This window comes from Borreliella americana, assembly GCF_021043605.1.
GTDB lineage: Bacteria > Spirochaetota > Spirochaetia > Borreliales > Borreliaceae > Borreliella > Borreliella americana.
The window spans coordinates 1-57,671 of the sequence record NZ_JAJNFB010000002.1 but is presented as its reverse complement, the minus strand read 5'-3'; the positions used below and the strand labels follow the sequence as shown (position 1 = coordinate 57,671).

General features: G+C 28.5%; 54 protein-coding genes and 1 pseudogene (1 of these 55 running past the window's edge). 20 read left to right on the top strand and 35 right to left on the bottom strand.

From position 1 onward, the window contains the following. Nucleotides 1-134 carry the beginning of a histidine--tRNA ligase gene (gene hisS, locus LRB30_RS01040; RefSeq protein ID WP_231014412.1) on the bottom strand. The gene continues 1,237 nt to the left of window position 1, outside the view, so 134 of the gene's 1,371 nt are visible here — the first part of the coding sequence; its start codon is at nucleotides 132-134; the stop codon falls past the left edge of the window. Nucleotides 135-266: 132 nt separating this feature from the next. Between hisS and LRB30_RS01035 the strand changes: the two genes are divergently transcribed. Next, complete coding sequence (locus LRB30_RS01035; RefSeq protein WP_231014411.1) at nucleotides 267-2,156, top strand: penicillin-binding protein; 1,890 nt, start codon at nucleotides 267-269, stop codon at nucleotides 2,154-2,156. Between the two features lie 10 nt (nucleotides 2,157-2,166). Here LRB30_RS01035 and LRB30_RS01030 read toward each other — a convergent pair whose 3' ends face one another. From LRB30_RS01030 to LRB30_RS01010, 5 genes are all read right to left on the bottom strand, one after another. Continuing rightward, nucleotides 2,167-4,059 (bottom strand): AMP-binding protein, encoded by a 1,893-nt coding sequence (locus LRB30_RS01030; protein ID WP_231018635.1) that lies wholly within the window; start codon nucleotides 4,057-4,059, stop codon nucleotides 2,167-2,169. A 672-nt stretch (nucleotides 4,060-4,731) separates the two neighbouring features. Continuing rightward, entirely contained in the window at nucleotides 4,732-5,040 is a 309-nt protein-coding gene (locus LRB30_RS01025; RefSeq protein WP_231014407.1) for a PG0541 family transporter-associated protein, read from the bottom strand. Between the two features lies 1 nt (nucleotide 5,041). Then, nucleotides 5,042-8,254, bottom strand: coding sequence for an efflux RND transporter permease subunit (locus LRB30_RS01020; protein ID WP_231018634.1), 3,213 nt, complete (start codon nucleotides 8,252-8,254; stop codon nucleotides 5,042-5,044). 18 nt (nucleotides 8,255-8,272) lie between these two features. Beyond that, the gene (locus LRB30_RS01015) at nucleotides 8,273-9,226 is read right to left on the bottom strand and encodes an efflux RND transporter periplasmic adaptor subunit (RefSeq protein ID WP_231014592.1); all 954 of its coding nucleotides are present in this window, start codon (nucleotides 9,224-9,226) and stop codon (nucleotides 8,273-8,275) included. An 11-nt stretch (nucleotides 9,227-9,237) separates the two neighbouring features. Beyond that, a complete protein-coding gene (locus LRB30_RS01010) occupies nucleotides 9,238-10,473 on the bottom strand; it encodes a TolC family protein (RefSeq protein ID WP_231014593.1) in 1,236 nt (411 codons plus the stop codon). A gap of 139 nt (nucleotides 10,474-10,612) precedes the next feature. Here LRB30_RS01010 and yidD point away from each other — a divergent pair, with 139 nt between their 5' ends. Continuing rightward, nucleotides 10,613-10,903 carry a membrane protein insertion efficiency factor YidD gene (gene yidD / locus LRB30_RS01005; RefSeq protein ID WP_231014594.1) on the top strand — a complete coding sequence of 97 codons (291 nt, stop codon included), beginning with the start codon at nucleotides 10,613-10,615 and terminating at the stop codon, nucleotides 10,901-10,903. Here the strand turns inward: yidD and LRB30_RS01000 are convergent. The 5 genes from LRB30_RS01000 to fliD form a co-directional block, all read right to left on the bottom strand. Then, nucleotides 10,892-11,767 (bottom strand): glycine betaine ABC transporter substrate-binding protein, encoded by an 876-nt coding sequence (locus tag LRB30_RS01000; RefSeq protein ID WP_231014595.1) that lies wholly within the window; start codon nucleotides 11,765-11,767, stop codon nucleotides 10,892-10,894. The two genes, yidD and LRB30_RS01000, sit on opposite strands and share 12 nt — an antisense overlap. Before the next feature lie 70 nt (nucleotides 11,768-11,837). Beyond that, on the bottom strand, nucleotides 11,838-12,737 hold the full coding sequence (locus LRB30_RS00995) for an ABC transporter permease (protein ID WP_231018633.1): 900 nt from the start codon (nucleotides 12,735-12,737) through the stop codon (nucleotides 11,838-11,840). 6 nt (nucleotides 12,738-12,743) lie between these two features. Continuing rightward, on the bottom strand, nucleotides 12,744-13,862 hold the full coding sequence (locus tag LRB30_RS00990; RefSeq protein ID WP_231014387.1) for an ATP-binding cassette domain-containing protein: 1,119 nt from the start codon (nucleotides 13,860-13,862) through the stop codon (nucleotides 12,744-12,746). 151 nt (nucleotides 13,863-14,013) lie between these two features. Continuing rightward, on the bottom strand, nucleotides 14,014-15,024 hold the full coding sequence (flaB, locus tag LRB30_RS00985) for a flagellin FlaB (protein ID WP_231014388.1): 1,011 nt from the start codon (nucleotides 15,022-15,024) through the stop codon (nucleotides 14,014-14,016). A 126-nt stretch (nucleotides 15,025-15,150) separates the two neighbouring features. Continuing rightward, on the bottom strand, nucleotides 15,151-17,148 hold the full coding sequence (gene fliD, locus LRB30_RS00980) for a flagellar filament capping protein FliD (protein ID WP_231014389.1): 1,998 nt from the start codon (nucleotides 17,146-17,148) through the stop codon (nucleotides 15,151-15,153). Nucleotides 17,149-17,326: 178 nt separating this feature from the next. Here fliD and nagA point away from each other — a divergent pair, with 178 nt between their 5' ends. Both nagA and nagB read left to right on the top strand, forming a co-directional pair. Then, on the top strand, nucleotides 17,327-18,532 hold the full coding sequence (gene nagA, locus LRB30_RS00975) for an N-acetylglucosamine-6-phosphate deacetylase (RefSeq protein WP_231014390.1): 1,206 nt from the start codon (nucleotides 17,327-17,329) through the stop codon (nucleotides 18,530-18,532). 26 nt (nucleotides 18,533-18,558) lie between these two features. Then, nucleotides 18,559-19,365, top strand: a complete 807-nt coding sequence (gene nagB / locus LRB30_RS00970; RefSeq protein ID WP_231014391.1) for a glucosamine-6-phosphate deaminase — start codon at nucleotides 18,559-18,561, stop codon at nucleotides 19,363-19,365. 62 nt (nucleotides 19,366-19,427) lie between these two features. Here nagB and LRB30_RS00965 read toward each other — a convergent pair whose 3' ends face one another. Next, entirely contained in the window at nucleotides 19,428-20,039 is a 612-nt protein-coding gene (locus LRB30_RS00965; protein WP_231018632.1) for a superoxide dismutase, read from the bottom strand. A 13-nt stretch (nucleotides 20,040-20,052) separates the two neighbouring features. Beyond that, nucleotides 20,053-22,752 (bottom strand): preprotein translocase subunit SecA, encoded by a 2,700-nt coding sequence (secA, locus tag LRB30_RS00960; protein WP_231014394.1) that lies wholly within the window; start codon nucleotides 22,750-22,752, stop codon nucleotides 20,053-20,055. A gap of 61 nt (nucleotides 22,753-22,813) precedes the next feature. On the opposite strand from secA, the gene LRB30_RS00955 reads away from it, so the two are divergent. The 6 genes and pseudogenes from LRB30_RS00955 to alr all read left to right on the top strand — a co-directional run bounded on the left by LRB30_RS00955 (nucleotide 22,814) and on the right by alr (nucleotide 27,563). Beyond that, the gene (locus LRB30_RS00955) at nucleotides 22,814-23,950 is read left to right on the top strand and encodes an LIC_12708 family protein (RefSeq protein ID WP_231018631.1); all 1,137 of its coding nucleotides are present in this window, start codon (nucleotides 22,814-22,816) and stop codon (nucleotides 23,948-23,950) included. Nucleotides 23,951-23,978: 28 nt separating this feature from the next. After that, a pseudogene (locus LRB30_RS00950) lies at nucleotides 23,979-24,406 on the top strand (hypothetical protein). A 3-nt stretch (nucleotides 24,407-24,409) separates the two neighbouring features. Then, nucleotides 24,410-24,826 carry a hypothetical protein gene (locus LRB30_RS00945; RefSeq protein WP_231014175.1) on the top strand — a complete coding sequence of 139 codons (417 nt, stop codon included), beginning with the start codon at nucleotides 24,410-24,412 and terminating at the stop codon, nucleotides 24,824-24,826. Nucleotides 24,827-24,979: 153 nt separating this feature from the next. Next, complete coding sequence (locus tag LRB30_RS00940) at nucleotides 24,980-25,696, top strand: S2/P23 family protein (protein ID WP_231014176.1); 717 nt, start codon at nucleotides 24,980-24,982, stop codon at nucleotides 25,694-25,696. Nucleotides 25,697-25,719: 23 nt separating this feature from the next. Next, nucleotides 25,720-26,397, top strand: a complete 678-nt coding sequence (locus LRB30_RS00935; RefSeq protein WP_231014177.1) for a S2/P23 family protein — start codon at nucleotides 25,720-25,722, stop codon at nucleotides 26,395-26,397. Between the two features lie 47 nt (nucleotides 26,398-26,444). After that, nucleotides 26,445-27,563 carry an alanine racemase gene (gene alr / locus LRB30_RS00930; protein ID WP_231018666.1) on the top strand — a complete coding sequence of 373 codons (1,119 nt, stop codon included), beginning with the start codon at nucleotides 26,445-26,447 and terminating at the stop codon, nucleotides 27,561-27,563. Here the strand turns inward: alr and LRB30_RS00925 are convergent. After that, nucleotides 27,555-29,156, bottom strand: coding sequence for a hypothetical protein (locus tag LRB30_RS00925; RefSeq protein WP_231018630.1), 1,602 nt, complete (start codon nucleotides 29,154-29,156; stop codon nucleotides 27,555-27,557). The genes alr and LRB30_RS00925 overlap by 9 nt on opposite strands. Nucleotides 29,157-29,231: 75 nt before the next feature. On the opposite strand from LRB30_RS00925, the gene LRB30_RS00920 reads away from it, so the two are divergent. Then, nucleotides 29,232-29,399 carry a hypothetical protein gene (locus LRB30_RS00920; RefSeq protein WP_002657037.1) on the top strand — a complete coding sequence of 56 codons (168 nt, stop codon included), beginning with the start codon at nucleotides 29,232-29,234 and terminating at the stop codon, nucleotides 29,397-29,399. Between the two features lie 26 nt (nucleotides 29,400-29,425). On the opposite strand, the gene LRB30_RS00915 is transcribed toward LRB30_RS00920, so the two are convergent. From LRB30_RS00915 to malQ, 4 genes are all read right to left on the bottom strand, one after another. After that, nucleotides 29,426-31,174 (bottom strand): hypothetical protein, encoded by a 1,749-nt coding sequence (locus tag LRB30_RS00915; RefSeq protein WP_231014179.1) that lies wholly within the window; start codon nucleotides 31,172-31,174, stop codon nucleotides 29,426-29,428. Between the two features lie 80 nt (nucleotides 31,175-31,254). Further along, complete coding sequence (locus LRB30_RS00910; RefSeq protein ID WP_231014181.1) at nucleotides 31,255-32,241, bottom strand: calcium/sodium antiporter; 987 nt, start codon at nucleotides 32,239-32,241, stop codon at nucleotides 31,255-31,257. A 28-nt stretch (nucleotides 32,242-32,269) separates the two neighbouring features. Beyond that, nucleotides 32,270-34,114 carry a putative glycoside hydrolase gene (locus LRB30_RS00905; RefSeq protein WP_231014182.1) on the bottom strand — a complete coding sequence of 615 codons (1,845 nt, stop codon included), beginning with the start codon at nucleotides 34,112-34,114 and terminating at the stop codon, nucleotides 32,270-32,272. 119 nt (nucleotides 34,115-34,233) lie between these two features. Then, on the bottom strand, nucleotides 34,234-35,754 hold the full coding sequence (malQ, locus tag LRB30_RS00900; RefSeq protein WP_231018629.1) for a 4-alpha-glucanotransferase: 1,521 nt from the start codon (nucleotides 35,752-35,754) through the stop codon (nucleotides 34,234-34,236). A 140-nt stretch (nucleotides 35,755-35,894) separates the two neighbouring features. Between malQ and LRB30_RS00895 the strand changes: the two genes are divergently transcribed. Then, the gene (locus LRB30_RS00895; protein ID WP_231014185.1) at nucleotides 35,895-37,064 is read left to right on the top strand and encodes an OmpA family protein; all 1,170 of its coding nucleotides are present in this window, start codon (nucleotides 35,895-35,897) and stop codon (nucleotides 37,062-37,064) included. A gap of 11 nt (nucleotides 37,065-37,075) precedes the next feature. Here LRB30_RS00895 and LRB30_RS00890 read toward each other — a convergent pair whose 3' ends face one another. Continuing rightward, complete coding sequence (locus LRB30_RS00890; protein WP_008882447.1) at nucleotides 37,076-37,453, bottom strand: TraR/DksA family transcriptional regulator; 378 nt, start codon at nucleotides 37,451-37,453, stop codon at nucleotides 37,076-37,078. Nucleotides 37,454-37,618: 165 nt separating this feature from the next. Here LRB30_RS00890 and infA point away from each other — a divergent pair, with 165 nt between their 5' ends. Beyond that, entirely contained in the window at nucleotides 37,619-37,840 is a 222-nt protein-coding gene (gene infA / locus LRB30_RS00885) for a translation initiation factor IF-1 (protein ID WP_231014186.1), read from the top strand. 47 nt (nucleotides 37,841-37,887) lie between these two features. Here infA and LRB30_RS00880 read toward each other — a convergent pair whose 3' ends face one another. The 10 genes from LRB30_RS00880 to mnmE are packed head-to-tail and all read right to left on the bottom strand — an operon-like array spanning nucleotide 37,888 to nucleotide 49,158. Further along, the gene (locus tag LRB30_RS00880) at nucleotides 37,888-39,891 is read right to left on the bottom strand and encodes an SH3 domain-containing protein (RefSeq protein WP_231018665.1); all 2,004 of its coding nucleotides are present in this window, start codon (nucleotides 39,889-39,891) and stop codon (nucleotides 37,888-37,890) included. Then, nucleotides 39,885-40,472, bottom strand: coding sequence for a tetratricopeptide repeat protein (locus LRB30_RS00875; RefSeq protein ID WP_231014187.1), 588 nt, complete (start codon nucleotides 40,470-40,472; stop codon nucleotides 39,885-39,887). Before LRB30_RS00875 ends, LRB30_RS00880 begins: the two co-directional genes overlap by 7 nt. Then, entirely contained in the window at nucleotides 40,454-41,440 is a 987-nt protein-coding gene (locus tag LRB30_RS00870; RefSeq protein ID WP_231014188.1) for a vWA domain-containing protein, read from the bottom strand. Before LRB30_RS00870 ends, LRB30_RS00875 begins: the two co-directional genes overlap by 19 nt. Then, nucleotides 41,437-42,438 (bottom strand): vWA domain-containing protein, encoded by a 1,002-nt coding sequence (locus LRB30_RS00865; RefSeq protein ID WP_231014195.1) that lies wholly within the window; start codon nucleotides 42,436-42,438, stop codon nucleotides 41,437-41,439. The genes LRB30_RS00870 and LRB30_RS00865 overlap by 4 nt, the downstream gene beginning before the upstream one ends. Beyond that, complete coding sequence (locus tag LRB30_RS00860) at nucleotides 42,425-43,330, bottom strand: hypothetical protein (RefSeq protein ID WP_231014189.1); 906 nt, start codon at nucleotides 43,328-43,330, stop codon at nucleotides 42,425-42,427. Before LRB30_RS00860 ends, LRB30_RS00865 begins: the two co-directional genes overlap by 14 nt. Nucleotides 43,331-43,333: 3 nt before the next feature. Beyond that, nucleotides 43,334-44,209 carry a DUF58 domain-containing protein gene (locus LRB30_RS00855; RefSeq protein ID WP_231018628.1) on the bottom strand — a complete coding sequence of 292 codons (876 nt, stop codon included), beginning with the start codon at nucleotides 44,207-44,209 and terminating at the stop codon, nucleotides 43,334-43,336. Nucleotides 44,210-44,223: 14 nt separating this feature from the next. Then, complete coding sequence (locus LRB30_RS00850) at nucleotides 44,224-45,216, bottom strand: AAA family ATPase (protein WP_231014437.1); 993 nt, start codon at nucleotides 45,214-45,216, stop codon at nucleotides 44,224-44,226. A 56-nt stretch (nucleotides 45,217-45,272) separates the two neighbouring features. Continuing rightward, nucleotides 45,273-45,899, bottom strand: a complete 627-nt coding sequence (rsmG, locus tag LRB30_RS00845; protein ID WP_231018627.1) for a 16S rRNA (guanine(527)-N(7))-methyltransferase RsmG — start codon at nucleotides 45,897-45,899, stop codon at nucleotides 45,273-45,275. Further along, nucleotides 45,896-47,761, bottom strand: coding sequence for a tRNA uridine-5-carboxymethylaminomethyl(34) synthesis enzyme MnmG (gene mnmG / locus LRB30_RS00840; protein WP_231014435.1), 1,866 nt, complete (start codon nucleotides 47,759-47,761; stop codon nucleotides 45,896-45,898). Before mnmG ends, rsmG begins: the two co-directional genes overlap by 4 nt. 2 nt (nucleotides 47,762-47,763) lie before the next feature. Beyond that, nucleotides 47,764-49,158 carry a tRNA uridine-5-carboxymethylaminomethyl(34) synthesis GTPase MnmE gene (mnmE, locus tag LRB30_RS00835; protein ID WP_231018626.1) on the bottom strand — a complete coding sequence of 465 codons (1,395 nt, stop codon included), beginning with the start codon at nucleotides 49,156-49,158 and terminating at the stop codon, nucleotides 47,764-47,766. Nucleotides 49,159-49,241: 83 nt separating this feature from the next. Between mnmE and LRB30_RS00830 the strand changes: the two genes are divergently transcribed. Genes LRB30_RS00830 through csrA form a run of 5 tightly spaced genes read left to right on the top strand, consistent with a single transcriptional unit; the run spans nucleotide 49,242 to nucleotide 53,550 of the window. After that, a complete protein-coding gene (locus LRB30_RS00830) occupies nucleotides 49,242-49,736 on the top strand; it encodes a flagellar protein FlbF (protein WP_231014433.1) in 495 nt (164 codons plus the stop codon). Nucleotides 49,737-49,747: 11 nt separating this feature from the next. Next, nucleotides 49,748-51,631 (top strand): flagellar hook-associated protein FlgK, encoded by a 1,884-nt coding sequence (flgK, locus tag LRB30_RS00825; RefSeq protein WP_231014431.1) that lies wholly within the window; start codon nucleotides 49,748-49,750, stop codon nucleotides 51,629-51,631. Between the two features lie 2 nt (nucleotides 51,632-51,633). Further along, nucleotides 51,634-52,908, top strand: coding sequence for a flagellar hook-associated protein 3 (locus tag LRB30_RS00820; RefSeq protein ID WP_231014429.1), 1,275 nt, complete (start codon nucleotides 51,634-51,636; stop codon nucleotides 52,906-52,908). A gap of 1 nt (nucleotide 52,909) precedes the next feature. Next, entirely contained in the window at nucleotides 52,910-53,302 is a 393-nt protein-coding gene (gene fliW / locus LRB30_RS00815; protein WP_184107679.1) for a flagellar assembly protein FliW, read from the top strand. A gap of 2 nt (nucleotides 53,303-53,304) precedes the next feature. Further along, on the top strand, nucleotides 53,305-53,550 hold the full coding sequence (gene csrA / locus LRB30_RS00810) for a carbon storage regulator CsrA (protein ID WP_014023437.1): 246 nt from the start codon (nucleotides 53,305-53,307) through the stop codon (nucleotides 53,548-53,550). On the opposite strand, the gene tsaB is transcribed toward csrA, so the two are convergent. The 6 genes from tsaB to infC all read right to left on the bottom strand — a co-directional run bounded on the left by tsaB (nucleotide 53,534) and on the right by infC (nucleotide 56,222). Next, nucleotides 53,534-54,190, bottom strand: coding sequence for a tRNA (adenosine(37)-N6)-threonylcarbamoyltransferase complex dimerization subunit type 1 TsaB (gene tsaB / locus LRB30_RS00805; RefSeq protein WP_231018625.1), 657 nt, complete (start codon nucleotides 54,188-54,190; stop codon nucleotides 53,534-53,536). The two genes, csrA and tsaB, sit on opposite strands and share 17 nt — an antisense overlap. Beyond that, nucleotides 54,183-54,596, bottom strand: a complete 414-nt coding sequence (gene tsaE, locus LRB30_RS00800) for a tRNA (adenosine(37)-N6)-threonylcarbamoyltransferase complex ATPase subunit type 1 TsaE (protein WP_231018623.1) — start codon at nucleotides 54,594-54,596, stop codon at nucleotides 54,183-54,185. Before tsaE ends, tsaB begins: the two co-directional genes overlap by 8 nt. Then, nucleotides 54,593-54,853: a hypothetical protein gene (locus LRB30_RS00795; protein WP_231014481.1), complete on the bottom strand. Its 261-nt coding sequence runs from the start codon at nucleotides 54,851-54,853 to the stop codon at nucleotides 54,593-54,595. Before LRB30_RS00795 ends, tsaE begins: the two co-directional genes overlap by 4 nt. 213 nt (nucleotides 54,854-55,066) lie before the next feature. Continuing rightward, nucleotides 55,067-55,414, bottom strand: a complete 348-nt coding sequence (gene rplT, locus LRB30_RS00790; RefSeq protein WP_231014480.1) for a 50S ribosomal protein L20 — start codon at nucleotides 55,412-55,414, stop codon at nucleotides 55,067-55,069. A 20-nt stretch (nucleotides 55,415-55,434) separates the two neighbouring features. Continuing rightward, on the bottom strand, nucleotides 55,435-55,635 hold the full coding sequence (rpmI, locus tag LRB30_RS00785) for a 50S ribosomal protein L35 (RefSeq protein WP_008882757.1): 201 nt from the start codon (nucleotides 55,633-55,635) through the stop codon (nucleotides 55,435-55,437). A gap of 26 nt (nucleotides 55,636-55,661) precedes the next feature. Further along, nucleotides 55,662-56,222: a translation initiation factor IF-3 gene (gene infC / locus LRB30_RS00780; RefSeq protein WP_231014479.1), complete on the bottom strand. Its 561-nt coding sequence runs from the start codon at nucleotides 56,220-56,222 to the stop codon at nucleotides 55,662-55,664. Nucleotides 56,223-56,412: 190 nt separating this feature from the next. Between infC and LRB30_RS00775 the strand changes: the two genes are divergently transcribed. Both LRB30_RS00775 and LRB30_RS00770 read left to right on the top strand, forming a co-directional pair. Beyond that, entirely contained in the window at nucleotides 56,413-57,066 is a 654-nt protein-coding gene (locus LRB30_RS00775; RefSeq protein WP_231014478.1) for a hypothetical protein, read from the top strand. A 1-nt stretch (nucleotide 57,067) separates the two neighbouring features. Beyond that, on the top strand, nucleotides 57,068-57,671 hold a 604-nt coding region (locus tag LRB30_RS00770; RefSeq protein ID WP_231018620.1), incomplete at its 3' end, for a hypothetical protein.

Genomic DNA, 57,671 nt, shown 5'->3' with positions numbered 1-57,671 from the left:
TCAAGAACTGGAGTATCTATTAAGTCGAAATTATAAGAACTAAGAATGCTAAATATCTGTCTAACAATATGAATTCGAATCAAAGAATCCTTAGGTAAATAATCTTTAAAGCCTTTTAAAGTTTTAATATCCATTATATTATACCCTCTGTTATATCGTAATTTACTTTTTCAGATTATAATAACATATAATAATATAGATGCAAAAAAAAATGAATAATTTTTTATTTCATACAGCCATAAAATAATTTAAGAGGTCCAAAATTCATGACCAAAAGAATACTTAATAATAATTACCGCGCAAAAACAATATTAACAATCTTCTTGGGCATAACTTTATTAACCATTTACAAGTATTTCACACTAATGGTTTTTAATAACAGCCCAGACAACATAATATCTTTAAAGTCAAATGATATTACCAGAAGAGGAACAATTTATGATAGAAATGGCAAACCAATAGCATTCTCTTCAAAGTCCTACTCAATAGGAACAAATCCTCAAAAAATAGAAAATATTGTAAGCACATCAGAAACTCTTGGTGCAATACTTCAAATTGATTCAAGAATTTTAAAGGAAAAGCTTTCTTCCAATAAAGGGTTTTTATATATAAAAAGAAAAATAAAAAGGGAAGAATCAGATTTAATAAAAAGAATTCAAGCTGAAGGTAGACTTTCAAACATTACTTTATATCCCGATTATACAAGAATTTATCCCTTTAGACATACCACAAGTAATATTACTGGCTTTGTAGGAACAGATAATCTTGGCCTTGAGGGAATTGAATTTTCTCTAAATAGCATATTAGGAAAAGATAAAACCAAACAACAATTTTTAAATCAAGAGTTAGAAACAAACAACATCTACTTAACAATAGACATGGACATACAACAAGGTGTTAGCAAAATAGCTAAAAAATATTTTAAAGAAAATAATCCTGAAAGTTTAATTACTTTGGTAATGAACTCCCAAAATGGAGAAATATTGTCCATGGTTCAATTTCCTCAATATGATGCGAACTTTTATTCTGAATATCCTGAAAAAATAAGAAAAAACCTTTCTTCATCTCTAACCTATGAGCCCGGAAGTATTAATAAAATTTTTACAGTTGCAATAATATTAGAAAGTGGAAAATTAAATTTGGAAGAAAAATTTTTAGATAATGGAATATATCAAAAACAATTTCCATCAGGAGAAAAAATTACAATCAAAACATTAAATCCTCCCTATAAGTATATCGACTCTACAGAGATTTTAATTTATTCATCAAATGTTGGAATAGCTTACATTACTGAAAAAGTTAGCAATGAATACTTTTACAAAAAACTTTTGGATTTTGGATTTGGGGAAAAAGTTGGATTTCCATTTCCCGGAGAAACAAAAGGACTGTTGAATCATTATTCAAAATGGTCAGGACGAAGCAAAGCTACAATTGGATTTGGACAAGAAATAGGGGTATCAGCGATTCAAATATTACAAGCTGCAAGCATACTAAGCAATAATGGAATAATGTTAAAACCTAGAATAATAAAAAAAATAAGCAACGATAAGGGAGAAAATATTAAAGAATTTGATAAAGAAGAAATAAGAAAAGTAATATCTAAAAATTCAGCACAAAAAGTTTTAAAAATGATGCGAGAAGTTGTAAATAAAGGTGGAATTCCAAATCTTAAGATTAAAAATCTTGACATTTCTGCAAAAAGCGGAACATCTCAAGCTATTGATAGAAAAACAGGTAAATACTCAGAAGAAGATTATACCTCCTCTATATTAGCAATATACCCCACAGAACAACCAAAATATATTATTTATATTGTATACAGATACCCAAAAAAAATAATATATGGAACAAGAATAGCAGCTCCAATGGCAAAAGAAATAATAGAATTTATTGAACACCAACAAAATACAATCGCATATAAAAAAATTAAAATGCCCTCAAAAATCAAGATCCCTAAAACTGAAACCAATTATGAAAACAAAACATACTTGCCAAATTTTATCAACCTTTCCAAAAGAGAAGCAATAGACATACTAAAATATTATAAAAATACTATGAAAATAAAAATAAATGGCAACGGATTTGTTTACAAGCAAAGCATACCTCCCAATACAAAATTGGAAGATATATCAGAACTTGAGCTGTATTTAAAATAATTGGGGTTAATTAAATAAATAAATTTTTAATTTCATTTTTATAAAAATTTAAAATATAGCTTCGCTTAATGTCCATTTTAATAGACATTTCTTTACCAACTTCAAATGGTTTTTCTAGAAGAGTAAACTTTAATATCTGCTCAAAAGGCTTAAATCCATTAGCTTTATTGATTAAGTTTTTTATTTCATCATTTATGGCCTTAAGAACAATATTATTTGCAATAATTTGACGCCTATTATTGGCATCAAAAATTTTTTGCCCAACACTTTCTAGATATTTATTTATTTCTTCAAAATTTGGAAGAATAAGAGCGCCTAAGAATTTTTGATCTTGGCCTACAACAACCGCTTTTTCTATTAATACTGATTCTTCAAGCTTAATCTCAATTGGAGCAGGCTCAACATTCTCTCCATTGTTCAAAACAATTGTATCTTTTTCTCGACCAATAATTTGAACAACATTATCCTTAGATAATTTTGCAATGTCACCTGTGTTTAAAAACCCATCAGGACCAATAATCATACAAGTTGCTTCTTTATCCTTGTAATATCCAAGCATTACTTGGGGCCCTTTTACAAACAAAATTCCCTTTCCAGGTTTTTCAAGTTTATTCCCATCGGCATCTCTAATCTCAGCAACAGTTCCAGGCAAAATTTTACCACAAGTTCCAATAATCACTTTTTTATGCTTATTAGAAGCCACTCCAGGTGAAGTTTCTGTCAATCCATAAGCATTGGCAAGTTCAATGCCAATTGAATTAAAAAATCTAACAACAGGCAACGGCATGCTCCCACCACCAGTAATCCCAACAACAAAATTATTGCCCAAGATCTTATTTATTTTATTAAAAATTAAAATATTCCCCAAGGCTTTAAAAGGAAATAAGCAGATTAATCCAAATATTCCTAAAATTTTCTTTATGGGGAAAAATAAACTAAATCCGTTGTCTGGATAAAGACCCATTACCACCCTATAGCAAATATCACTAAGAAGGGCCGATTTTACAAAAAAATGAAAAATCATTCTAGAAATAAACGGTTTTCTAGAAACTTCTTTGTAAATATTTTGTCTTATTGCAATCCAAAGCCTAGGAACAGCTGCAATATAATGAGGATTAATATTTTTAATATCATCAAGCATTGCCCTTGGAACAATGGTAGAAAACAAACAAACCATACCCTTGAGAAAAATGTTGTAAGAAAAAGACCTTTGAAAGGAATGCCAAATTGGCAAAATGCACATAAATATTTGTCCCACCTGCGTATCAACCATTAAACTAAAACTAGAAACCTGATAAAGAAGGTTAGCATGGCTGAGCATTACCCCCTTTGGATGGCCTGTTGTTCCAGAAGTATATATTATTGTTGCCATATCATTAGCATCAACTTTACTTGCAATCTCAATAATTTCCGAATCTTTTCTTAAGTTATCTCCAAATGAAATACAATCACTATAAGTATAAATTTCAAAATCACTATATTTTAGTTTATCTTCTTGGTTTAAATTTTCAATAATAATAAATATTGGCTTTACTGTAAATTTAATTTGAACAAACATATTAAGAAGATTTAAATTTTCTAAAACAATTATACTTGGAAGAACGGAGTTAAAAATAATTTCAGCTTCAAAAAGAGTAACATCAGAACCCTTTGGAATATCAACAGCACCTAAAGATAAAATTGCAAAATCTATCACGGCCCACTCGGCCCTATTCTCAGAACAAATAAATATTTTATCTTGATGCTTAACATTGATTGACTTTAAAAAGGAAGCAAGCTTTAAAACATTGTTTTTTAAGTCGCCATAAGTAACATGGGCATATCTATTGCAAACTTTATATATTTGAGCAATCTTATCTTTTTGTTGATCAGCCACCTCAAAGAATGCCTTTGCTATTGACATATAATCCTCCTTTTAACAAAGTTAACATGGTTTATTATATCATTATTAACCATAAATTCATAAGGATCATTTATAAAGCCTCCTGCTGCAAAAAGCATACAGAAAGTAAATTAAAATAAAAACCTAAAAAATCAAAACAAAGTTTGAAAAAATATTTAATAAAAAAAATAATTGAAAATCTAAAAGTAAATTTCAATTTTAATATTTTAGCAAGTAATATTTTTTTCAAAATACCAAAAACATTAAATGTTATTCAATTATTTTCACAAACATAAAAATAGTGTTTAGGATCTATTTTATTACCCTTGAAACAATCGAACACTCTTTCTAAAAATCTCCTTATTTTTTCCTTCATAAACACAAGAAATATAATATTCACAGTCTTTAAAATAATATTTATCTGATCATATTTATCTGATTTTGCTAAGAAAAAATTTCTGTAACTATTGAAATAAAATGGTACAATTTATTCTGTAATAAAAATTTATCACTATTTATCATTTAAAACAAAATGCCCACGGGTGTATCAACATAAATTTGATCGCCTGTCTACAATACTCTAAGAATTTTTGAAATATTACAATCTTCCACTTCTCGTATTAAGAACTTTTTAAAAATCATTAACTACTCCTTTATTAACCAAAGCAGTAAATAAAATTTTGCCCTTAAGAATTAATTTTTCAAAACAAAAAAATTAATCCCCTCTGTAGGGTAAGAACTATTCAAATCATCCACAATATCCTTTAATCGATTAACAATAAATTGATTAGAAGTATAAATAATCAAAATAAAATTTTCTTCAGGCCAAACGCCATTACCTTGTTTCTCCCCCTTCTTGCCTTTTCCATAAACATTTCCTATCTTAGAATAATATATGGGCTCTCCTAACTCTTGCTCTATTTTTTCTATACATTCAAAAACATCAAGCTCTAAAGATAAGTTGGAAACTATTTCAATCCTATACTTATAAAATTCAATCATATCATTCCCCATCTTCTTCAAATAAATTATCATAACTACTTTTAGCTGAATTATTAATTTTGAATGATTTTTCAACATCCACATTGGACGTCACTCTTTTTAATCTAGATTTGAAACTTGAAACAATGTTGGAAAAAATTTCAAAAAGCATAGGAATAAAAAACAAAGTAAGAAATGTGCTGGCTGTCATTCCACCAATAAAAGTAAATGCAATTGGCTTTAGAAGTTCATTTCCACTCCCACTAGAAAATGCCATTGGAATAAGCCCTATTATTGAGGTCAAAGAAGACATTAAAATTGGCCTAAGCCTTGAACGACAAGATTCAATAATTGCTTCTCTTAGGTCAAACCCTCTCTTGATCAATAATCCAGTATAATCTATAAGAACAATTCCTGTATTTACCACAACACCAACAAGCATAAGCATACCAATTGCAGCAAAAATAGAAAGTTTTTCTCCTGCAATAAAATGTATAAGTACAACCCCTATTGCCGTTAAAGGAATTGTAAAAATAATAATAAAAGGTTTTAAAAAAGATTCAAATTGAGAAGCCATAATACCAAACACAACAATAACAGCCATCATAATAATTATCTTAAACTGATCCATGATATTTGAAAATTCATTATATTCTCCCTCAACCTTAAGAGTTATGCCTTCTTTATGGGGTACCTTATTATTAATAAAATCTACAACTTTTGCAGTTACTTGGGTTAAATTATCATTTGGAGAAATACCTGCATTAAGATAAATAGTTAAAGCTTGATTTTCTCTGTAAAGAGATTCGGCTTTATTGGTTTTTTCAAAGGTAGCTATTGATGAAAAAGGAATTTTAACTCCAGATGAATTTGTAATAAATATTTTTTCTAAATCTTTTAAATTTTTAACATCCATTCTATCAAGCTTAAGAACAATATCATAATTAAGTCCATTCTCTACATATTGCCCAGCAACAACACCATTAATATTGGCTTTCAACTCATTTAAAATGATATTCATGTCAACACCATAATTATAAGCTAGCGATCTGTCTATCTCAACACCAATTTGAAGTTGGGAATCACTTACGCTAAGCCTTGGATTTACAAGTTCGGGAATTTCCTTTTTCAACATGGAAACTAAAATTTTTCCATAATCTTTTATATATTCAAAATCATTGGCCGAAATTTTAATTTTAATAGAATCTCCACCACCTAAAGCATTGCTACTGGAAGGCTCAATATTAAATTCGGGATAAAGATTTCCAATACGATTCATAATTTTATATTTAATAGAATCGTAATCTACGCTTTGAGTTAGCTTATCTCTTGATTCTTCTTTGAGAGGAAACAATACGTTGAAAGTTATTCTATCAGCACGCAAAATAGCAATAATATTTTTATATCCTTTAGCCTCACTTTTTACAATTTCTAAAAATCTATTAGAATAAAATTTTGCATATTCCAAATTAGTTTTATGGGGAAAATTTAAATTAATAGTAATTGAGTTCTCTTTCCCTCTAGCAAAAGTTGTCACATCTAACAACAATCCTAAAAGCAAGCTGCCAATAAAACTAAAAAAAATAATCACCCCAAAAATCAATTTGTGATTTAAAACTATACTTAATAAATTGATATACAAAAACTCTAAAAAATAATAAATACTAGCAAAAAAGGCATCAATTTTCCTAATAAAAGCATTCTTAATATTCTTTTGAAAACTCGTGTATAAACCGACATAGTGGCTTGATAAAACAGGAACCAAAAAAATCGCAACTAAAAGAGAAACACCTAAGGAAATAACAATCGTAAATGTAAAGTCTTTGAAAAAATCTCCATATACCCCAAGTTCTGATTTGAAAATAAGGAATGGCCCAAAAACACAAATAGAAGTAAAAGTTGAAGATGTAATAGGTAGCATCATCTCCTGAGCTCCGAGAATAGAAGATGAAATAAGCTTTGCTCCTTTTTGCCTATATTTGTATATGTTATCTATTACAACAATTGAACAGTCAACAACCATTCCAATCCCAAGTGCAAGACCCGCAAGACTCATAATATTAAGAGAAATATTTACAAAATACATTAAACAAAAGGTCAAAACAATTGCTATTGGAATAGAAATTCCAATAATTATTGTGGCCCTAAAGCTTCTTAAAAAGAAAAAAATAACAAATATTGCAAGCATAGCCCCAAAATAGGCTGAATTTACTACCGTTGAAATGGACGCTTTAATAAAATCAGTACTATCAGAAGCAATCTCCAATTTCATATCTTTAGGCATAGATAATTTCAATTTTTCTATTTCATTAATAACAACTTTAGAAACTGCAATAGAATTGGCATCACTACGTTTTTGAACCGACAAAGAAATTGAGGGCAACCCATTATACTCAACATATTCTGACAAATCTTCAAAATCGGTTTTAATATTAGCAATGTCTTTGAGTTTTATCTCAATAGGAGATGAATTTATACCGAAAGAAATGTCGGGCATCTTATAAGCTACAACCACATTACTTATCTCTTCAATTGATTTAAATTTGCCAGAAACTTCAACCAAATATTCCAAGTTGTTCTCCAATATATTACCAGCCGAAAGTTCCAAATTTTGAGACGCTATAATTGAAGATATTCTTGATAAAGAAAGACCATAAGACTCCAATCTGTTTTGAGAAACTTCAATTAAAACACGCTTTTTACTTCCCCCATTAACAGTAACAATTGCAACTCCATCAAGCCTTTCAAGCCCGGGCTTAATGATTTCATCAGCATATCTTTTAAGCTCAGAAACTGGCCTTACAGAATTAATAACAATTTCCATTACAGGAATATTTTTAAGATTGTATCTAAAAATTCTAGGGGTCTGTGATTTGCTGGGCAATGAAGATTTTACCAATTCAAGAGCCTCTCGAATTTCATTTAAAACCAAATCCAAATCAGTTCCATGATAAAATTCAAGTGAAACAGTGCTACTTTCTTTAGAAGAAGTGCTATATATATTTTTTAAATTCTTTACTGAGCTCAAGCCACTCTCAAGAACTCTAGAAACGCTCTCTTCAACTTCTCTGGGAGAAGCGCCAGGATAACTAGTGTAAATACTTATTTGGGGAATATCAATTCCCGGCAAAAGGTCTACTTTTAATCTTGAAAAGGTATACAAACTTATCATCAATAACAATGAAAATAAAATCAACATTGTTATTGGTTTGCTAACTATTCTCTTTACCAACATAACACATCCCCCAACAAATTAAATATTGCTTTCGGTTGAAAGACCTTCTTTAGTATCTACCAAATTTATTAGAGTTCCATTAGAAAGAGCAGACATACCTTCTATTACAATTAAATCATTCTCTTCAACCTCACCCGAAAGAGCTACAATGTTGTCTATTTCAAAAAGCACTGTAATGGATAACATTTGAACACTCTTGCTCTCTAAATCAAGCTTAAATACAAATTTCTTGCCCTCTCTCTCAACAACAGCCTCTCTTGGAATCTTAATTACATCTTTAAATCGCTTAGTAATAAGTTTAATTTTAGAAAACATCCCAATAATAAGTTTATCCAAATTACTACCAATAGGGGTAAGATATACTTCTATAGTTCGGCTTTTAGAATCTAAAATAGGAGATATTTCTGAAACTTTAGCTTTAAACTTTTCATTAGGATAAGCCCCAACCTCAATAATAGCATCATTTCCAACTTTAATATTTGAAATATATTTCTCAGACACATAGGTTAAAATTTGCTTTGTATCTATCCTTCCTACTACTGCTATGTTGGATTGAGGATTAACTGTTTCACCAATTTTTTTTGTAATATTTAAAATATACCCTGATATTGGAGCTCTTACAGGACTTTTCAAATATACAGAACCGGGCCTTGAAGGATCAAGAGTTGCAACTATTTGTCCCTGTTGAACATAGGCTCCAAGCTTTATTCTCAAAGAAGTTATTTTGCCCACAGCATCTGGAAAAATATCTGCCTTAACTTTTGTATCTACATCTCCATTTAAAGACAAATAATCACTCAAGATTCCCTTTTTAACCTTCATAGCAATTACTGGAAATCTATAAGGACTTTCTTTCTCCTTATTAATATTTTTGTCATCTAGCTTGTTCTTATTCACACAAGCAAGCAAGACTAAGAATAAAACTAAAAAATATCTTTTTAAATAAAAGTTAAAATTAAAAATCAAATTCATCAAAATACCTCTTAGTCTAATGAATTTATTAAATTTTTATATTCAAGTATAGAATTGGCATAATTTAATTTATCTTCAATGAACTTTAAATCGCTCTGCTTATAAACAAGTTCAATATCATTCAATTTAGAAAGATCCATGACCCCGGAATTAAAAGCATTAAATGCCATTTGATAATTTTTATTCGCTAATTCCACATTAATTTTAGAAGCATCAAGAATTGCTTTATATCTTCTAATGTCCTTTCTTTTTTGCACAATACTAGATTTTAAATTCCTAATTTTACTTTCAACATTGTTTTGTAATATTTTTAGCTGATAGTTGTTATCTTGTATTTTTGTAAAACTCTTTGAAAATGGAAATAATTCAGTTAAACCATAATTTAAACTAAAGGATGCTAAAAATCCAGTTGAAAAACCCTTGGAATTTTCATGAAATGATTTATAAGGAGAGTAAGAAAATGACAAAGAAAGGCTTGGCAAATATGTATCTAACCAAAGCGAACCAATAAGCTGTTCGGTCATTTTTAAGCGCATATTCAAATCCTTAATCTCTAATGATTCATTAAAATTTAATGCCTCATTAAATAAAGAAAAATCTATTGTTTCATCTGGCAATTCGCCAATAATTTCAAAATCTTGATCCGGATCTAATCCTATTAATAATTTGAAAATTTCTTTTGATTTTTCAAAATTAATAATCTGACCATCCAAATCTGGTTGAGATTTTTTATACTTAAGCTGCGCATCAAGAAAATCTATTTCTGATATTATTCCATTATTATAAGCAATTCTAGCTTGTTCAAATTTAAGTTTACTATTTTGTATTTGACTCTCAAAAACTTTCAAGGTGCTCTTTAAAGCTATCAATTGATTGTAAGACTTAAGAACATTTAGCTTGATATTGCGAACAGCACCCTCCCTTTCTATTTTTGCACTTTCATACTCCAACATAACAAGTTGCATTCTCTTTAAAACAGAGGGGGACAAAGAAAGACTAATCCCAACTCCAAACCCAAAACCCCAATAATCTCTCTCAAGTTCACTCGAAGCAGAAGAATTTCTGCTAAGTGTAGAACTAAGGTTAACATTCGGAACAAAAATATTCCACGCATTATTTTTATAAAGTTTTTTTATATTTTCTTTATACAAAGCATTTTTTGAATCCAAGCTATTTTCTAAGGCCATATTTACAGCTTGTTTGGGTGATATTTTAATAATTTCAGCAAAAGAAAAAGAGACGGTCACAAAAATTAAAAAAATTTTTTTAATTTGAAGCCCCCCCTATAATAAAAATCAAAACCTTAAAGTTACAAAAATTAATTAATATTTCAATTCATTTGATTAATTATTATAACATTTATTATATTATAATATAATTCCAAGTATGAACATTTTTAAAATTTTATTTATCTTAAATAATACTCTTATTTTTTTAATAAAAATTTATCAAAACACTTTCTCTAAAATATTTGGACTGCAATGCATATACAAACCTACTTGCTCAAAATATTCAATCGAATGCCTTAAAAAATACAATTTTTTAACGGCCTTAATATTAATGACACTAAGAATAATAAGATGTAATGCATTATTCAAAGGAGGAAACGATTTTATCCCTAAATACAACCCTATTTTAGAATCCTTAAAAGAATTTAAAAAAAGATTAATCAAATAAGGTCTTATATTTTTCTGGAACCCACGTCTTTACAACCTCTTTATTTTTTTCAACAAATTCAACCGCATTGCGGTATTCTTTGCCCGGCTCTTTATCATTTTTATCCATTAAGGGCAATATTAAATCATCGCTCCAATAAAAATGATCGAAAACATAATATACATCAAAATCATCATTTTCAAGATCAAGTCTAACAAGAGTGTGCACACTCTCAATTCCCCCCATAATTAAATCAGGATCATCAAGAAACTTAATATCATACCTAGAAAAAGCCCAATGGGGCTTCCATAAAGGAACTAAAATCCATTCGCTTCTCTTTATTGAAGAATCTAAACTTGCAAGCATAACACTCTCGCTTGAAGGAACTAGCTCATACTCTTTACTTAATCCATAATAATCAAGCGCTTGTTCTGTAACAATCTGAGTTCCCGCACCAGCATCTATGCCAATCACTTTGTTTTTAAACTTGGCGCCCTTACCCTTAAGCTCACTAATGCTAGAAATTGGAACATAACTTGGCACCACAAAACCCTGAATGGTTCCTTCATAATTTGCACCAAGATCAACAAACTTTGTTTTCAGTTTTTCGTAATAAAATTTATCGGCTGTGGGAACCCAAGAAGATACCGTACCATCTACCTTTCCAGATGCTAAGTATTGATACATTATAGACGTAGTAACTGAAAATATTTCTGCATTGTAGCCCATTTTCTCAAAAACAACCTTTAATACATTTGTAGCTGCCGTTTCTCCACCCCAATTCACATATCCAATTTTTACCGATTTTAAATTCTTTGAACTCTTTTTTTCATCACAAGACAAAAAAGTAAGAAAAATACAAAAAATAATGAATAATTTATTCATAAAGAAATCTCCATTTCATAAAGTAATCTACAAAACCCAATAAACAATTTAGACATAAAATACTATCCGCTTATTTATTATATATTTCTAAAAATCTTTTAAATTTATTTTCTCTCTTTCCACCATAATGATCTGTGTTTAAATAGCTAAATTTAATAAAGATAGATTGCATAATCCTATCTAAAATAATAGCTATAATAACAACTGCTAATCCAGATATTAAACCCTCACCAAAATTTAATCTTTCTATAGAGTAGATCACAGTTCTGCCCAAACCAGACGATCCAACCATTGCAGCAATTACTATCATAGATATAGCCATCATTATTGACTGATTAATGCCTTCAATTATACTCTGAAGAGAAAGAGGAAGCTGAACTTGAAAAAGAATGCGCAAATTACTACTACCAAAGGACTTAGCAGCTTCTATTACTTCATCTGAAACTTGAACAATTCCCAGCCTTGTATATCTAATAACAGGGGGCATAGCAAAAACTATTGTAGCAAAAATAGCAGAAGCTGTACCCATTCCAAAAAAAGGAATAGCGGGAATCAAGTAAATAAAAGGAGGCATGGCTTGCATTAAATCTAGAATGGGTTTTAAAAAAACATAAAACCTTGGGAAATACCCCCCCAAAATACCTATAGGAATTCCTAAAATAACAGAAACTAATACAGAAACAAATATTATAGCTATTGTATCCATTGAAGCTTCCCAAAGATTAAAATACAAAATAAAAAAGAATCCGGGTGAAATTAAAAATATTAATCTCTTTTTTAAGAAAACAAAACTCAACAAACATACAGTCAAAATAAAAAGAAGTGGATTAACAAAAAGAAATAAATTTTTCAAATTTTCATATAAAAAAATTATACTTTTAGAAAAACCTACCCCTTCAGAAATTGAAAAATTATCAACCAAAAAATCAAAAAAATTATCTATTTTTAATATAAAAAAATCTTTATTCATAAATTCCTATCTTGATAATAAATAAGAGATTTCATTTAAACTAATATACCCGGTAATAGTTCCCTTTTCTTTTATTATTAAATAATCTTGCTTATTCAAATATTCAACAATTTTTTTTATCTCATCATTTAGATCTAAATCTAAAGATACAAGATTATCATATCCTTTATTAAGAACTTTGTCATACAAACTAAAATTTTCGCCTTGACGTTTAATAATAACATTTAAACCATTATCACTACTAGAATTTAAATCAAAATCATCCTTTAAAATATCTTTTATTTTTAAAATATTTAAAACAGGTAAATTTTTAATAAAATTAGATATAAAATCTGTACTAGGATTGGCTAAAATTTCTAAGGGTTTACCAACTTGAATAATTTTTCCATCTCTCATAAAAGCAATTCTATGTCCCAATTTAAAAGCTTCATTTAAATCATGAGTAATAAACACAACTGTTTTTTTAAGTTTGGCAACCAACCTTAAAAGTTCTTCTTGCATTTCTCCTTTAATCAAAGGATCAAGTGCAGAAAAAGCTTCATCCATTAAAAGAATATCTGGATTAACCACCAATGCTCTTGCTATTCCAACTCTTTGCTTCATTCCTCCAGAAAGTTCATTAATATACTTATATTTTGAATCTTCAAGCCCCACAAGATTTAACACCTCAATAGCACGCTCTTCTCTGATCTTTCTAGGAATACGTTTGACCTCAAGTCCATAAGTAACGTTTCTCAATACATTCATATGTGGGAAAAGTCCAAAGTTTTGAAAAACCATTGCAAATTTATCTTTTCTTAAATTAGAAAGATCTTTGCGATTTATAGCATTCATTTCCATATTATTTACCAAAATAGACCCTGAATCTATTTTATGAATACCATTTAAACATCTGACTAAAGTAGACTTGCCACAGCCTGACATACCCATAATAACTAAAATTTCATTTTCATAAACATCAAGATTAATATTGGCATTTGCAATAAAAATAAAAGATTCTTTGTAGATTTGCATTCTATCTTTGCCATCTTCATAGTCTTTTATAGCTTGACTTATCCGCTTTTTGTCAACATAATAAGAAAATACTTTATAACAATCTTTAATTTTAACAGCAACCCTACTCAAAGCAAACTCCTCAATAAGCCTGCATTATACTTTATAACACATCATTATAAATTATACTAAAATTATTAAATTTTTACCGATCTGAAATAAAAAAACAAAAGATCCTTTAAAGGATCTTTTGTTAATAATTTGTACCAATTAAATTAGAATTTTATCTAAGCAATGACAAAACATATTGGGGAACTTGATTAGCCTGCGCAATCATTGCCATTGCAGATTGTGTTAAAATACTATTAGTTGTAGCAGCTACAACCTCATCTGTCATTGTAGCATCTTTTATTTGAGCATAAGATGCTTTTAGATTTTCAATTGCATACTCAGTACTATCCTTTATAGATTCAAGTCTATTTTGGAAAGCACCTAAATTTGCCCTTTGATCACTTATCATTCTAATAGCACTTTCTATTTTAGCAAGTGATGTATTAGCATCAACTGTAGTTGTAACATTAACAGGAGAATTAACTCCGCCTTGAGAAGGTGCTGTAGCAGGTGCTGGCTGTTGAGCTCCTTCCTGTTGAACACCTTCTTGAACAGGTGCAGCCTGAGCAGTTTGAGCTCCCTCACCAGAGAAAAGATTTGCAACATTAGCTGCATAAATATTTACAGCAATAGCTTCATCTTGGTTTGCTCCAACATGAACTCTTAAAGTCCAAGAAGCTTGAGACCCTGAAAGTGATGCTGGAGTGTTAATTTTTGCAGGTTGCATTCCAAGCTCTTCGGCTGTTCTTACATTTTGAGAAGCAGATTTGTTTGATAACATGTGCATTTGGTTATATTGAGCTTGATCAGCAATTCTATTGATTTCGTCTGTAAGTTGCTCTATTTCAATTTGTATAGAACCTCTGTCGGCATCTGAATATGTACCGTTACCTGATTGAACTGCTAATTCTTTCATTCTTACTAAGACTTTTTCTACTTCATTCAAATTCCCTTCTGTTGTCTGAATAAAATTTATAGCCTTTGAAGTATTTCTAGAAGCTTGTGACAAACCTCTTATTTGAGCATTAATCTTACCAGAAACTCCCATTCCAGCAGCATCATCAGAAGCTCGATTAATTCTGTACCCACTAGAAAGCTTTTCTTGAGTTTTACTAAGATTGGCAGCATTAATACCATTATTTCTTGAAGCATTAATAGCTGATGTATTATGATTTATAATCATATATCATTCCTCCATGATAAAATTTAGTTATTTATTTTTGGCAAATCCTTTTGCCTGTTAAAAAGAATAGCACAAAAATTTAAAAAAAAGAAACGCAAACGGCAATAGCATTAAAAATAATTGTTATTATTTATTTCTTTGATTAAAATCAAAAGCCCTTAATGTATTTTCCTGATCTTTCATGCGCTTAACGGTAAAATCTAGGGTATTAAGCTCACCTTCCACTTTTCTCTCTCTATCTTCGTACTTCTTTTTATAATCTTCAACTTTATTTTTTTGATTAAAAATTTTCAAGTCGTAATTTTTTATTTTATTATAAATAACTCCTCCAGAAGCCACAAGAGGTCCCAGACAATCTCCTAGCATTTTAGCAATTCCATTATCATATACTCTGTCACCATTAAGGTCAAATAAAAAAAGTTCTCTAACATTATCGATATTATTACGAATCGATTCATCAAACTTTTTCTCATCAAGTCTTAAATATCTAGAAAGTCCTCCAGAAGAAGAAATGGAATTAGTAAAAACTCCCATCTGATTAATTATTGAAAAATTAGGATCACTAGTAACATAAGGCTTAAAAATTATTGATTCTAATCTGGACTTAAGATTTTTTAATAAAAATTCAGATCTTAAAATACCTAAATTTTTATAAGCCTCTTCTTTTTGAGAATCACTAAGATAAGTCAGCTCTTCAATTATATTAGACTTTTGATTATTGGGTTGATCTTCATTAGAGCTTACAATATTAATCTCAGCAAGAACTTCATTGTAAGCACCAATAAAATCCAAAAGAACCCTCTTGATCCCTTCATAATCGGGCTCTATTTTAGCCTCAACCATATAACTTGAGGCTTTTTTTAAACTTAATGTCACATTTGGAACTAAATCATTTATAACATTTGAATCTCTCTCAACATCTACTCCATCAAATTTAATTTTTGCATTTTCAGCAAAACTTTTAGCATTTATTGGCAAATGACCATCTCTATTTTTTGGATCAAAAATTTCAACATTGCTAATCACAATTACTTTATTATTTGCTTTATTTTCAATATTTATTTCTTCCAAATTAGAAAGAACTCCAACATCAACTTCAACTTCTTCAAAATTATTTGAAATATTTATTAAAGGAAGCTCTAAAGAACCCTCCTTGCCACATATTTTAACCATATTCATTTGAATATATTTTTTTTCCAAAGGAGTTTTTAAATCAGATCCAAAATCAACTACACTATCTTCACTCTCAACTTTTGCATCCTTAAACGTAGCCCCTCCGGGATTAAAAATAATCTTGCTATCAGGCTCTTCTAAGCCCGTATCAAAATACTTAACTTCAAATTTAATTTTACTCCTAGATGTAATTTCAATATCTTCGGGAATTTCAATTGATACCTCTGAAAGCGGATTCAAAACAAGGTTATTGTTCTCAAAAGAAAGTTTATTGTTACTGCTAGATTGATTTGCAACAATATCTGAAAGATTAGGGTTAAAATTAGTTTTAAGTTCACTTAAAATTCCAATTTGCTTAGCAAAAGACAATCCTTTCCCTTTTATAACAAGTTTATTTTCTTTACCTTCCTTTAAAGATTGTAAAACAAAACGACTATTCCCATTTTTATCACTTTTTACTATTTTTGCAGATAAAAAGCCCTTTCCCTTGTTATTAATATCCCTCACAAGTAAATCAATGTTACCATTACTTTTTACATTAATTTCTTTCTTGCCAACTAAAAATATATAATCCCCCTCAGGGATTGTAACTTTTTTAGGATCAAAATTTGAAGACAAAAACACATCGGCTGATGCTATTTGATCAACAATTAATTTGTGAGTCTCATTCTTAGCTCCATATCTAGTAGACAAGGTTAAAACTTCGCTATTACCAGAATTTCCTGACATTAGATTAAAAGGACTGTTAAGCGATGTAAGTTCTTTTGCAAGAGAATTTAAAGTAGAAATTTTTCTATTAATTAGCTGCCAAGCACTTTTCTCTTGTTCTAAAGATTCAAGTTTCTTAAAAGAAGAATCGATTTTAGCTTTATCGGACTTAAGCATGGATTCACGAATTTCTTTGGTATTGTATTTACTCTCAAGTCCAGGAACAAAAAATCCTGATGCCAAAATAATGCCCTCCGGGGTAAATTATATCATTAATAAAATTGAAAATAAAATATAATATGCAATAAACAAAAAACATAAAATTCAAGTATCTAAATCAATTTAAAATAAAAAACATAAAAAGTAAAAACTTTAAAAAAATTTAATGTTTATAGTAAAATAAATTAAAAGGAGCATAAAAATGCCAAATTTTTGCTTATTCAACTCAAAATCCGTTTTAACTGGGAACGATAAAATAGATAATTCAGCAGTACTAATTAAGGATAATAAAATTTTTGATATTGTAACGTCTGATAGGCTTAAAAAAATGGATCTTGAAGAATACCAAATGATTGATACAAAAGGCAATTATATAACTCCCGGACTTTACGACAATCATATTCATGGATTTCACGGTCATGGGACAGATCAGTGTTCAACAGAATCAATACTTAAAATGTCAGAACATTTAGCACAATACGGTGTAGTAGGATTTTTGCCAACTCTTTATCCAAGACCAATAGATGAAATGATTGAAGCAATAAAAGCTTGCACAGCAGCAATTGGTAAAGAAAAGGGAGCTAAAATTTTAGGACTTCACCTTGAAGGACCATTTTTTTCTCCTGAAAAAAATGGAGCCCATCCCGTTTCCCATCTTCATGAACCCAGTATTGAAGTTATGCAAAAATTAATAGATGCAGCTGGTGGAGTATTTACAGGATCAAACGGCAAAAGAAAAACACATATAAGTACAATGACCGTTGCTCCTGAGCTTAAGGGCATGAGAGATCTTGCAATATTTTGCCTTGAAAACAATATAAACCTTCAAGCAGGACACACAAATGCAACATATGAAAATATGATAGAAGGATTTCAAGTTGGAATACTTCACACAACTCATTTTTTCAACGCAATGTCAAAACTTGATCACAGAAATCCAAATGCAATAGGAGCGGTGTTAATACACGGCGATGTTTCTTGTGAAATTATTGCAGATGGCCACCATATACACCCAAAATTAGTTTTAATGCTTAGAAAACTTAAAGATATAAGTAAAATAGTCCTTGTAACTGATGGACTTACTCCAAATTGTCAGACTTGTGGAAAACTAATTGCAAACGGAGACGAAGTTTATATTGCAGAAGATGGATTATTCCATAGCGTAAAAAACAACACAATAGCTGGATCAACACTCACAATGATACAAGGTCTTAAAAACTTAGTAGAATTTGGATACAGTTTAAGTGATGCTGTTCAAGCAAGCTCCTACAATCCAACAAGAATTCTAAATATTGATGAAAAGGGATTAATATGTCACGGATATGATGCAAACATCAATGTCTTAGATAAAGATTTTAATCTGAAGTTAACAATGATAGAATCTAAAATAATTTTTAACAATCTATAAATTTAAACCATTTTAAGGAAATAGTAATGAGATTAATAATTAGACCTACATATGAAGACATATCAAAGTGGGCAGCCAATCATGTAGCACAAAAAATTAAAAAATTTTCTCCAACAAAAGAAAAGCCATTTATCCTTGGACTTCCAACAGGAAGTTCTCCAATTGGTATGTATAAAAATTTAATTGAATTAAATAAAGATAAAAAAATTTCATTTCAAAATGTCATAACTTTTAACATGGATGAATATATAGGAATTGAAAAAAATCATCCTCAAAGTTACCATTCATTTATGTGGAAATTTTTTTTTTCTCACATTGATATCAAAAAAGAAAACATAAATATACTAAATGGAAATGCTTTAGATCTTGAAAAAGAATGTGAAGAGTATGAAAAGAAAATCAAATCTTTCGGAGGAATTATGCTTTTTGTAGGTGGAATCGGACCTGATGGTCACATTGCTTTTAACGAACCAGGTTCCTCCTTAACATCAAGAACAAGAATTAAAACTTTAACCCAAGATACAATCATTGCTAATTCAAGGTTTTTTGAAGGCAATCTGAACAAAGTTCCCAAAAGTGCGTTAACCGTTGGAGTTGGAACAATTATGGATTCACAAGAAATTTTAATAATAGTAAATGGACATAGCAAAGCAAGAGCATTAAAGCACGCTATTGAAAAAGGTATTAATCATATGTGGACAATTAGCGCACTTCAATTACATAAAAATGCAATCATAGTGTCTGATAAAAATGCAACTTACGAATTAAAAGTTGGAACAGTAGAATACTTTAATGACATAGAAAGAGAAAGCTTTAATAATGATTTAAAATGAATTAATTAAAATTTTAAAGTAAAATACTATTATTCATAACAAACTCTTTCTAAAAATAAAGGCTAATTGTTAGCTTCATTGTAAATTTTTGAAACTTCTTCCCAATTCAACCCCTTTAAAAATGCATCAACATATTCAATTCTTCTATTTTGATATTTAAGATAATAGGCATGCTCCCAAACATCAATACCTAAAATTGGTTTATAAGACTTCATTAACGGACTGTCTTGATTAGGCATTGAAATAACCTTAAGTCCGCTATCAGGGCACAATACTAGCCAAGCCCAACCACTTCCAAAAATTTTCATCGCAGTATCTTTCAAATTAGCCTTAAGAACATCTAGGCTTCCAAAAGCTGTATTAATATCATCTTTAAACTTTTCAAAAAGATTATCCTTGTTTCCTGGCCTTAAAGTTCTAAAATATAAAGTGTGGTTAGAATAGCCTCCAGCATTATTTCGTATTAAAGTTTGAAATTCTTCTGGAAAATCATGAATATTTTCTAGTATGCTTGACACATCTGTGGAATGAATTTTCCCCACTTTTTCCAAAATGGAATTCAAATTCATTACAAAACCATTATGGTGCTTTCTGTGATGAATTTCCATAGTTTTAGCATCAATATAAGGCTCAACAGCATCATAATCATAACCAAGTTCTGGCAACTTAAACATAAAACCTCCTGTTTTAACTTTTGCCGTGACAATTTTTATATTTCTTCCCACTTCCACAATAACAAGGCTCATTTCTACCTATTTTAGGAGAACTTCTAACCACTTGAATATTAGAAACGTTTTTACCCTCATTAATAACAATTCCAGAAAGTTCTTTATGAATTGGTTTAACATTCCTAGACTTCTTTGTTAATTTAAAATCGGAAGAATTGCTATCTAATTTTAACTGAAGAACACGTCTTATGGTAGAAACTTTAATATCTTTAATAAGCTCGCTAAATATTGAAAATCCCTCTTCTTTGTATTCTGTAATTGGATTTTTATTAGCATAAGACCTTAAATAAACAGCCTCTCTTAAAGAGTCTAAATTTGCAAGATGTTCTTGAAATTTAAAATCAATATTTTTCAAATATTCATATCTTAAAAATCCATTAAAAAGATCCCTACCAATCAAATTTTCTTTTTCATCTAAATTTGACTTTGCTATTTGCATTAACTTAGCCTTTAAATCAAGAGAATTAATATTTTCAATAGAGCCAAGACTCTCAAGCATATAAGCAAAAATTGAATTTACTTCATTTAAAAAAACATTTGAAAATGTACTACCTTTTGTCCCTTCAAGTAAAAAACTAAGATATTCTTCTAAAGCAACAAGAATACGATCCTTAATGGCTGTATCTTCAAGAATAGAGTTTCTCTGAGCATAAATAAAATCTCTGTGTTTTGTAATAACATCGTCATACTCTAACAAATGCTTTCTAATTTCAAAATTTCTGTCTTCTACTCGTTTTTGAGCATTAATCAAAGATTTCGTTAAAAGAGAATGTGTAATAGGCTCTCCTGTTGCCATTCCAAGCTTACCCATTAATGATCTTAGATTGTCTCCAGCAAAAAGACGCATTAAATCGTCCTCAAGCGACACATAAAATCTTGAACGCCCAGGATCACCTTGCCTTCCGCTACGCCCACGAAGTTGATTGTCTATTCGCCTTGATTCGTGACGTTCACTACCAATAACATAAAGCCCGCCAAGACTTTTAACCTCATTATAGTCTTTTAGGTAGTTTTCTCTCTCATTTTTAACAGCCTCTTGAAATTCTTCAAGGCTTACATTAGTTCCGATTTTTTTTCTAACTCTGTGCTCAATATTTCCCCCAAGTTTAATATCCGTACCACGACCAGCCATATTTGTTGCTATTGTAACCGCATGTTTTGCTCCAGCTTCAGCAATAATAAATGCTTCTCGAGAATGATTTTTCGCATTAAGAACTTCATGCTTAATCCCCCTACTTTTAAACATGGCTGATAAAATCTCAGATTTTTCAATAGAAGCGGTTCCCACTAAAACCGGTTGACCCTTTTTGTAAGTTTTATAAACCTCATCTGTAATCGCATTAAATTTAAATTCTTCCGTATAATAAATAGTATCATCCTCATCTATTCGAGCTAATAATCTGTTTGTTGGAACTACAACTACATCAAGATTATATATTTTGTGAAATTCCTTAGCTTCTGTATCAGCTGTACCTGTCATACCAGAAATCTTATCAAACATTCTAAATAGATTTTGAAAAGTAATAGTTGCCATAGTCTTATTTTCATTAGCAACCCTAACTCCTTCTTTAGCCTCAATAGCTTGATGAAGTCCATCTGAATATCTTCGTCCTGTTAAAACTCTCCCAGTAAATTCATCTACAATCTCAACTCCAGAATCACCAACAATATATTCTCTATCTTTCAAAAAAAGCAAATGTGCTTTTAAGGCTTGAGTCATATAATGAACATAATTAAAATTTGAATCAGTATACATAGATCCACTAATAATGCCCTTAGAAACTAAAAGCTGCTCAAGATTATTAAGTCCTTTGGCAGTAAAAGAAATTCTTTTAGATTTTTCATCAACAGTATAGTCACCATCAAGATCATCTATTTCTAAAGGATAATCGCCTGTTTTGGGATCTTTGGAACATTCTTTTAAAAAAGATACAAGGGAATTAACTTCAAGATAAGCATTGGTGTTACCTTCAGTAGGCCCCGAAATAATTAAAGGGGTTCTTGCCTCATCGATCAAAATAGAATCAATTTCATCAATAATACAATAATTAAACTTTCTTAAGGATTTTTCATTAAGGTCATAACGCATATTATCTCTTAAATAATCAAATCCAAGTTCATTATTTGTAACATAAGTAATGTCTTTAGCATACTGAGTCTTTCTTAGCTCATAATCCATATTAGATAGAACAACCCCCACGCTAACACCTAAAAGATCGAAAACCGGCTTCATCCAATTAGAATCACGCTCTGCAAGATAGTCATTAACAGTAACAATAATAACTCCATCTCCTGTCAAACTATTTAAATACGCTGCTTGAACTGAGGAGAGAGTTTTTCCTTCTCCTGTTTTCATCTCTATTATTTTGCCCTTGTGAAGAGCCAGCCCCGCAATGATTTGCACATCATAAGGCCTTTCTTTAAGACGCCTTCTAGCAGCTTCTCTAGACAGAGTAAAAGCTCGCTCTAAAATATTATCTAAAGAATTGCCCGATTTTAATTCATCTTTAAGCTTTTCTGTCTCCTTTGAAAAATCGTCATCTGCCAACAATAATGCCCAACGCTCAAGTTTATTAATATTTCTTAAAGTTGGAAGATAATCTTTTAAATCTCTTATACTCTTTGAGCCAATAGCTGTCTCAAGTACTGCTTTTAACATGATAGGTATTAATTCTCCTAAATAATTGACTTAAAGTCATTTTAAATAATAATATAAAAATATGAAAAAACACTATAAAGCTCTTATATTAAGCCTGCTTTTTGAAATTATATCATGTAATACTAAAACTTTAAACGAACTAGGAGAAGAACAATTCAAAATACCATTTGGAACACTTCCTGGCGCAATAATGCCTCTTAATAACAAATTCACAAATTCAAAATTTGACATCAAAACGTATAACGGGCTGGTGTACATTGCAGAAATAAAAACAAATAAATTAATGATTTTCAACTCATACGGAAAACTAATACAAACATATCAAAATGGAATATTTAAAACAAACCTAGATTTAAAAATAAAAAAAATAGATTTTGAAGGAATTCAAGCAATATATCCACTAAAAGATTTCATTATTGTCGCAGATAAACTAAATAATAAAAAATCAAAATTCAACCAAAAAGAGAATATTGCCTACTTTATGAGAATATTAATACTAAACAAAAACTCGACTGTAGAAATTTTAGGTCAAGAGGGTTTAAACGGAACGCCATTTCCACAAATTTACGATGTTAATGTTGATGAAAATGGCAACATTGCAATAATATCAATATATAGCAAAGGATATATAATATATTCTTACAATAAAGAATTTTTCCCTCTTTATAAAATTTACGTCAACAAAAACCTGCTAAAAACAATAGACAATCAAAAGAAAAAATACAACATTTCAATAGACAAGGTTTTTTTTGAAGTTAATAAAAAAATTCTTTATGTAAAAACTACTTACTATGAAAACATTGGCGACAATGAAAATATAAACGACCTTGGAATTAAAATTAAAGATCAATACATCTATAAAATGAGTTTGAAAAAAAACAAAGAATTGGAAGTGATAACTAAAATTGCTCTTCCCAAAAACTTACTAGATGATAAACAAGAAAGCTTCATAAACATTATAAAAATACAAAAAGACAAAATAATAGCATCCACTAATATGAAAAATTTATCTAACAATTTAATATGGAAATTAGACAACAAAGGTTTAATTAAAGAACAAATAGCTTTAATTGAGCCTCCAAATTTAATGTTTCTCTCTGAGAGTTTATCTAAAGATGGAATACTTAGCATACTTTATGGCGGAAAAACCGGTGTTAGTGTTTACTGGTGGAATTTAAATACATTATTAAAATTATAATTATAAGAAGGTTGAATTTGCAAATACAATGAAAAAGATTAATTGCAATCAACAACTAGAAATTGAATACCAAAAAAAATAAAAAAACATATCATTATTGGAATAATCTTTGTTGTAATTCTTTTATTTTTTAAAATTGTATTAATTCCTAGAATTCAAAATCACGAAAATAATAAAAATAATATCAAAATGATAATAAGCTACAAGCAAGACAAAAACAGATTGGCGCTAAGAATAAACATAAAAACAAAAAAAACTTCTAACCTGGGAAAAGCCAAGCTAGATATTTATCTGGACAGTAGATTAATTGAAAGTAATATGCTTTATATAAGTAGCAAAAACTTTACAACATATGCTAATATGATCTATCAAAATGAAAGTTTATTAAGTATAATATTAAAAAGTAATGGCAATAATAATGTCTTTTATAGTAAAAGAATAAAGCCTAGAGGATAAAATATGATACAAATATACTTCATATCTGTTTCACTTAACATCTTAGGGGGAATAATACTTGCATTTCCAATATTAATAGAAAGAATAAGCTTTTTCAAAATTTTTGAAGATTTTGTAAATTTAATAAACGACAATAAAAAGGTAAAAAGCATTTTTGGATTATTATTTTTAATAACCAGCACCCTTGAAATAATCAAACCCTACAAATTGCCAATAATTGGAAATTTGATTCCAGCTATAAGTTTATTTTTAATCGGATTTATCTTGTTTTTAAACCAAAAATTGCCTACAGAAGTTCAAAATAATAAAAAATATGGAAAATTCAAATCAATACTTGAAAGCAATCAACAACTAATTGGCATTATATCAATTGTTATAGGAATAATTCATTTTTTAGCAGCAGAAATACCTTTATTGTAAAATGTTGAAAGATTAAAAATAAAGATGCAATTGTTAATAAAACCAAAAGTTCATTGACTTTGATATAAGCATTCTATATTATTACTATGATTTAATGTAAATTTAATTACCGCCTCAAAAAGGGCTTTAAATGGTATAAAGGAAGAAGGTATAATGATATTTAGAATATATAAACATTTAAAACTAATAATACTGCCCATATTAATATTGAGTTGCGCTTTTTTTAAAAAACCACAATCTGTACAGCAAGAAAACGAAACTGGAAAACCAATAGGCGATGAAAAATTGCATTTAATATCAGGCAAAATTTCAAATAAAAAATTGCCAATCATAAACGGCAACCATGATGTAACTTGGATAAAAACAAAAGCAATGAAAATCTTAGGCGAAGATGGAAAAGAAATACCAGAATTTAAAAACAAATTTGGATATTCTTATATAATATCTCCTGTAAAAATGGATGATAAATATAGTTATTACGCGTCACTATTAATACTTTTTGAAACAACTAAAAATGGAGATGATGAATATGAAATTGAAGATGTTAAATTTGTAACAGCTGGTTCCAATCTGGAACTTAAAAATTCGCTTCTAGCTGTTGAAAATTCACAAGAAGAAGGATATATTACTGCATACCCATTTGGAATATTGATGAGCGATGAGATAAAAAATGCCTTTAAATTAACATATAAAAATGGTCATTGGAATTATATGCTTGCAGATTTAACTGTCAAAAATAAACTTACTAAAAAAACTAAAATTTATAAAATTTCTCTTAATTCAAAATTAATTATTGAATTTTTAAAAGAAGTACTAAAAGAAAATTTTATATTAAAAGACATAGCTGGAGATTTATTTGAAGATATATAAATACAATTAAAAGGAAACATCTTATGAGCATTAAAAAATTTATTTTAACCGTGATAATTCTTTCTTTAGCTAAAAATATTTTTTCTGAAAACAAAATTAATATCTTCGAAAATGAAAATTATATTGTAAAAGAAAATATAAAAACAGAAATTAAAAAACTAAAACAAAGTTTTTTACTTACATCTGTTGATGTCGCCATCAGCCAACCTTACATAGAATTAGTAGATTTAAATGGAGATCCAATAAAAGAACTTGATGGAATTAGTTATTCATTTATAAATGTATTTTCAAAAATTGGATCTTCTGCTATTATTTCATTTGATCTATCAAAAGAAGCTTCCAAGAAATACAAAATCACAAAATTAGAATTTTTAAGTCCAGATAAAGGCAATTTTATTAATCGAATAAGTAATCTTACTAGTGGAAAACAGCAATCAAAAAAAGAGCTCGCAAAAGATGCTTATTCATTTGGCACATTAAGAACTGAATCTCTTTCAAAAACAATTGCAGAATATTACAAAGATAACAACTGGTATTATATTTTAGCAGCAATAACAGTAGAAAATAATATAAATAAAGAAACTAAAATATACGAAATTAGAATTAACCCTAAAATATATAATGATTTTCAAAAAAAATTGAGATTACATTTTAAAAACAATCAAATAAATAAATTCCCAATACCAGTAGTTATGGAATAAACTACAAATTAATAGAAAAAAGATTTTTACTTTTCTAAGGACGCTAAATATATAATAATAAAACAATGGGTAGTAACAAAACAATAATAATAAATTTAAATAATTTAGAACATAACTTAAATTTAATTAAAAATAAAATTGGCGAAAAAGAAATAGTGGCCACCCTAAAAGGTGACGCATATGGTCATGGGCTTATAAACATATTTAAATTTTTAAAATCAAAAAAAATAAAGTATTTTGGACTTTCTAATATTGAAGACGCTAAAATACTTAAAAAAATTGATAAAAATATAAAAATATTGATGTACATTAAAGTGGATCAAAAAGAAATTAAAAATTTAATTAAACTTGATTTAGTACCATTTGTTGCTGATTTTGAATATCTATTTTTAATAGAAAAAGAATGCGCATTGCAAAAAAATAAAATAAAAGTCCACTTAAAAATTGATATTGGAATGAATAGATATGGAATAAAAATAGATGATGCTCTTGAAATAGCCACGTATATTCAAAATTCAGAATTTTTAGAACTAGAAGGGATATGCTCGCATCTCCCATCAACAAAAAACTTTAAAATCACTCAAAAACAAATAGAGCAATTCTTATTTTTTTTAGAAACTCTAAAACAAAAAAATATTCATCCCAAATTTGTTCATATTTCTAATTCAGGACACATTATTAACTACAAAATAAGTCCACAATTCAATATGGTAAGACCTGGTCTTATTCTTTACGGTTACTGTCAATCGCTAAAAAATAAAAAACCTGCTTTAAATTTTAAGCCTGTATTAAGTTTATTTTCAAAAGTAATATTTATCAAAAATGTAAAAAAAGGTGAAAAAATTTCATATTCAGGCATATTTCAAGCCAAAGAAGATATAAAAATAGGAATTATTCCAATCGGATATTTTGATGGAATACCTCAAAATATAAGTAATGATTTTTATTTTTTAATAAACAATAAAAAATGTAAAATAAGAGGAAAAGTTTGCATGAATTTAACAATAGTGGAAATTCCTAAAGACCTAAAAGTTAAAACGGGTTCAAAAGCAGAAATTGTATCAGAAAAATTAAGTATAGATGAAATGAGTAAATTTTCTAAAAGAAGTCATTATGAATTATTATGTAATATAGGAAAATACGAGAAAAAAAAATATTTAGATTAAATTGCCCAAAGAATCAAATTTTTGGAAATCTATTAAATTGCCTCTAGAATCATAAATCCACTTATAAATTGAAAATCCCCCAACATCATCTCTTAATCTCAAATCTGGACCATGATTAGATTGCTTTGATATTTTCCCAAATTTATTGTATTCATATTTATAAACACTAACTCCATGAATATCGTCTTGCAATTGTCCTAAGCTACCAAAATTTTTTTGGGAAATAAGCCTATTTTGTTTATCATATTCATATAAATACTCAAAAACAAAATTACAATCAGCAACCAAAACCCCATCCTTAGAATAATTTTTCTTTGAAATCATATTGCCATTAGAATCGTAACTAAATTTATACTTTGAAACTCCTTCAAAATCATCTATTGGATTAACAAAATCTCCACCAAAATGTTCTTGAGCAATCAAAAATCCTTCTTTGTCGTAAGAGTATCTATAAATCATCACACCTTTAACATCAGCTATTAAATTAAAATTTTTATCAAAAAAAATATTTTCTATTAAATAAAAATTATCATTATATTTATAACTATAAATAGCAATGCCTTTAAAATTATCCATTATTTCATACTTTTCCTCATAAACAGTCGGAATATCTCTATTATAGTTTTTATTGATCTTATTACTGTAATTTATTATCCTTTTTTCATTATTCTGAATATAAAAAATAGTCTTCTTCATGGCATACCCATTTTGACTGATTGTTAAATTATTATTATTGTCATAATTATATTCCTTGTAATAGCAATCTTTATCTTTAAAATAATATTCATAACGATAAATTGCTACATTATTTTCATCAGGAGTCAAGTTGTTATTAATATCATAATTTAAAATCTCAATAACTTTTCCATCAACATCATAGTGATATATTTTAGTAGCTACAGAAAATGGATTTGAAACGACATAAGCCGATTTGTCAAGATATTCCTCTTTAATAAGATTATGATTAGTATCATAAGTTAATCTAAAACCACAAGTGCCATTTTTTGATCTTACAATATAACCATTCTCATCATAATACAAAACCGTTTTAACAAATTTAGTATGATCATAGCTGATTTTTGTAAAATACACATTATTTAAATCTTTGATTTGAATCCCTGATTCATTAAATCTGTAAACACTAAACTCTCTTTCATTGTCGTATAAAAAATGATAATAAGAAACACCATAATTATCTCTAACCATTCCATTAGATCTATTATAATTAAAAATATTTTTAATCCTACCATCACTCATATATTCTATATGTTCAATATAAACACCATTATTGTTTTTAAAAGCAAGTCCCCTATTTAGAAATATCCGCCTTTCACTGCTCTTGGATCTTTCTATTTTAATTTGGTTTGCATTAAAAAAAGAAGACATTAAAATACTAAGCTTACCAATATAATCAACTAAAATAAGATTATTGTTTCGATCATAAGTAAATTTATATCCGTACTCTTCCTCAGACTCTTCTTTTGTAATCTCATATTTACCCACTATACTGTAATTAACAGAATAATCTGCAAATCTATAGTAAACTTCTTTTGAAAAAAGAGGAGCACTAATAAAAAATATTATAAATAACATGAATAAATTCCTTGATAAATCAACCCTATTTTGATAGATTTTATTATACAATAAATCTATCAAAAGGAGCTTAAAATGGCTAAAATTTCTAAAAACGCTCAAAGAGTGGGTTCAAAAGAACTAATAAGTCGATGGGGAGGAAAAATTATAATGAAATCAAAATTTGAAAATGGAAAAATAAAGCATTACGCAGAATGTCAAACGTCAAAAAATACAGCAAGAAAACCAAGGGATTTATTTTAAAAAATAAATCCACTTACTTATAAACGCTATTTTTTTTGTATCCTATCACTAAATTTGACCCAGGCTTCATCTTGCTCTTGTTTTGTATAGCTCTTATTTGCTACTTGCTTGGACACCGTGCCTTTTTTGGGGAAAGAATTCCTAACTTGTTCTTTTATTTCCTCTCTTTGTTTTCTAATTTTTTCCAATTGTCTTTTAACTCTTTCATTGGAATCAAAAAGACCGCTTCCACTTTTATTCAAACCAGCTCTAAAATCTAATCTAGATAAAGCCTCTTTATAGCTTTGATGCTTGCCTGTTAAAAACAAAACAATTCTTTTAAATAAACTTAATTCTTTATAAGCAGCATTCAAAATCGAGTACAAATCAAGTTTATATATTTTATATAAGGGCAAAAGTTCATTACTATTCTTAAAATATTTTGCTGCTTCAACTTTAATCAAATCTTTAAGATGAGCCTGAACACTTTGTGTTTTACAAATTCTCCTGTAATGAGAAACAATAAGGTCAAGAAACTTAACTTTATTTTTTAAGCAATACTCATTCATAATATATCTAGATACTAATCTACTGAGAACTTCTTCTAAGCCTTCTTCCGTGAAAATAGAAGAAGAATCATCTCCAAAACTAAGAATTTTAAATATACTAGCCTTCAATTCACTATTAAGAAATCGCAAAACCTTTTCATATTCTTCTAGAAAAAATTCATATGCAAAAGGCTTGTACAAATAAAAATTTTCTTTTACTTGAAATATTTTTGGCAAAATATCATGAATTTTAGATTCAAAAAAGTACATATTAGCAACTAACAAAAAATTTTTAGGATCGTTTAGCCCTTCAGAATAAACTTTTAAAATCCCTAAAAACTCTTCTGTGTCAATTGAACCTTTTTTAAACTCTAAAGTCTTTTCAATTGCTTTTAAAGATTCATCAATTTTAATAGCTTCTATAGCCTTAAGCTCCTCTAAGTCTTTTTCATTTTTAATAAAAAGATTAAGAAACTCCAAAAAAACAAAATAATTCTTTGAGAAAGTAATTCCTTTCTTAACAAGAACTTCATCCTTGATTTCAACTATACCAGAGAGAATCTTGGAAATAGCACCAATAATATTCTTGCCCTCTTCTAAAGTTTTCTCATAATCAATAAGCTTTAATCCTTTTATTCTCACGAAAACATCTTTTACAACATTATTAGAAGCAATATTAAAAAATATTTTTTTAACAAACTCAATGAAATATAAAGCCCTGCTTGATGGAATTATCAACGATTTCCAAACTAATATTTCTTTCAATTGCGATTTTGTTTCAAAAAATTTATAGTTAATATCTGAATCTGCAATAGTTATAAATTCATTCTTAAAAACTAACAAACTAGATTCTATATTCTTAACAGTAAGCAAAGAACTAAAAAGCTCTATTCCTATATAAGTTTTCAAAAATAAATCATCAATAGAATAATAATAAAAATCATAACTAGCCTCATCGGTCAAAATTATGCTGTCTGGCAAAAATTCTCCATCGGTTGCTATTTTATTGGTAACTATTCCCCTTTTAACTTCATAAAGTTTGCGAAATAAAAAATCAAGCTCTCCTTTTAAACCTCGTATTCTTACAGAATGCTCTTCTATAAAAGAAGAATAATCTATAGATTCCTTTTTATAAGATAAAATAATTTTCAAAATTGATTTTTGGGTATCAGAAGATATTCCTAGTTGAGAAATCAAAATATCTACTTCTTTGCTACTCATATAAAAAATTTCTGGTAATTTTTTCATATTTTCCCTTATATTATATCTAAATAATAAAGCATATTACATTAATAATATATCAATAAGTCAAAATTAAGTTCAAATAATCAATAAAAATTAAATAACATTAAATTATATAAAAGATATAAAAGCAAAAAAATTAAAGAAATGCCTCTACTAAAAATACCTTTAAATTCAACCACTAAAAATAAAACTAAAGTTATAAATACCATTATACCAAAATCTAAAATATAAATATCTTGCAACAAGATAGGCCTAAAAAAACTACTACCAGCTAAAATAAACCCGATATTAAAAATATTACTACCAATAATGTTGCCAAATGCGATGTCTGATTCTTTTCTAATTATTGCAAAAAAAGATACAACAAGCTCAGGAACACTTGTCCCAAAAGCTACAAGTATAATCCCAATCAACTTTTCACTAACATTAAAAACATTGTTGGCAATGTAAAGAGCTCCATCTACCAATAATTTCGATCCCAAATAAAGAAAATACATGCTAATAACAAAACTTAATAAATTAAAAAATATAAAGATAAAACTCTGATTTAAATTACTTACACCCTCTTGAAAAGAATTTTCCAAGCTGGCATGCGCTTTTTCTTCTTTATAAAAAAGTAATAGATAGGATAAAAACAAAATTAAGATACTAAATGAGCTAAAACGATTATAAGGTGTTACAAAAAAAGAGTAAGATCTAAAATCAAATGAAAGCAACAAAAGAAGAAACATTAATAAAAACAGAAACATAAAAGAAAGTTTAAGTCTTTTAAAATCTGCCTTAATCTTTAAAAAGAATCCTGCTAAAGGCAGAGCAAGCAACATATTAATAATATTGCTACCAATAACATTAGAAACAACAATTTCGTTTTTACCCTTAAAAGCCGCCACCAAACTTGTAAAAAGCTCTGGAGCACTTGTTGAAAAAGATACTATTGTAACTCCTATTAAAAGTGTTGGAACTTTCAAATAAGTAGCAATGCTAACTGAACTTTTTAAAAGTAAATCACCACCAAGATACAATAAAAAAATTCCAAATCCTACGTAAAAAAATTGAATTAAATGTTCCAAATGAATCTCCTTTTACAAGAAACAACAATTAAAAAGAATCTAAATATTCTTTTAAACTGCCTTTAATCATATAATAAACATTAGACGCATTCCAAAGGCTAAAGCCACTACCAAATGACTCTTTGATTCCTTTAAGCTGAAATTTTAAATACTTCAAATAAATCTCGTCATCCACAAATCTTTCTTTTCCCAATAAAAAAGCTTGAACATAAGGCCTAATAACAACCCCATCTAAAGAAAAAGCAAGCGCTCTATCACTTCCCTCTTTATAAATCCTATAGGCTCTTTTTGTATAATAAAAATTGCTTGGCAAAAAATCATCAGTATAATGTGAAGGATAAAACATAGGAGATATAACGTCAACATAATCTGATAACATTGAAATATTTTGACCAATACTATTGGTAGGAAACCAGCCATTATACCCATAAATATCAACAGAAATAGGAACATAAAGCTGTTCTCTTACCATAATTAAAAAAGATTCAAGAGCATCAACGGGTTGCATCTCATACTTATTTATTCTTGAAATTGCAAGAGAAACAGGCCCATCTGATGGAAATCTAATATAATCAAACTGTATCTCGTCAACTCCAAAAGATTGAATTTCTCTTGCAATAGAAATATTGTACTCCCAAGTAGCAGGAGAAAAAATATCTACCCAATGCTCTACTTGTACATAATTCACAAGACCACTAGAATCAACTTTTTTAACAAAATGGGCCCAGGGTTTATTGGTTCTTTTATTCCAAAGAGCATGCTTAAAATTATCATAGTAATATAATTTTGCATCTTTAAATACAACACATCTAGCAATAACATAAATTCCAAGCTCTTTGGCTTTTTTAAGAATATAAGGAACATCAATTAAGTTTTTAACAGATTTCAACTTATTGGGTAAAGAAAGCTTGCTAGAATAAGTCAAATTACCATTATCATCTTTAAAATCAATTACAACGGCATTCATACCAGAATCTTTAATAAATTTAAATCTTTCATCAACTGCCCTCTTATTACGCAATGTATATGCTGTTAAATAAATAGATCCTTTATTTTTAGCAAGCTGCATCCTTTGTGATTTTTCAAAAAAATTCTGATCCTGTAAAGATAATTTTCCAATAAATGCCCATTGCCCATTGATATAAGAATAAAAATGGTTGTCATACGTTCTGACTAAAATTTTTTCTAAATTCTTGCTAGATAAGTCTAAAATACGTATTATTTGCTTTTTAAAGGGAAAAGAAATTTTTTTAATAAATCCACTTTTTTGACTAATTAAAAAAATATCTCCATAAACTCCAGAAGAAAAATATAAATTATTTGTCTCTTCTTTTGAAAATTCAATAGCACTAATAATATCGTAATACCCTGCACCTAAATAAATCTGCGGAATTAAACGATTTAAATTTTTAAAACTAATAGCTCCATTAACACTAAGATAAATACCATGAATCGCAGTTCCAATAGCAATACGCTTATACTCTCCTTGAGAAAAGGCGCTAGATGTAATATACGCACTGCTATTAAATTTATCAATTCCCACCAATTTTCTAAAATTTTTTGAATAATCATAAGAAACGTAAAGATTGTTGCTTGTAGTCAAAAATGAATTTGCAGAATAAACATCTTCATAAATAGAAGTAATTCGACTAGGAACAAGCTTATGAAAAGGGTAAATCCACCTAGAATTTATCCCATTAACTTGAACTTTGGTTATTTTCCCATTAACATTTTTACTTAAAAATCCTTTATGAACAAAAAATAAACTATATTTTTTAAAAAATTCTTCATCGGTTAATGAATATATACTAAAAACTTTAAAAACAAAAAAAAAGAAAATAACTACCCAATAGACAAAAATTTTCATATACATTAATACATGATACTTGCAAATCAAAAAATATTAAATAATAGTGATTTTTATTTGAACAATTGGATCTCAATTAAATTCAAAATTACTTAAACTTTAGAACAACTTTGCTCTTAAAAATCTTAAGCCCTGCCATAAAGCCTTGTAATAAAACTTATATTTTGACTCAAAGCAGTATCTAAATCACTTTCTAATAATCTAAAAATACAATTATCTAAAGTATTTTTTTGGATATTTGCCTTAAATTCGTCTTCTAAATTAATATAATCTTGCATTGGCACTATTACATTATCAGAAACACTACCCATAGCACCTCTTATCATGTCCCAAACAACAAAATTTTCATTTGTATTTAAATAATCAAAAATGTACTTTTTATGCAAATCATCTAAAGAGTTAACAAATTCTCGTATTGTATCATTATCACCACTTCCTGTGTAAACTATACAATTTTTAATATAATTATGAGGAAGATTTTGATTACCTGAATCAAAATCAAAGGCAAGTTTCATTATTTTCATTCCTGGAAAATTAAAAAAATCTCTTAGTCTTGAAACATCTTCAAGATCATTTTCAAAATCTTCAACCCAAATTTTTAAATCTTTAATTTCATTTAAAATAAAATTGAAAAAATCTCGTCCTGGTGACTTTACCCATAACCCATTAAAAGCATAAGTCTCACCCGCACTAACTTCCCAAGTAGAAACAAAACCTCTGAAATGATCAATTTTAATTATATCTGCATACTTTCTTAAAACTCCAATCCTTTTTGCCCACCATTCATACTTAAATTTCTTTAAAACATTCCAGCTATAAGCTGCACTATCCCAAGCTTGCTCTTGTTCTAAAAAATAATCTGGAGAAATTCCTGCAACCTTATCTTTGCTTGCATCAAATCTTAGCTTAAAATATTTTTGGTGTGCCCAAACGTCAGCAGAATCATATGCTATAAAAAAAGGCACATTAATAACTAGCTCAATCCCCTTATCATTTGCATAGCGCTTTAAAGCTTGAAATTGTGAAAAAAAGAAATACTGCAACACCTCTTGCACTTTAACCTCTTTTGAAAGGATATTTCTCAATTTAAATAAATCTTTTTCATTTCTTTTAAGAATTCCTCTATCAAAAAGAACATTAAAAGTATTCTTTGACTCTTTAAAAAAATATTCTTTAAATGCAACAAAACTTGCAAAATCTAAAAGCCAATAAGAAGACTTTTTTTTAAATTTTTCAAAGCTTCTAACCTCATCGGCCGAAGCTCTATTAATAAAATTTAAAGCAGCTTCTTTAAGAAATTTATCTTTAAAACTTAACTTTTTTAAATCAGAATATCTGGTTTCATTTTCCTTTAAAAGGCTCAAATCTGAATCTATAAATTTGTCAAGGGATTCTAAATCAATATAATAAACATTGCCAGCAAAAGCTGAAAAAATTGAATAGGGGGGAGATCTTGTAAAATCAATAGGAGAATAAGCAAACATTTGCCAATAACTTTGAGAAGATGCAAACAAAAAATCTATAAATTTATAAGCTCCTTTGCCTAAATCTCCAATGCCATATTTAGATGGTAAAGAGCTTATGTTAAGCAAAATACCACTTTTTCTTTTTAATTTTAAATTAATACTTATTTTTTTATATTTCATATAAAACCTCTATTAATTAATAATTTAAATAAATTCTTACTGTGTTATAAATTATAATAAATATCAGCTCAGAACAACATATTAAATGGCAATTTTAAAAAAAATTTAAAAATTAAATACTTTTATGATAAAATCTATTAATGAATACTAAAGCTACTATGCTATTGTTACTATTATTTTTAGTTCAAAGCTTAGCTTTTTCTTCTGAGATCTTTGAATTTAAATACATTAAAGGTTCAAAGTTTAGATTAGAAGGTATAGATAATCAAAAAATATATTACAACGGGAATTATAACTCAAGCTCTACTACTAATATTCAAATTTCAAGTGAAATGAAAGACACAAAAGAAAACTTTGCAAGCATTAAAGCTTTTTTTAGAATCTTAAAAAGAGAAAATATTAATGAACCTTACCTATTAAATGAAGAGTTTGAAGAAACCTTCAGCGTAAATAAGCAAGGAGAATATATAATAGGAGCAAATCAAAAAAGACCCTCTGTTAGGGGCATTCCAAGATTTCCAAAAACACCAATCGAAATAAATGAAAAATGGACATATCCTGCAGAAGAATATATAGAGGCGTCAAAAATAGACAAAAATATAAAAGATTTCGTTGTAAAATTTAGTGTTAACTATGAATATAAAGGCAAAGAAGAATACAATGGCAAACACTACCACATAATTCTTTCGAATTACGAATCACAATACAATGTAAAAAACATCTCTTTCTATCAAAAAGTAGACCAAAAAATTTATTTTGATAATGAAATTGGCAATACATATAAATACAGCGATAAATATATATTTGAAATAAATCAGAACAACAACCAACATTTTAAAATGGTTGGCAACTCTCTCGGCAGAATAGTTTCAATTGAGCTTCCAAATGATAATCTTATTGAAACTGAAGTTGAAAATTACATCCGAGAAAATAAAATAAAAGCTATTGACGTTGAAAAAAACAATAAAGGCATTAATTTAAGTTTTGACATTGAATTTTATCCTAACTCATTTCAAATACTACAAAAAGAATATAAAAAAATTGACCTTATAGCTAAACTTCTTGAAAAATTTAAAAAAAATAACATACTAATAGAAGGGCATACTGAACAATTTGGATTGGAAGAAGAAATGCACGAACTCTCTGAAAAAAGAGCCCGTGCAATTGGGAATTATTTAATAAAAATGAAAGTAAAAGACAAAGACCAAATACTATTTAAAGGATGGGGATCTCAAAAACCAAAATATCCTAAATCTTCCCCATTAAAGGCTAAAAATAGGCGAGTAGAAATTACAATATTAAATAACTAACTTAAGATATATCATCTTTTGTTCTTTTTTTCTTTTTTTGTCTGACAACTAATACATAAAAAAGCATAAGGAATAGCTAAAAGTCTCTCCCTAGCAATCTCCTTTTCACAAGCCAAACACTTACCGTAAGAATTTTGAGAAATTCTATAAAGAGCTTGATTTATTAAATTCAACTTTCTCTTTTCAACAAAACCTAGCGCTTCAAGATTATTTCCATCCATATTATCAAAAGCAATATCGACAACATCCTTTGGATACATATCATTATTAATTATTTCCTTTTTGCTATTTTCTACAGACTTAATAGAATCTAATATTTCTCTTTTTTCAGCTGAAAGAAATTTTTTGATCTCCTCAATAAACTCATGCTCAGAAACAGCTTTTTGCATGATACCTCCCTATAAATTACATTTTTAAAAAACTTCGTGTAATTATATACACAATTTCTTATAATGTAAACAAAAAATAATGCTTTTATTATTAAAAATAATAATTGAAATGATATGTTTAATCATGTAAAATTTATCCTATTAGAGAAAATTGTGGAGGTTGTCTTGAATATTAAAGAAGAAGCTATTGAAGCTGAAGGAGTTGTAAAAGAATCCCTTCCAAATACCATGTTTAGAGTAGAGCTTAAAAACAAGCACATTGTACTTGCCCATTTATCTGGCAAGATGAGAAAACATTTCATAAAAATAGTTCCTGGTGATAAAGTAAAAGTTGAGTTATCTCCTTATGATCTTACAAAAGGCAGAATAGTATACAGGGAAAAATAAAACTAAACCTTTTTAAAAAATTTTCAAGTGTTATAAATATTTATTTTTTAGATCAAATCATCTTTTAAGGAGACAATAAAATTCTTGTTAATCCAGCCCTGAAGTCCATAACTTGTTTCAATAAGAACAAAATCGTCTTTGCTGTCAAGAATATAAACACTTGCATTTCCTTTTAAAAATCTCCAACTCCTTGAAAAATTGTCAGGAACTTTATAAAGAGAAACCAAATCACCCTTAATTATTCCTACTTCAGATTGTTGCTCATAATAAAAGTAATATGTTTCAAATATAGTAAAACAAGTAGCAGAAAAAAGTAAAAATATAATTATTTTTTTCAAATTTTTTGCCAAAAATCTATAAGAAATAGATACAACTAAAAAATTAATCAAAAATAAGCTAATAATAAAAAAAATGTTGGAAAAAATGAAACTATTGTTACGAACATTATCTGTAATTCCATTTTTAGATTCAATCAAATCAATAACCTTATAAGTGGTCTCATTATTTGGAGAAGCCAAAAATGCCTTATAAGCAGAATAAATAGCATCAAAATCCCTATCCATTTTACTTAAAACAAGAGCTCTATTTAACCAAAGTCCTGAATAATTTGGATATTTTTTAAGAATATTATCAATCTTGATAAGCGCAGCATCATAATTTTTGGTATTATAGTTTTCAATCAAATCATTTATATTTTTCTCTGACAATAAACCATCATTTACAGCATTTAAACTAATGCCAACAGCCAATATTAAAATAACCAGTCCAAAACTTGATGCTGCAAAAAATTTTTTATAGTTAATTAAAATAACTAAGGATAATAAAAATCCTGGAATCAAAAGTAAATAATAGTATGAAACAAAAAATAAAAAAGTTTTATTTTTATAATTCAAAATATCGGAGTAAGATAATAGTTTAAAATCAGAATCTACATTATTTTGTATTTTATTTATATTGTTAAATTCTCCTGAATACTCATACTTCAATTTTTTCCCTTTAAGAGTATAAACCGCATCATTATCAGGATTTAAATAATTAAAATCACCAATATTTAAAAATACACTACCTTTGGTGTCGGGCTTAACTGTATAAATTTGAGAAATACTGCCCTTGTATCCATTTTTAGAAGGTTTAAAGCTATAATTTTTCTTTTTATTAAGAATTTTAGAATTATAGGTTTCAATTTCTGGAAAGTAAAAATGTGGAAAATTCCCTTGACCTGTAATTTTTATTAAAATAGTAAATATATCTTGCTCAATTGTCGAATAAGTTGGAGTCTCATAATCAATTCTAAAAGTTCCTACTGCTAAAGATTTAACCTCTCCAGGAATCGGTTTGACTTTTAATAAAAGCTCGGGGGTATTCCTAACAAGACCAAAACCAATATTAAAAGAAAAACTGGGAATCAAAACATTTTTTGAGTCTTTAAGAGGAGTTAGCACAAAGTTATAAAAAGGTATATCTAAAATTTCTTTATTATGAAAAGTTCTATATTTAATATCCCCAAATATAGGCATCTTTTCAACCATTGCATCCTTAATAGCAGGCAAAAATCCAGATATTTCATTAGAATTACTATCTGAAAGCCAATTTGAGCGCAAAACAAGCCCAATACTTTGATATTCATAAACTTCTTTTTTATCAAGATCCCAATATAAATCAACCGGCAAACCAAAAGAATTTATTTCATCCGCTCTTAGCACACCAACTTCAACTTCTGAAGATAGATAAAAATCATCCTTATAAATTACTTTTAATGGAGGAATCTTAATAAATCCCAAACTCTCAAAAAGATACTCAACCTTGATCTCAATAAAAGATAAGTTATTATCCGTTATCCTAGATATTGATAAAACATTGGAATTGGATTGAACTTCTTTGCTTATTTCAACTTTTAGCAAACTTATGTCAATATCTTGCAAAGGATTGTTAAGCCTTACAACCTGAATAAATTTATCGCCCTTTAAAACTTTAATATTTTTAACAAAATCAATACCTGTAAGCGAATAAAGTCTTGCAATTGAAAAAAAATAAATAAAAAATATTACCAATCTTCTTTTGGAACAGCTAGATTCTTGTCTATTTTTCTCAACCATACAACCCTCTCAAGATTTTCAATATACCTTAAAAAATTTTCATTACTTTCAACAAAATTTTTACTTTTTTCTACACTTAAAGAATTCAAACTATCACGCATCGTTCGTTTTTTTATTATTGCAAGTTCAAGATTATATTTAGCATTATAACTGCCAGGATTAATCTTTAAAGCTTCCTTAAAAGCCATCTCGGCCTTATGATACAGTCCTTGATTATAGTATATTACTCCTTCGTTATAATTGACATTAAAATTTAAAAAAATATCATTAGTCTTCTTTACGTAAGAGAATATTCTAAGAGAACTTTCATATTCACCTAAAGAATAATATACAACACCAAGATTGTAATATCCCCAAGCAGAATATTTTTTATCCTTTACAAGATTATAATAATTTGAAATTGCATTTTGATAATTTCCCCTAACATATTCATAATTGCCAATAGCCATTAAAGACATGGACTTAACATTTGAACAAGACAAAAAACCTAAACACAAAAAGCAAGAATATAAAACCGCTAAAAAGTTTCGTCCCACTTTATCATCCTGATAAATAAATACATAAAAATAAACAACAATGAAATAACCAAAAAAATTTTATATCTTAATACATCAACAAGTATAATATCGTTTGACGTTCTTCTTATTATACCATTTCTTATATCATTCACAACAAAGTTAATCCCTTTTGAATATAGATTATAATATGATCCCTTAAGAGAAGAAGCAAGAAGAAGTAAATTTTCTTCATTTACAACAGTTTTAATAAGATTTCCATTTTTATCTTTAATGCTTAAATTTTTATTAAATAAAACGGGATTACTCCCGCCAATCCCAACCACAAAACTTTCCAATTTTAAATTATTTACAAATTTAGAAAACCTATAATAATTATTTTCCCCCCAATCATCGCCATCTGTTAAAATAACTAAAAAATTATAATAAGAGTCATCCTGCACATTAGAGATTACGCTAAAAACAGCATCTCCTAAAAAACTCCCAGGGGAACTTATTAAATCAGGCTCTATATAATTTAACATCTTGTTTAAACTGTTTTTATCCTTAGAAAAAGGTAAAACCAATATAGACTTACCTTTAAAAATAGTAAGGGAATATTCTGCATTCTCAAAATTACTTAAAATTAAACTAATCATATTTTTAGCAATCTCAAGCCTATTAATAATTTTACCTTCATCCACACTTAACATGCTACGAGAAATATCAAAAATAAAAGAAATTCTCAATTTACTTCTCTCATCCTCAACAGCTCTTTGCCCCCAAGAAATATCTAAAATGGATAAAATCAAAAAAATAAAGCTAAAAATAAAAAACATTGACATAAGAATTTTTTTAATGTAGTAATTTTGAATATAGGAATTGTCCCCATACATAAAACTTAAGGTTTTAAAAAACGGAATATTTCGTCTAAAATCAAGCACGCATACAAAAAAAATAAATAATAAAATTAAAAAAAAGTATAAAGCACTATAATTATTTATACTCATAGCACCTCTTTTAAGAAAATTCTTGAAAAAATAAAATAAATAAGCAATAAGCAAAGCGCTAAAACTAAAAATTCTTTATAAATATCTTTATTGTCCACAGCTATTTTAATTTTTCTCTCCAAATTTTCCTTTTTTGAAAAATCTTGAATTGCAAATTGAAAAGAAAAATCATCATTAACCGAATAAAAAAGTCCCCCTGTTTTATTTGAAATCTCAACAAGCATACTAGGATCATAAACCTCTTTAAGACTTCCTTGATAAAATTTTCCAGATCTTAATTTAAACTCAACGCTAAATTCCTCAGAACTTCCAATACCAATAGAATAAATCTTAACATTTAAACCTTGAGCAAGATTAATCACTTGATCCTTATAAATCTCATCTGAATTAACAACTCCGTCTGTTAAAACCACTATTGATCTTTTAAGAGCCTCAGAATGCTTTAAATGAGACAGTGCAATAGAAATACCTAGTCCTAAAGCAGAGCCATTGCCAAGATCCATAATATAAATATCATCTAACTTTTTATTAAAAAATTCCCTATCTGTTGTTATAGGCACTACTATTGAAGCATCTTTTGCAAAAGCTACTAAACCAATGTTATCATTTTCACGTTGAGAAATAAAACTTCTAATCAGTTCTTTTGAAAACTCAAGTCTATTCTTAGAAGAAAACTCAACAGCTCCCATGCTAGGCGATATGTCAAGAACAATGACAATGTCAGCACCAGCACTAAGATGTATCATCTTCTTTTTTGAAACTGAAGGGCCTGCTAAAGCAAACACCATAACCATTGCAGCTAAATATAAAAAAGAATAAGTAAAAAAATATATCAAATTTAATCTATAATTCTTAAGTTTCAAAGAGTTGAAATTACCATAAAGCGATATTGGAAACTTTATCTTGCCTCCTCTATTTCTAAAAAAATGATTAAAGTAAATTATTAAAGGAAAAATTACCAATAAAAATAAATATAAAGGCTCATTAAATGTTAACATTAGCGCCTCTATTAAATTCTTCAAAATTTGATGCTGCAGCTCTTAAATCCTCTAAAACAAACAACAAGCTATCAAGTACTAAATCAACACCACTAAATTTACTAAAATCAGAAAGTCTTAACGTATTAATAAAAGTTGAACGAATCTCATAAGGAACCTTAAGATCTTGCAAAATTATAGAAATTTCTGTTGTAGTAATCGCATTAAAATCAAAACCTGTTTTTTTAGATAAATAAACCCTTAAAGAAGAATTTATTAAATTATAAAATGCACTTTGATCCACACCCTCTTTAACATATTTAGACAAAATAACAAACTGCCTCTGCAATACCTTGTAAGGCTTTCTAAGTCCGTGCTTAACTATCAAGCAAATCAAAAGCCGATTTAAAAACTTTAGAAGCTTAATAATCAAATAAGGAATCAAAAACAAAACAAAAATGAATAAAAACAAATAGGTGCTTGTTCCAGGAATAAATAAAACGCCTTCTATATTTTTAATTTTAAAATCAGAATTATTAGATACTAGTTTATCTGTATTGATTTTTATATTCTTTAGAATAACCTTGTTTTTCTTACCATTGCTAATTACATCCCCAATATAAATAGAAGGAAGAGAGCTGCTTCCAATATAAAAAGAAACAAAATTAACTATTATTTCATTTGTTGTGTCATTAAAACTAATTGAATTTACTTCAACAAATTCATCTTTAATATTAATATCTTTAAAATCTACAGGGAAAAACTCTTCACCATCATTTAAAATTAATGAAACTTTAAAATCAACAGAATCACCTACATAATAACGAGTAGGCATAAATATTTCATTTTTTATTTCATAAGAATGCAAAGATAATGTTAACAAAAGAAAAAGATTTGAAATAGCTCTCTTCAAAATCTATTGTCCCTTTTTAAGAAGAATTTTGAGTTTTTTAAAAACATCTTCTTTAGTATCAATCTCAATAAAACTAATATTTTTTTTAATACATTCTTTTTTCCATTTTATTTTATCAAGCGTCCAATAGTTTTTATAACCACTTAATGTTGACTTGCTAAACCCTGAAACTAAAAAATTTTCTCCAGTTTCAATATCTTCACAAATCAAAGTCCCAATTTTAGGAAAATTTTCATCAAAAAAATCTGAAATTCTTATAGCAATAACATTGTGCCTCTTGCTCAAAACATTTAAAGATTTAAAATAAGTATTAGCTTTAAAATCAGAAATAATTATAACTAAAGATCTTTTTTTATAATATTCTGCCGTATTTTTAAAAATATAAGCCAAGCTGCTACCCGGCTTAAGATTTCTATTGATTGTTTCACTTAATATCAATCCCAAGTGTGAATGACCTTTGCTAGAGGGTATAAACTTATCTGTACCACTTGAAAAAAAAGTAACACCTATTTTATCATTATTAAAAAATGCCATATGTGCAAAAATAGAAACCAACAAATCCTGAACATCCTTTTTATTTACCTTGTCTCCCAAGCTCATGGAAAGTGAATTATCAACAAGAAGGTGAAGATTCATTCCCCTATCTTCTTTGAAAACCTTTGAAAAAATGCTATCGGCTTTTGAACTTACATTCCAATCAATAAATCTAGCATCATCAGAATCCTCATAAGGTCTAAATTCATGAAATTCAAGGCCAAGGCCTTTAAAAATTGAACGATAACCACCAAAATTAAGCTCTGAAAGCATTTTCCTTGAAAAAAACTTTAAAGTTTTTATCCTAGTTTTAGTACTACTACTTATCTCATTATCTTGTATCATCTCAAAATTATTTCCTAAGGAAGCGCCACAGCGAAAAGAAGCATTCTAATAATATCATCAATACTCATTTCCTCTACCTCTGCCTCATAAGATGGTGTAATTCTGTGCCTTAATACCCCGTAAGCAACGGCTTTGACATCTTCTGGTAAAACAAATATTCGCCCCTCATAAAGAGCATTAACGCGCGCACACTTTAATAAACTAAGAGAAGCCCTAGGAGATGCTCCAAATTCAATATATTTAGCAAACGGATAAGTTTTCTTATCTCTCTCACGAGATGCTGAGATTAAAGTAACAATGTAAAGCATTATTTTATCATCAACTTTTACTCTGCTAACTGTTCTCTTAATGTCAGCCAAAGAATAAGCATTCATCACCTTTGCAACTTTAATATTCTCAAGACGTCCATCTACTGAAAATATTTTCAAAAGCCGTACTTCATCTTGCACTGATGGATAATGAACATTAACTTTTAATAAAAATCTATCAAGTTGGGATTCTGGCAAATTATAAGTCCCCTCTTGCTCTATTGGATTTTGAGTAGCAAGAACAAAAAACGGATCCGGAAGTCTATGAGTTTCGTCCCCAAGAGTTACTTGTCTTTCTCCCATAGCTTCAAGAAGAGCAGACTGAACTTTTGCAGGGGCCCTGTTTATTTCATCTGCTAAAATAACATTTGAGAATACTGGCCCTTTTCTAACCTTAAAAGTGCCTGTAGCACTTTTATAAACCATATTACCAGTAAGGTCAGATGGCAAAAGATCTGGGGTAAACTGTATACGCTTAAATTCAAGATCAAGAACATCAGATACAGTTTGAATTGCAAGGGTCTTGGCAAGGCCCGGAACCCCTTCAAGCAAAACATGCCCATCTGTTAAAAGCCCCATTAAAATAGCATCTATCATTTCTTTTTGACCTAGAACTCTGCTTGCAACCTCTCTTCTAAATTTATTTATCAAATGTAACGCATTCTCTACTTCTGAATCTATCTGAAAACTATTCTTCATAATACTCCTAGTCAAAATCACTCTAAAAGATAAATTGGACTTAAAAGATAATAATATTATCTGTAAAACAAAACCAAATTTCTATCTACTCTCAATTTCAAATTTAAAGACTTTACTTCTATTTTACTAAATAAATTTTTAATTTGATTAACTTCAAGATTAATTCTATCAAATTTACCCTTATATGCCATAATCAATCCCCCGCTCTTTAAAAGATTTTTTAAAATTAATGCGTATTCATTCATACTTCTAAAAGCTCGAATTGTAATGAATTCATACTTCCTTTTTTCTCTTTCAATCTCATATTCTAAAATTTTTACATTTTCTAAATCAAGTTCTAATTTTATCATTTTTAAAAAAGTAGATTTTTTTTTACTTCTCTCTAAAAGATAATACTTTCTAGAAGTATCAAAAATAGCCAAAATAATGCCTGGAAATCCAGCACCACTTCCAACGTCAAGAACTTCAGAAGGATTAATCTCTTTAATAGTAGACAATCCTAAAAGAGAATCTATAACGTGTAGATTAAGAATAGAACTAAAATTGCTATTACTATTTGAAATTAGATTAAATCTAGTATTTAAAAGTAAAATTCTTTTTATATATAAATTTATTTTCTGAAGATCTTTGTAAGCAAACTGAAAATTATATTCTGAGAAAGCAAATTCAATATCACTTATCATAAAGAAAAATTTATAACTACCTTATTTTTAGGATTTGAAAAATATATTAACAAAACAGTAATATCTGTACTTCTTATTCCAGGAATTCGACTTGCTTGAGCAAGATTAGCTGGTTGGACCTTGGAAAATTTCTCTCTAGCTTCTCTTGAAAGGCCTTCAATAATCTCATAATTAAAATCAAATGGTAGCTTGACAAGCTCTAGATTATCAAGCCTTTTAATCAAATCTTTTTGTCTATTAATATAACCTTCATATTTAACATCTAATTCAACTTGCTCTAAAATTACTTTTGAATCATTTAAACTTGGATCAATCTTTATAAGATTATCCAAACTAATAGAAGGATCTTTTAAAATATGGTAAAAATCTTTACTAACATGTTTTTTTAATTGTTCATCAACAACATCTTTTAAGCTAAGGCGTCTTTGCTTTAAAAGCTCCTTTATCTCTTCAACTCTCCTCTCTTTAAAAAGATATCTTGAATACCTCTCCTCATCAACAAGTCCAAGATCATACCCAATCTTAATCAAACGCTTGTCACTAGTATCATGCCTTAAATTAAGTCTGTGCTCAGCTCTAGAGGTAAACATTCTATAAGGTTCTTTAGTGCCCTTGGTAACAAGATCGTCAATAAGAACTCCAATATAAGAGCTAGTTCTTGTTAAAATCATTGGCTTTTTATTTTGAAGCCTAAGAGCAGCATTAATTCCAGCCATTAAACCTTGCGCTGCTGCTTCTTCATATCCTGAAGAGCCATTGGTCTGGCCTGCTATAAAAAGTCCTTTGACTCTTTTACTCTCAAGATTTGGGTAAAGTTCAATTGGATTTATATAATCATACTCAACAGCATAACCAGGCCTTGTAATAACAGCATGCTCAAGGCCTTCAATACTGTTAATCAATTTTTGCTGAATATTTTCAGGCAAAGAAGAGCTAAGACCATTAAGATACATTTCCTCGGTATTAAACCCTTCAGGCTCAATAAAAATTTGATGCCTATCTTTATCTTTAAATTTCACTATTTTATCCTCAATAGAAGGGCAATATCTTGGACCATTGCCCACAATCTCACCAGAATAAAGAGGTGACAGATGCATATTTTCGCTAATTATTTCGTGAGTTTTTTTATTAGTATAGGTTACATAACATGAAAGTTGAGATTTGTCTAACTTGCCATTTGAAAAAGAGAAAGGAATAATGTCTGAATCTCCAAATTGAACCTCCGTCTTTGAAAAATCCACACTTTTTTTATGAATTCTTGCTGGAGTACCAGTTTTAAGCCTACCCATTTCAAATCCAAGACCAAGTAAAGTTTTATCAAGCCCATAAGCAGAAAATTCAGCAAGTCTACCCATATCGGCCCTATACTCACCAATAAATATTTTACCTCTAAGAAACGTCCCTGTTGTAAGCACCACAACGCTTGACCTAAACTTATTACCTCTCTCTGTAACAACACCTTCAATTTCATTTCTCATAGAATTAAGAAGAAAATCAACAACTGTATCTTGAAAAAGATCAAGATTGTCTTGACGCTCTAAAGTTTCTTTGGCCTTGGTTTGGTACATTAATTTATCAGCTTGAGCACGTGGAGCTTGAACTGCAGGACCACGACTTTTGTTTAAAACTCTAAACTGAATCATGCTAAAGTCAATAATACGGCCCATTTCACCACCAAGAGCATCAATTTCTCTAACCATATTGCCCTTAGCAAGCCCACCAATAGCAGGATTACAAGAAAGCTTGCCTATTGTATCTAAATTTTGAGTAATCATTAAAGTTTTAAAATTCAACCTTGAAAGAGCAAGAGCAGCTTCAATCCCCGCATGTCCTCCTCCAATAACAATTGCCTCAAAATCCATATTTATTTCCCCAAACAAAAATTCTTAAACATGTTGTCAAGAACATCTTCACTACTAACTTCTCCTGTTATTTCTCCCAAGCAGTTGATAATCTCATAAGCATCAAATGCTAACATATCATAACTTACTTGACGATCAATTTTTCTAAGTAAATCTAAAATCAAAGCATAGGCTTTCTCTAAAAGTTGCATCTGACGACTTGATGATATAATAATATCATCAAGTCCAATTTCGACTTTCTCATAAGAGATTAAAGCCTTTATTTTGTCATAAAGAATATCTATTCCTTCTAAATTTTTAGTACTAATCATTATTAAATTTGAAGAATTTAAAACCTTTGAGCGAACAAATTCTTCGGTGGACTTATTTATCTTTAAATCTATCTTATTTAAAACGAACAATATTTTACTATTAGACTTATTTGAATCAATAAATAAGAAATCATCCCTTGTTAAATTTGAACTAACATCAATCACATAAATTACTAAAGATGCTTCTTTTATTAAAGAATTACTTTTTTCAATTCCCAATCTCTCAACAAAATTGTCAGCATCTCTGAGTCCTGCTGTATCAAAAAGATTAAATAAAATACCGTCAAGCTCAAAACTTGCTTCAATATAATCTCTTGTAGTGCCTGGGTATGAAGAGACAATTGATCTATCTTTTTTGAGAAACAAATTAAATAACGAAGACTTTCCAGCATTAACAGAACCCGCTAAAACCAAAGTAACACCATTATCAATTTTTTCATAAATCTTATAGGAATTAATTAATTTTTTAAGTTCAGCTTTGCTACATAAAATTAAGTCAAAAGGAATGCTAATTTCATGATCATCAACCTCATAATCAAGATAAACACTAACAGCAGATAGAAAATTTAAAATATTTTTTTTTATTGTATCTATTTTAATAAATAAAGCTCCAGAAAGTTTATTAACTGCAAGAGAATAAGTTTTATTAGTTTTGGCAAAAACAATCTCATGAATTGCCTCTGCCTTTGTAAGATCAATTTTCTTAGCAAGAAATGCGCGCAAAGTAAATTCACCAGGTTTAGCCATCCTAAATCCACTTTTTAAAAACAAATCTATAATCTTTTTAATCCCAACCACAGAACCGTGCGCCATGACTTCAATAGCATCTTGCCCTGTAAAACTCTTTGGTGCTCGATATAAACAAACAACAACTTCATCAACCTTGCAATCATTCTCATTGTCTAATATATAACCATAATGAATCGTATTGCCAGACGCTGAATTGAGAGCTGAATGATTTGAAAATATTTTAGAAAATTTAGATATAGAAGAAGCACCGCTGCTACGAATCACACATAAAGCGCTACTTAAAAAAGGAGTTGCAAGAGCTACAATATCATCATCTCTCTCAAAAAACTTACTCATACTTTAATGTATTATAACACAATAAAAAAGACAAAATTGATTTGTAAATATGTTTATAATAGTTTATAATTAATTTTATAAAAATGAAAACAAAGCTTGAAATGGAACTAAGAGAAGTCTTAAAAAAAGAATTTCTTTTGGTAGAAGAAATATATAAGTCATACATAAAAATAAAAGAAAATATCGACAATAAAAATGAAACAGGACTTAAAGAGATTGCAAGCAACACAAAAATATTACTTGAAAGTTTTAAAGAAATTGAAAGTAAAAGAGACGAAATTTGGAAAAAATTCACCAAAAATGAAAACTTTAAGTCAACTTATGAAGCTGTAGAAAAATTGACCACAATTTACAAACAAGAAATATACGACTATCTACACAAATTGAAAATTGGAATACTTAATATCAAAAATTTAAACTACATAATACAAAACTATGTAAACACGTCCCTTGACATGTTGTCAATAATATTCCAAGATATCCAAGAAAGCGTAGAAAATGTAACTTACAAAAACCCTTATGGGCCAAAAATTGGATGCTCAAATAAAGCTTCCATTTTAATAAATAAAAAACTTTAAAGGAGTTTAGAGTGGATTCAACATTTTCAGGAATAGAAATTGGAAAAAGAAGTTTATTTGCACATAAAGATGCTATGAATACAGTTGGACACAATTTATCCAACGCTACAAAGCCCGGATATTCAAGACAAAGAGTAACAATGAAAAGCGAAATTCCTCTTTATGCTCCACAACTAAACAGAGCCAAAAAACAAGGGCAATTGGGCCAGGGAATCGTAGTTAAATCTATAGATAGAGTCAAAGATGAACTACTTAACACAAGAATCATTGAAGAATCACACCGACTAGGATATTGGACTTCACAAGACAAGTTCATATCAATATTAGAAGATGTTTATAACGAACCTGAGGATCAATCAATAAGAAAAAGATTAAATGATTTTTGGGAAAGTTGGCACGATCTGGCAAATCAACCACAAGGTTTAGCAGAAAGAAAAATAATTCTAGAAAGGGGCAAATCTTTTTGTGAAGGAATAAGAAATAGATTCCATTCACTTGAAAGAATTTACATAATGGCAAACGATGAAATAAAAATTACAACAGATGAAGCAAACAATTACATTAGAAACATTGCAAATCTTAATAAACAAATTTCAAAATCTCAAGCAATGAAAGACAATCCAAATGACTTAATGGATGCAAGAGACTTAATGGTTGAAAAATTGGGCAATATAATAAGCGTATCAATTGAAAATAAACAAGATCCAAATGAATTTTTAATCCACTCAGAAGGAAGGCACCTAGTACAAGGTTCAATTGCAAATGAATTTAAACTAGAAGCTACAAACGGGCCTACCAGAACTAGATGGAACATTTTATGGGCAAATAATGACAAAGCTTACCTTAAAACGGGCAAGCTAGGATCTTTACTTAACATAAGAGATGAAGAGATTAAAAATGAAATCAATGAACTAAATAATATAGCTGTCAACATTACAGAAATTGTTAACGAAATACATGAAGCAGGACATGGACTGGACAAAAAAAATGGAAGAAGCTTTTTTTCTCAAGAGCTAAAACTAACTGATGATCAGGGTAGATATGATGCTAACGGAAATGGTCAGTTTGATTCCGTTCATATTTTCAAAATTAAAAGCACAAACGAAATATTTCCAGAAGAAAAATTGGGATTTTACGGAACTCTTAAATTTGAAGCTATAAATAGCAATGAAATTGTAGAAATACCTTACAACGCTCCAGATACAGTTCAAGACGTAATAAATAGAATAAACAATTCCAACGCACAAGTTACAGCAAAAATTAACTCAGAAGGCAAGCTTGAAATCAAAGCGGTTAAAGAACAAGAAGATGAGAACATAACATTTAAAATCAAACATATAGAAGATTCTGGATCATTTCTAACAAAATATACAGGAACATTAAATGCATCTGGACCTGAGGGAGCTTATGATTATAAAAATATTGACACAACAGACAAATTGACGCCTAAATCAACCTATTCAATCTCGCCTCTAAAAAATCCTGCAGCATGGATAAAAGTTACAGACATAATAGACTCAGATCCTTCAAAAATAGCATCGGGAATTAAAAATCTAACAAATGGAATGTCCATTGGAGATAACCAAGCAGCACTGAGAATCTCCTCTTTTGGAAATTCTCAGATTATGATTGGCAAGAATTTAACACTAAATGACTACTTTGCAAATACAGCATCAAATATAGCAATAAAAGGACAAATTTCAGAAATCACAAAAGAAAGCCAATCTCAAATATTAAAAGATTTAACAGATCTAAGAATGTCTATTTCTGGAGTAAACAAAGATGAAGAACTTGCAAACATGATCGAATTTCAACAAGCATTTATTGCAGCAAGTAAATTTATCACTGTTTCTGTTGAACTAATAGACACAGTAATAAATAAAATGGGAGTATAAGTATGATAAATAGAGCAAGTCATCCATTAACATATGAAAATTTCAAAACCTCTTTAGCAGAACAAGAGTCTAAAATTACAAAACTTTTAGAAAACTTATACAAAGGCGGTAAAAGGATTGTAAAACTAAGAAACGATCCAACGGGCGTTACTCATGCAATAAGGCTAGATAACGACATATTTAAGCTTAATGTATACATAAAAAATATTGCTACTTCTAAAAGCAACCTGAGGTATACGGAAGGATATTTACAATCTCTTACAAATATTTTAACACGAGCTAAAGAAATTGCAATTCAGGGAGCAAGCGGAACTTATGAAGCAGATGACAAAAAAATGATATCAAAAGAAGTAAATGCTTTGCTTGAAGATGTTGTTGCAATAGCAAACGCTAAAGGGCCTGATGGATATAGCATATTCTCGGGGACTAAAATTGATAGCAAAGCGTTTAAGGTAACTAGAGAGAATAAAATAAGCAAAACAAGCAAAGACGGTGCAGGTCCCCAAATAATCAAAGTAGAATACAACGGCAACCAAGCTGAAAAAAAAACAGAAGTATACAATGACATTCATATGTCAAATAATTATCCTGGAAATGTTATATTTTTCTTACAAAACCAAAATATTGTCTCATCAATAAACACTAATGGATTTGTGGTAAAAGAAAATACAAAAATTTATATTGACAATATTGAGATAGGACTAACAGAAGGAGATACTGCTCTTGACATTGTTGCAAAAATCAATGAATCCTCAGCGCCTGTTGAAGCAAGCATTGATCCCGTTTTAAACTCATTGTCTATTAAAACTACAACTCCACACCAAATTTGGATAACAGAAGAAAAAGAATCAAATGTTTTACAAACACTCGGAATACTGACGAAAAACAATGATACTAAGCTGCCTCCTTACAATCTTTCTAGCAGTACAGAAGTTAGAAGCAGGTCTATTTTCGATGCGCTTATTGAGCTTAGAGACACACTTTACAATAACAAAGAAGAACTTGTTGGTAGTAGAAGCCTGGCAGAAATTGACGAGAGCTTAAAAAGATTGCTTATATCCGTTGCAGATCTTGGAGCAAAAGAAAATAGACTTGATAGAAGCTATGAAAGAATAAGCAAAGAAGCTGCAGATATGAAAGAAGATATGGTTCAATATACAGATCTTGATGTAACAAAAGCAATAACTAATTTAAATATGGCAAGCTTAGCTTATCAAGTATCTATAGGAATCTCTGCTAAAATAATGCAAACAACCCTATTAGATTTTATAAAATAGAATGATAGATGAAAAAAGTATAGAATTTGATTTTCCCGAAGGAATACTTGGATTTGAAAACATTAAAAAATTTATAATAAAAGACTCTAAATATAAACCTTTTTCTATTATGCAATCTATCAATAAAGACGTAAGTTTTTTGGTAACATCTCCTTTCAATTTTTTAAGTGAATACTTACCAAATATCCAGGAAAAAGATTGGTCAGACATTAAAGCAAAAGCAGAAGATGAAAAAGTTATACTATGCATAATTAATATGCATGTTAATGATTATAAAGACATTACAGCTAACCTAAAGGCACCAATCATAATAAACAAAAAAAAATTACTTGGAAAACAGGCTATATGCACAAACGAAAAATATTCACTACACCATAAAGTTTTCAAGGAATAAAGATGCTAGTATTGTCAAGAAAAGTAAATGAAAGTATTAAAATAAATTCTGATATTGAGGTTTTAATATTAGAAATAAAAAAAGATACTGTTAAAATAGCAATTAAAGCCCCTGAAAACATCAAAATATTTAGATCTGAAATTTATGAATTTATTATAGAAGAAAATAAAAAATCACTACTAAAAGACAAACACAATATAAGCAAAATTAAAAGCCTATTTAATCATTATTTCAAGAATGAAAATTAACCTCTGCATCACTTTGCCTTATGTAAAGAGGTCCCGATAAAATATCATCGCCTTTGCGATTTTTTAAGTATTTAGCTATCCCGAGCTCTGTCAAAGTTTTTCCAAACGAACTCAAATTCTCAATTATTTTAAATTTATAATTGAATTCTTTAAAAACATCCTCAAGATTGTTCCCAATAAGCACCGAATTTGGATCATCAATCTGATTTAAATGTTCAAATAAATCTTCCTTAGAAAAACAAAAAATCTTCCCTATCAATTCACAATTTTTATAATGCCCAAGAAAATATTTACCTGCAGTAAAAATTAATACAATTAAACTGGTGTTGTTTTTAACTAAATTTGCAAAAACATCTAATGTAGAAATATTAACAAAAGGAATAGAAAGACCTAAAGCAAGGCCTTTGACAAAACTTAAACTAATTCTAAGGCCAGTAAAAGAGCCAGGGCCACAAGAATTTATAATTAATTCAATTTGATTAAGATCTATATTATTTTTAATTACAAAATCATTGAAAATTTTTGGAACACTAAAATTAAAATTTGATTTAAGTTCAACCAATGAAAAATTCTTATGATTAATTCTACAATAAACTATTAATGCTTTATATGAATATTCAAATGCAAGTGTATTAATCATTAAATTCTACAACCCTACCTGAACCGAATATTCTAAAAGTTAAAGAAAATAATCTGTCTTTTGGAACAATGCTCAAAGCAATTTGTGGCCATTCAATAGCAATAATTGAATCAAGATCCATAAGTATTTCCAATCCCCCAACAAGCTCAAATTCTTCTAAAGAAGATACCCGATATAAATCAATGTGATAAAATTTAAAATCTATAAAATCATAAACATTAACAATGTTATAAGTTGGACTTGTAAAATAAGAAATTCCAAGGTTAAGGGAAAGTCCCTTTAAAAAACTAGTTTTTCCAGATCCCATATCACCACTTAAAACAAATATTTTGCCAATTGGCAAAGGATAAAAAAAAGATTTGGAAAAATTTATCATTTTTTTTTCTGATTTAAATTCTAAAATCAAGGAAGCTTACCTTTAAATTCTAAATCAATTACACACCTTTTAATTGCAACCATTAACTTTAACACAGGATAATTTAAAAGATCTATAAAATCGATAGTGACATGCTTTTCTCCTAAGGGTGTAGCTTCAATTACAAACTTGACTTTTTTGATTTCTAAGATGTCATTATACTTGTAAATAACATCAGCAAAATATACGTTTCTATAGTGTATAAAACTCTCTTGCTTTTCAATATTATTAAGAGAAATAAGCTGCACAATAATAATCCTTAAAATAAATTAAACTCCCAAAAAGCCAACATAAGAACATTTTTATTTAGCGCTATTTTTCAAGGCGGAATTTTTATTCTTAACCTCTGAATTGCTTTTGGCCATCATTGACTAAAAATCTTCAAATTCCTAAATTTTATGAGATGTCGCAAAAAAATAACTCTAATTCTTAAAATTAAACCTCCCAGGAGTTTCGATTTTTCATTTTCTTATTTCTAAAACAATTTTTTTAAAAGCTTCAATATCTTCAATCGCCAAATTAGACAAAATTTTTCTATTAATTTTTATATTAGATTTAAATAAACCCTCAATAAATCTTGAATAACTAACTCCAGTATCACTTAAAGCAGCCGAAATTCTTGAAATCCACAAACGTCTAAAATCTCTTTTTCTAACCTTTCTATCTCTTGTAGCATACATCATGCCTTTTCTTAAGGTATCCTTAGCTTTTTTATAATTGCTCTTTTTCGTACCCCAAAACCCTTTTGTTTTTTTTAAAATTCGCTTACGCCTTGCAACGTGAACTGTACCGTTTTTAGCCCTAGCCATATCTATCTCCTAAAATTATTTTAACCATACGGTAATAAAGTTTTAATTCTTTTAACTTCAAAACAAGAAAGATTGCCCGATTTCCTTAAATTTCTCTTACGCTTAGAAGATTTTTTTGTCAAAATATGCCTTAAATTTTGTTTTTTATGCTTAACTTTGCCATTTACAGTAAAAGAATACCTTTTTTTTGCACTTTTGCGTGTTTTCATTTTATTTGCCATTTCATCCCCTTTAATTTAATTAATATTTATTTTTTAAACTTAGGCGCTACAATCAAAAACATTGTTTTGCCTTCCATTTTAGCTGCAGATTCCAAAACATAATTCACATCCCCCACTTTTTCAAGAATGCTATTTAAGATACCATATCCTAAATATGTATGAGCAAGCTCACGCCCTCTAAATCTTATTGTAACTTTAACCTTATTACCATCTTTGAGAAAACCTAAAATATTTCTTGATTTAAAATCAAGGTCATGGGCATCTATCTTGGGTTGCATTCTGACTTCCTTAAGCTTAATTACTTTTTGATTTTTCTTTTGCTCTTTTTGACGCTTTTCTTGATGGAATTTATATTTTCCATAATCAATAATCTTGCAAACCGGAGGAGATACATTGGGAGAAACCTCAACCAAATCAAGTCCAGCTTCCTTTGCTTTTTTAATAGCATCTTCAATCGGCAAAACCTCTTGTGTTCCATTTTCAAAAACAACTCTTACCTCACGAGCCTTAATTCTGTAATTAATTTTCAATTCTTTGTCATTTGATCTGGACCTGTCCCTATCTCTATTAGCATTTCTATTTATCATCTAAAAAATATATACTCCTAAATCAATTAATAATTAATTTTATTATACATTCACTAAAAAGTAAATTCTAAGAATAATGTTTACAAAAAGTAATAAACTTAATAAAGTTGATAAAAAAATATTCAAATCACACAAGTTTTCAGTCAATCAATTGATTTAAAAAACGTTTAAAAGTAGAATTGTACTTACAATGAGTTTATTTTTATTAACAAGTCTGCCACTAATATTAAAAATTTACATGGATATTCGGTTAAAACAAAGTCAAACAAAGAATACACAAGCTCATGTTTTAGCAATATTTTTTGCAATAACAATGTTTTCTTTTCTTTATTTAACCCAAGAATTTATTCTATGTAGATCATTTGAATTAAATTACACATCAAGAATAAACCTAGGAATTTCAATATTTATCAAAGAGCATTTATACTACTATATATTCCCACTATTAATATTTATATTTTTTTTTACTCTAAATGAAAATTCTTTATTTAAAAAAGATTTAACAATTCTTATATATTTCACATCTGGACTAATATTTTCTAAAAACTTAGAAATAATAATTCTAAATAGCAAAATTTTTGGAATCTATGAATATATAGAATTACCAATACTTAATGCAATAGAGTTAATATTTTCAGCTACAATCTTTGAAAAGAAAATTAAAAAATGCCAAAAATACTCGACAAAAGAATACAAAATCATTCTTTTCCCCATTCTATTTTTAGGATTATTTATTGCAACCTTAAAAACATTAATTTTAACCAATATGAGCATCTATGCACTAATAATACTTGGTCTAGTTTTAACATATATAGCTATTAATAATAAGTATGCTGGAAAATAAAATGTCTGGCCCAAAAAAACTTATCATAGTAGCGCTTTTACTAGTTTCAACACAAGGATGCAAAGAATCTTCCATTATTGAAAAACAATTTAATTATGCAATTATTTTTTCAGATGCAACTGAATATTTTTTTGAAATTCAAAAAACTCCATTCATAAAAAACGAAATACTATTTATAAATGACAAAAATTTAGAAATTATAAAAGACAAACTTAAAACAACAAAAAAAATACTATTAACCCACAAATCAAATAACGAAATCCTAAATAACGAAATTCTAAAAGAGAAAATTTTTTATCTATCAAAAATAAAATTTTCTCTAAAAAAATCCATTGATTTTCTGCTTAACGAAAAATCAATAAACTTGCAAAATACATTACTATTTAGAGATAACTCTCTAAATAACGAAGACCTTGAATATTTGGGAAAAAAAGGCAAAGAAAAAAATGTTAATATTATCCTAATAAACGAAAAAAACATATCCTATATTCAAACATTCATTACTCCTCAAATAAAAACAATAATATTATTCTCTTTAAGGGATATTAATATTATTTTAAAAAAGATATTAAATTCGCCTTTTTTCAAAAATATAAAATTTGTAT

Bases quoted from the DNA above. Each gene is read 5' to 3' on its own strand.
- LRB30_RS01035 (WP_231014411.1), top strand. From the start codon at position 267: ATGACCAAAAGAATACTTAATAATAATTACCGCGCAAAAACAATATTA.
- LRB30_RS01030 (WP_231018635.1), bottom strand. From the start codon at position 4,059: ATGTCAATAGCAAAGGCATTCTTTGAGGTGGCTGATCAACAAAAAGAT.
- LRB30_RS01025 (WP_231014407.1), bottom strand. From the start codon at position 5,040: ATGATTGAATTTTATAAGTATAGGATTGAAATAGTTTCCAACTTATCT.
- LRB30_RS01020 (WP_231018634.1), bottom strand. From the start codon at position 8,254: ATGTTGGTAAAGAGAATAGTTAGCAAACCAATAACAATGTTGATTTTA.
- LRB30_RS01015 (WP_231014592.1), bottom strand. From the start codon at position 9,226: ATGAATTTGATTTTTAATTTTAACTTTTATTTAAAAAGATATTTTTTA.
- yidD (WP_231014594.1), top strand. From the start codon at position 10,613: ATGAACATTTTTAAAATTTTATTTATCTTAAATAATACTCTTATTTTT.
- LRB30_RS01000 (WP_231014595.1), bottom strand. From the start codon at position 11,767: ATGAATAAATTATTCATTATTTTTTGTATTTTTCTTACTTTTTTGTCT.
- LRB30_RS00995 (WP_231018633.1), bottom strand. From the start codon at position 12,737: ATGAATAAAGATTTTTTTATATTAAAAATAGATAATTTTTTTGATTTT.
- flaB (WP_231014388.1), bottom strand. From the start codon at position 15,024: ATGATTATAAATCATAATACATCAGCTATTAATGCTTCAAGAAATAAT.
- nagA (WP_231014390.1), top strand. From the start codon at position 17,327: ATGCCAAATTTTTGCTTATTCAACTCAAAATCCGTTTTAACTGGGAAC.
- nagB (WP_231014391.1), top strand. From the start codon at position 18,559: ATGAGATTAATAATTAGACCTACATATGAAGACATATCAAAGTGGGCA.
- LRB30_RS00965 (WP_231018632.1), bottom strand. From the start codon at position 20,039: ATGTTTAAGTTGCCAGAACTTGGTTATGATTATGATGCTGTTGAGCCT.
- secA (WP_231014394.1), bottom strand. From the start codon at position 22,752: ATGTTAAAAGCAGTACTTGAGACAGCTATTGGCTCAAAGAGTATAAGA.
- LRB30_RS00955 (WP_231018631.1), top strand. From the start codon at position 22,814: ATGAAAAAACACTATAAAGCTCTTATATTAAGCCTGCTTTTTGAAATT.
- LRB30_RS00945 (WP_231014175.1), top strand. From the start codon at position 24,410: ATGATACAAATATACTTCATATCTGTTTCACTTAACATCTTAGGGGGA.
- LRB30_RS00940 (WP_231014176.1), top strand. From the start codon at position 24,980: ATGATATTTAGAATATATAAACATTTAAAACTAATAATACTGCCCATA.
- LRB30_RS00935 (WP_231014177.1), top strand. From the start codon at position 25,720: ATGAGCATTAAAAAATTTATTTTAACCGTGATAATTCTTTCTTTAGCT.
- LRB30_RS00925 (WP_231018630.1), bottom strand. From the start codon at position 29,156: ATGTTATTTATAATATTTTTTATTAGTGCTCCTCTTTTTTCAAAAGAA.
- LRB30_RS00920 (WP_002657037.1), top strand. From the start codon at position 29,232: ATGGCTAAAATTTCTAAAAACGCTCAAAGAGTGGGTTCAAAAGAACTA.
- LRB30_RS00915 (WP_231014179.1), bottom strand. From the start codon at position 31,174: ATGAAAAAATTACCAGAAATTTTTTATATGAGTAGCAAAGAAGTAGAT.
- LRB30_RS00905 (WP_231014182.1), bottom strand. From the start codon at position 34,114: ATGTATATGAAAATTTTTGTCTATTGGGTAGTTATTTTCTTTTTTTTT.
- malQ (WP_231018629.1), bottom strand. From the start codon at position 35,754: ATGAAATATAAAAAAATAAGTATTAATTTAAAATTAAAAAGAAAAAGT.
- LRB30_RS00895 (WP_231014185.1), top strand. From the start codon at position 35,895: ATGAATACTAAAGCTACTATGCTATTGTTACTATTATTTTTAGTTCAA.
- LRB30_RS00890 (WP_008882447.1), bottom strand. From the start codon at position 37,453: ATGCAAAAAGCTGTTTCTGAGCATGAGTTTATTGAGGAGATCAAAAAA.
- LRB30_RS00870 (WP_231014188.1), bottom strand. From the start codon at position 41,440: ATGAGTATAAATAATTATAGTGCTTTATACTTTTTTTTAATTTTATTA.
- LRB30_RS00865 (WP_231014195.1), bottom strand. From the start codon at position 42,438: ATGTTAACATTTAATGAGCCTTTATATTTATTTTTATTGGTAATTTTT.
- LRB30_RS00855 (WP_231018628.1), bottom strand. From the start codon at position 44,209: ATGATACAAGATAATGAGATAAGTAGTAGTACTAAAACTAGGATAAAA.
- LRB30_RS00850 (WP_231014437.1), bottom strand. From the start codon at position 45,216: ATGAAGAATAGTTTTCAGATAGATTCAGAAGTAGAGAATGCGTTACAT.
- rsmG (WP_231018627.1), bottom strand. From the start codon at position 45,899: ATGATAAGTGATATTGAATTTGCTTTCTCAGAATATAATTTTCAGTTT.
- mnmG (WP_231014435.1), bottom strand. From the start codon at position 47,761: ATGGATTTTGAGGCAATTGTTATTGGAGGAGGACATGCGGGGATTGAA.
- mnmE (WP_231018626.1), bottom strand. From the start codon at position 49,158: ATGAGTAAGTTTTTTGAGAGAGATGATGATATTGTAGCTCTTGCAACT.
- LRB30_RS00830 (WP_231014433.1), top strand. From the start codon at position 49,242: ATGAAAACAAAGCTTGAAATGGAACTAAGAGAAGTCTTAAAAAAAGAA.
- LRB30_RS00820 (WP_231014429.1), top strand. From the start codon at position 51,634: ATGATAAATAGAGCAAGTCATCCATTAACATATGAAAATTTCAAAACC.
- fliW (WP_184107679.1), top strand. From the start codon at position 52,910: ATGATAGATGAAAAAAGTATAGAATTTGATTTTCCCGAAGGAATACTT.
- csrA (WP_014023437.1), top strand. From the start codon at position 53,305: ATGCTAGTATTGTCAAGAAAAGTAAATGAAAGTATTAAAATAAATTCT.
- tsaB (WP_231018625.1), bottom strand. From the start codon at position 54,190: ATGATTAATACACTTGCATTTGAATATTCATATAAAGCATTAATAGTT.
- rplT (WP_231014480.1), bottom strand. From the start codon at position 55,414: ATGGCTAGGGCTAAAAACGGTACAGTTCACGTTGCAAGGCGTAAGCGA.
- rpmI (WP_008882757.1), bottom strand. From the start codon at position 55,635: ATGGCAAATAAAATGAAAACACGCAAAAGTGCAAAAAAAAGGTATTCT.
- infC (WP_231014479.1), bottom strand. From the start codon at position 56,222: ATGATAAATAGAAATGCTAATAGAGATAGGGACAGGTCCAGATCAAAT.
- LRB30_RS00775 (WP_231014478.1), top strand. From the start codon at position 56,413: ATGAGTTTATTTTTATTAACAAGTCTGCCACTAATATTAAAAATTTAC.